This is a genomic window from Burkholderia anthinoferrum, from assembly GCF_002925705.1.
In the GTDB taxonomy this organism is placed as follows: domain Bacteria; phylum Pseudomonadota; class Gammaproteobacteria; order Burkholderiales; family Burkholderiaceae; genus Burkholderia; species Burkholderia semiarida.
This window is the reverse complement of the sequence record NZ_LFZP01000041.1, coordinates 220,434-274,525: the sequence shown is the minus strand read 5'-3', so window position 1 is coordinate 274,525 and position 54,092 is coordinate 220,434. Positions and strand designations below refer to the sequence as shown.

Below are 54,092 nucleotides of genomic sequence, written 5' to 3'. Positions count from 1 at the left end.
ATGCGAGGTCGAGCTTGCTCGCCTTGCGCGGCTTTTGGGGGCCAAATGCGTCGACGAACTTGACGAATTCGTCGAGCGGCAGCGGCTCGCAGCGCTTTTCGGCGGTGCCGCCCGAGCGGTCGACGAGATAGAACAGGCCGCCCGCCATCGCGACGGCCGCGAATTGCGGGTTGCCGGAGCGGGTTTTCAGGCGTTCGACCGCGTGGGTCGCTTTGGTGGTGCGCATCTTGGGGGCTGGCGAAGCGGATGTAAGCCTCACACTCTATCAAACCGGCCGCTCGCGTGCGGCCGGCGCCCGCCCCATGGCCCGCGCGAACGGCCCTAAACCGTGCGCGAGTAGCGCTGCCGCGGCGTCTGGCCGAGATACGCGTCGAACGCCATCGCGATGTTGCGCACGACCATCCGGCCGGCCGGGTGGATCGTCAGCCGGTCGCGCGCGATCGTCAGCAGCCCGTCGCGCTCGAACGGGCGCAGCGCGTCGAGCTCGCGCGCGAAATGATCGGCGAAGCGGATGCCGTGCGCGGCCTCGACATGCGAGAACGGCAGTTCGAGATTGCACATCAGCTGCGTGATCACGTCCCGGCGCAGCCGGTCGTCGGGCGTGAGCCGTACGCCGCGCGCGATCGGCAGCCGGCCCGCGTCGAGCGCGGCGCCGTACGCGGGCAGATCCTTCGCGTTCTGCGCGTAGACGTCGCCGACCTTGCCGATCGACGACACGCCGAAGCCGATCAGGTCGGTATCCGCGCGCGTGCTGTAGCCCTGGAAATTGCGCTGCAGCGTGCCGTTGCGCTGCGCGCGCACCAGTTCGTCGGACGGCCGCGCGAAGTGGTCCATCCCGATGTACACGTAGCCGGCCGACGTCAGCATGTCGATCGCGAGGCCGAGCAGCGCGATGCGCGTCTCCGGCGGCGGCAGCGTTGCATCGTCGATCTGCCGCTGCATCTTGAACAGGTGCGGCATGTGCGCGTAGCCGAACACCGACAGGCGATCGGGCGCGAGCTCGATGATCGTCTCCAGCGTGCGTGCGAACACCGCGACCGTCTGGTGCGGCAGCCCGTAGATCAGGTCGACGCTCACCGAATGGAAGCCCGTCGCCCGCGCGGCGGCGAGCAGGTCGGCCGTCATCGCGCGCGGCTGGACGCGGTTGATCGCCTGCTGCACGGCCGGGTCGAAATCCTGCACGCCGAGGCTCAGCCGGTTGAAGCCGATCGTGCGCAGGTGGACGAGCGTCGCGGGCGTGACCGTGCGCGGATCGATCTCGATCGAGAACTCGGCGTCTGCGTCCGCCGCGAGCGCGAAATGCTCGCGCGTGGCCGCCATCAGCTCGGCCGTTTCGTCGTCGGACAGGAAGGTCGGTGTACCGCCGCCCCAGTGCAGCTGCGTGACGGGGCGGGACGGATCGAACAGCGCGGCCTGCAACGCCATTTCGCGCTTGAGCTGGTCGAGATACGGGCGCGCGCGGCGGCGGTTGTTGGTTGCGATCTTGTTGCAGCCGCAGTAGAAGCACGCGGTGTTGCAGAACGGGATGTGGAAGTACAGCGACAGGTCGCTCGACGACGCGCCGGGGTCGCCGGCCGCGCGCACGTAGTCGGCCGGATCGAAGTCGTCGCGGAATTGCAGCGCGGTGGGGTACGACGTATAGCGCGGCCCGTTCGCGCCGTATTTCGTGAGCAAATCGGGACGGAACATCGTGTCGGCAGAACCAGAATGCATGACGGTCTCGCGCTTTTTAGATGCTTTCGAGTATATGAACGCGCGATCGGCCTGCATTGTGTAATAACGTCGCAGCCGGCGATGGCACAATGCGGGGTGGGGCCGCCGGATACCGCGTCCGGTTGCCGCACCGTTTTTCGTTGTTCGTTTTTCGTTGTTCGTCGAGAGAGCCGAGTGTCCGTCGAAATGCCTGTCCGCCCGGCGCCCGCCGGAGTCCCGCCGCCGCACGCGTGCCGCGAGGGCTGCGGCGCGTGCTGCATCGCGCCGTCGATTTCGAGCCCGATTCCGGGCATGCCCGACGGCAAGCCGGCCGGCGTGCGCTGCGTGCAGCTCGGCGACGACCTGCGCTGCATGATCTTCGGCCGGCCCGAGCGCCCCGCGTGCTGCTCCGGGCTGCAGCCGTCCGCCGACATGTGCGGCGCGTCGCGCGACGACGCGCTCGCGTGGCTTACGCGCCTCGAGGCCGCGACGCGGCCGGCGCATCCAGGAGAGAGTTCAGCATGACCGTCCCTCGCGCGCCCGGCCGGCGCCGTTTTCTCGCTGCCGCCATCGGCGCCGTCGGCGTGTGCGTATCGCTTGCCGCGTGCGCGTCGACGTTCCCGTTCATCCCCGATCACTACACGTTTTCGCGCGGCGACGTGCAGAAGGCCGTCGCGCGCAAGTTTCCTTACCAGAAGACGGTCGCGCAGGTCGTCGACGTGTCGCTCGCGAACCCGGCCGTCAACCTGCTGCCCGACCAGAACCGCGTCGCGGTGCAACTCGACGCGAATTTCGCGAGCCCGTTCCTGCGCGCGCCCGTCAGCGGCAAGTTCACCGTGTCGGGCCAGCTCGCGTACGACGCGCCGAGCCGCTCGGTGGTGCTGAGGGCGCCGGCCGTCGACAGCCTCGTGCTCGACGGCGACGCGCAGATGTACGCGCAGCAGGTGGGCGCGGCCGCCGGGCTGCTCGCGACGCAGTTGCTGACCAACTACCCGATCTACACGTTCAAGCCGGAACAACTGCAATTTGCCGGGGTGAACTACGAACCCGGTACAATTACGATCCTTACAAACGGCATACGCGTGGCGATCGTCGAAAAGTGACGACGGGGCGCGCACGGCCGGGCGGGCCGCGCGCGCAAGAGTGGCCTTTTCTTTCGACCATTTCGGAGTTGGGCCACGGATGGACTGGATCCTGATCTGCAAGGCATTGATCCTCGGCGTCGTCGAGGGGCTGACGGAATTCCTGCCGGTGTCGAGTACCGGTCACCTGATCGTCGCGGGCAGTTTCCTGAATTTCAACGATTCGCACGCGAAGACGTTCGACGTCGTGATCCAGTTCGGCGCGATCCTCGCGGTCTGCTGGGAATACCGGCAGCGGATCGTGTCCGTCGTGTCCGGGCTGCCGAGCCGGCCCGACGCGCGGCGCTTCACGCTGAACGTCGTGATCGCGACGATTCCCGCGATCGCGCTCGGCCTCCTGCTCGAGAAGAAGATCAAGGCGGTGCTGTTCTCGCCGGTGCCCGTCGCGTTCGCGCTCGTCGTCGGCGGTGCGATCATCCTGTGGGCCGAGGCGCGGCAGCGCGAACGCGGCCAGCCGCCGCGCGTGATGTCGGTCGATGCGCTGACGCCGCTCGACGCATTCAAGGTCGGACTCGCGCAGTGCTTCGCGCTGGTGCCCGGCATGTCGCGCTCGGGCTCGACGATCATCGGCGGGATGCTGTTCGGCCTCGACCGCCGCGTGGCCACCGAATTCTCGTTCTTTCTCGCGATTCCGATCATCTTCGGCGCGACGCTCTATGAAACCGTGAAGGACTGGCAGGCGTTCACCGTCGATTCGCTCGGGCTGTTCGCGCTCGGGCTCGTGTCGGCATTCGTCAGCGCGTTCGTGTGCGTGCGCTGGCTGCTGCGCTACGTCGCGACGCACGATTTCACGGTGTTCGCGTGGTACCGGATCGCGTTCGGGCTGTTCGTGCTGCTGGTCGGTTACAGCGGGTGGCTGAACTGGTCGTGAGGCGAACCAGGAGACCAGGACGTTTCCAATGAAAAAGCCCGACCGGCGCGAGACGCCGGTCGGGCTTTTTTATTTTGCGCAGGGCGGGGCGTTCAACCTGCGCGCTTGCGGAACACCAGGTCCCACACGCCGTGGCCGAGCCGCAGCCCGCGCCGTTCGAACTTCGTCACCGGGCGGTAGTCAGGGCGCGGCGCGTAGTCGGCGGCCGTGTTCTCGAGCGTCGGTTCCGCGCCGAGCACTTCCAGCATCTGCTCCGCGTAGTTCTGCCAGTCGGTCGCGCAGTGCAGGTACGCGCCGGGCTTCAGTCGCGACGCGAGATGCGCGACGAGCGGCGGCTGGATCAGCCGGCGCTTGTGGTGACGCGCCTTGTGCCACGGATCGGGGAAGAAGATGTGCACGCCGTCGAGGCTTTCCGGCGCGATCATGTGCTCGAGCACCTCGACCGCGTCGTGCTGGATGATGCGGATGTTCGTCAGATCCTGCTCGCCGATCAGCTTCAGCAGCGCACCGACGCCCGGCTCGTGCACCTCGACGCCGAGGAAATCGTCGCCCGGGCGGTGCGCGGCGATTTCCGCGGTCGATGCGCCCATCCCGAAACCGATCTCGAGGATGCGCGGTGCAGTGCGGCCGAAGATCGCGTTCCAGTCGGGCAGCGCCGGCGCATACGGGACGACGAAGCGCGGGCCGAACTCGTCGATCGCGCGGCGCTGGCCGGTCGATACGCGGCCGGCGCGCGTGACGAAGCTGCGGATGCGGCGGCGATGCAGCGGGTTGGCTTCGTCGGCGCCTTCGGCGGCTTGGTCGGCCTCGTCGGGAATGGCGTCGTCGTGCGGCGGCAGGCCGGCTTCGTTCGGATCGTCGTGCATCATCGGTACAGAGAAAGGCTCGGTTCGGGCGAGGGCATCGGGCGCGCGGGACGCGCCGGCGCGGTACAAAAAAGCCGCCTTCGACGAGGCGGCTGGCGCGCGGTTGCGGAACGTGGCGACGGGCGTGGCGATACGCCGTCAAGCCGTTGATCCTTAAGGATTTCCCGTTCAGCCAACCGGAAAGAGCCGGATTATGGACTGGTTTGACCGGGCTGGCAAGGTTGCAGGGGTGTTCGCGCAACATCTCGCCGCCGTCAGGCTATTGAGTAGAATCGCTGACGCGGCCGGCGTGACCGGATGTGTCGGACACGGGCGCAGCGTGATGAAAATGAATAGTGCGCGCTTCATTCCGAATGCTCGCGGCCAGAACGACAAGAAGAGGTAACGGCCGGATGATGCTTCAAGTTCGATCAATGGTTGTTTTCGCAACGGTCGTGAGAAAGAACGCGTCGGAATGATCCACGGCCAATGGCCTTTGGGGAGAACAGCCATGAGTGAAACAACTTTTGTACGGCGCAAAGTCGGCAGCGGCCCGGCGATGCTCGCCCTTGCCGAGTGCGTGATCGCCGGCATTGCAGGCATTTCAATCGTCAGTGATCCGAGCAGCTTTGCCGGCGCGTCGGGATTCGGTGCGATCGGCGCGGTACTGGTTATCGTGGTTCTGTGCGGCGTCGTTTCTCTCGGCGGTCTCGTCTGGGCGATCAGCGCGTTGCTCAACGCGAACGACGATGCTGGTGCGGATGCCGTGCCGGCGTATTGCGCGATCGTGCTTCATGGTTTGTTGTGCTTGCCCATCCTCATTGTGATTTTGCGGGCGGCATGAGGTAGGCGGCAGGCTTTTCGTCACGAACTTGCGATGGGCGCGTGACGGACATGATTCGTCGCACACATTCGGGATCGGATATCGCTGAGAGGGAAGGTGCGGAGCCGCCGGAACCCTGCAAGCTTTGCGCGGCAAGGGTTGGGGAACGACTGGAGCGGGCGATGGGAATCGAAGGCTCCTACACGCGCATCCGCAACACTATGATTTAAAAGGAACATGGAGCGGGCAGCACAACCCCATGTCGGATACTTCTGTTGGAGCGCATTGTACAGAACCGAAGAAGCCGGTTCGCGATAGGGCCGGAGAGAGAGGCCGCTACTTCGCTTTCTTGTTCCCATGATAGTGTTTGGGACATATCAATGCCGAAACGATAACCATGACAGGCACAAACCATCCGCCGCTGGCCTTTTCCGCATGGCAATTCGATCCCGAACAGCCACCATTTCATGATGATCGCCTGAAACGACAGCGATACGCCACGCGTCTAACGGATTTCGTCGGCCGCCTGACTGCGGGCGGTGCGATCGCCATCGATGCCCCATGGGGTGGTGGCAAGACGTGGTTTGGACGGAATTGGGCTGCGCAGTTGCTTGCTGCTGGGCATAAAGTTGCCTTTATCGACGCTTTCGAACAAGACTACGTCGAAGACCCGTTCATGGTCATTGCGGCAGAGTTGGCGACCTTGCTCGACGATAGTGAGGGCAGTGGCCGCCTGTTACGTGGGAGAGCCGCGGCGGTTATGAAGGCCATCTTGCCGCTCAGTGCAAGAATGCTTGTGGGTGTCGTCGGACGGCTGGCATTTGGTTCCGCTGACCTTTCGGAAGATATCCAAGATGTGGTTGACGCGGCGCAGGACGGCGTAGCGGATCAAGCGGAAAAGTCCATTGAGAAAAAGCTTGAAGAGCACGAGGAAGAGAAAAGGTCGTTCGTCGAATATCGCCGCGCATTGGCCGAGTTCGCAGCAAAGCAAGATAAGCCGGTTGTCGTGTTTGTGGATGAGCTTGACCGCTGCAATCCTATGTTCGCGGTTCGACTGATTGAGCGCATAAAGCACTTCTTCGAGATTCCGAACGTTGTCTTCGTCTTGCTGCTGAACCGCGAGCAGCTTGAGCAGGCCGTGAAGGGAATGTTCGGACGTGAGACCGACGCTGCGGCATATCTTTCGAAGTTTGTGCGCTTCTTCTTTCGTCTGCCAGCGCCTTCTGCAGAAAGGAATACGCAGTATGGCTCTAAAGCTAACGATTTTCTCACTCAGGAGCTATTGCGTTATGGTTTCGATCGTTCTCAGAATCGCCCTGTGGCGAACTTTCACGCTGCTGCTTTGATTTGGGTGCATACCGCTCGGTTGTCGTTGCGCGATATGGAGAAAATATGCGCTCTGTTTGCTTTATCTGGGCCAATGGGGCCATCGGGACTTCTCGCATATCTGATCACCTTGAAATTGCGTGAGCCATCGATTTTCGATGGCGTGCTTAGGGGGGATCGCGACGCGCATAAGGCCGCTACAGAGTGGATTAACGGGTGCGTCGCAGGATCCGAATTTGGGTCGGACACGACAGAGGGAATGTATCTAGCTGCTCTTCGAGAATTGCACTTTGTTTGGCTCGCACCCGATAGGACGGAGCGCAAGCACTTGACGGGGCAAATCGCGAGTTGGATCTTAGGCGACACCATGCTTGATGTTGAAAGGGCATTTCCGGTTGTTTTGGCCCGTATCGATTTGTCGCTTGAGGTGTGAGCCGCGAACTGTGCCGTAATCATTGCGGCCCGCCACGCCGATTTGCGTGAGCATACGGGGGGAAATGCTCCGCCTCGCGCGTCACGCATCTTGGGTGCCGGTTCGTATTCGTCGCCGCGTATAAGGATCGACGATCTGGGGCTGGATTGAAGGACGCGATACCTTGGGGCGGTCGCGGCAATCCTAGGAGGTCCAACCGCCGATGACGGCTGCTCGTGCGTTGCTCTGCGTTCTGCAGGTGGACGCGGGATTGACACAAGCTTATGTGTCAGCGATTCAAGTAGTAGGGGATAGGATCAATTGGGGAGCAACTTGTTCCTAGTTATTCCCATCGTTTTGTATTCGTTGTTAGACCCTTCCCGTGGGAGAGCCAATACTCTCCCTAGGCTTCTCGCAAAGGAGAAACCTAGTTGGAGGCATCGACGCTCCCATATTCTTCCCTATGGGTAATCCCTCGCTTTGGTCGTGACGCATTATGTCAGGAGAGGCTGGATCCAAAGCTGAGCCAATCGAACCTCTCCCCATCGTCCCGGCTGCGTCTTCCTCTTTCGAGGCAACTCTACCGGTGAGCATTACGACGATCCCATCTATGCTCCGCTGCATTTCTCTCGCAGCTTTACGACCTTGCTCGACCGTTCTATCGCCGAAAAGCAAGGAAGCGCAAACCCGGTCTCTTGGGTGTGCGAGCGATAATTTAGCACAACCGGCAGTGGGGTGTGAAATACATTTCGTTTTTTTGTCAACCAGTAGTGAGCGATGGTTGTCTTTCGCTCGTTCGGAGTGAATTTTGTTGTGTGATTTTTTCACGCACGTTCGCCAGACGTTAGGTCGCGATGTCGGGCTCGGTATCGGTCCCGGGTTGCAATGCATAGCGCTGGCGGCGATTCCGGGCCAGGACGTTGTGATACGCTCGCGCCCTTCTAACACGCCACAGAAACGGGGAAACCATGCGGCGCAAGATTCCACGATCGCCAAGAACATTGGCACAACAAGCGAAGTCAGAGACACCGTCAACGCCAGCTCGTTGGGACAACGTTCTTAAAAAAGGACCGTTTCTCGTTTCATTGAGTGGCCTCTTCGTTTCGGCGACGGGATTAATAATCACACTGGCGGTGAACGGCCCGACTCTCCTGAAGAACGGGAAAGACTTCGTTGAGTGGTATCGCATGGACCAAAATGTGAGTGGCCGGTCGACTAACACTAGCGAGGGCGACATTGAACCCCCGGCATGGGCTGTCAGTGACGATGACGCAGTTTTTCTGGACGTCACCGTGCGGGATGGTCAGATTTCCGGATCAGCGGTAAGCAAGCGTGTATGCAAATACAACCTTCACACAGATGTTTTCGTCGAGGGAAGTATTTCTCGTAACGTCGGACACGTTGTTTTCTGGGATTGCATAGCCGGTGAACGACGCACATTCGCTGAGGCAAAAGTGCATGTTAATCGAGCAGCCGGCCTGCTCGACTTTAATGTGGCCGACCAAGCTCCGGGCTTATTTCCAAGCAGATTCCGTCTCGGAAAAAGATCTGACTATGATCCACAACCGAACACCCCGAACACGTCATCGCAGAGTCCGAACGCAGATGCTCGGCTAGAGATAAAAAAATTAGAAGATGCACAGTTTACAGGTTCGTTTTGCGAGGAGTTTCTTGAGAGCGTCAAGCCATCGAAGAAGAATTCGAAGAAGTAGCACCCTCGGATTGAATACGTGCTCGCGCTAATCAATGTTGGCGCTATGAGGCGCGTCGTCGCGAGTCTCTATATTTTCTCTTGTGCAGATTGCATGAGTTTCCAAAAATATCCGCAAATTACGCTGCATGCGAATACGTAAACCTGTCGCGCATGCGCTGCGCTATAGTTTGCAGGTGAGCCTCCGTATGTGGATAGTGAGAGAACCTTTCCTTTTACCTCATCCGATTCGGACGATCCCTCGAACGGATGATGAGCGAAGTGGTTGCGAATCTTCCGAATCAGTTCGATATTCCTGTATAGCTCCTTGTCAATGAACCCGAAGGCATAGGCCACAGCGATACGTTGGGAGGACGTTGCAAGCGGCCCCATTGCGCCAAATAATTTTTCTGCAACCTTTGCATCAACTGTCTTGGACTGAAGGTAAGCGCCCAAATAGTGTTCCAGAAAGCTACCAGCGAATATTGCCGCGCCACGATCTGATTCCTTATTGAAAGCTCCAATCAGGTCGTTGATTTGGTGAAAGTCGATATTTTGAGGGAGCCCCACGTAGTCCTCCTTTAGACTTACGATATCTTACCCTCACCTCTACCTCGCCTTCCGAAAGTGCGGCCGATGCCTATCCGTCGTCGGGTCATCGAGCATTTCTAGCTCCAAATCGGTCACGAATCCGTCGTTCGCGATCCGATGCGTTGCCTTCTTCGCCAACCATGCCGTTTCGTGGATTTCCGGTTTGAGGCCGCTCACCCTGACAGGCGCTTCCGGAAACAAGTCAGTCTTGCCGCGTGCCAGCGAGTAATCGAGCGTTGCCTAGCTGCGCTGCGTGCGTGTGAATTCTCCGTGCGCAGCGGCCCGCGCTTCCGCCTCGGTAGCGTATCCATAGCATGAAATCGCCAATCGATCCAAGTCACGGACATTGTGACTTCGTTTGCCAGCAAACGGCCGGATTCCGGCAGTATCCGAACGTCGCTTCCGCGCCGCCAGAAAATTAGCCCTTGGCTTTCCAGGCACGGCGTCCTACTCTGGCACCAATTTCTGGCGCATGTCATTGGGGGAGCAGCGATGGCGACGTTTGGATACGGTAGGGTCTCGACTGGACAGCAGACGGCAGATAACCAGTTCGTTGAGATCACGCAGGCGGGTTACGAGATCGAACCGGAGTTTTGGTTCGCCGATGAGGGCGTCAGCGGGAAAGTCTGTGCGGAGCAGCGTCCCGCGTTCAAGCGCCTACTCGGGCAGATACGCAGGGGCGAAACGCTGGTCGTGTCGAAGCTGGACCGGCTTGGGCGCGACGCGATCGACGTGTTGCAGACTGTCCGGCATCTGGGCGAGCGTGGCATCAGGGTCATCGTGCTCCAACTCGGGGCGACCGATCTAACGTCACCCGCCGGGAAGCTGCTGCTGTCGATGTTGGCGGCGGTCGCAGAAATGGAGCGAGACTTGCTGGTCGAGCGCACGCAGGCCGGGCTTGCTCGTGCTCGGGCGGAAGGGAAGCGGCTTGGCAGACCGTCCAAAACCACGCCGGAGCAGCGCGCAGAGATTCTACGTAGGCTCGGTCAGGGTGAATCGGTCAGCGCGCTGGCACGAGCGTATTCGGTTTCAAGAGCCAATATCATCAACGTTCGGGCAAGTGCCGTCGCGAATTAACTGGCAAGAAGGAGAGGGAATTGATCGACGACGAGAGCAAAGAACTAAGACAGCGCTTCCAGCGCGATGTTGATGACATTGTTGCGTCGCTAATCAGCTTCGTCGGTCTCAAGCATTCAAAGGACGTCCCGCACCTCAGTGAGGGTCTCTACCGCTGGCTTGATTTTCGTATGAGATACATCGACCCGGTTCCTCGGCGAATCGTTGCATCGAATCGTTTCCCGATGCGGCTCAGTGGAGCCACCGAAACAGGGTTGCGAGCGATCGAGAAACGTATGCTCGGCGGCCGTGACCTGAATCCGTTTCAAGGCAAGAGGCTGATTGGGCTCCATGACACGAGCGCAACGAAGCGCCAGATGAGAACGGATTTGTTGTGGGCAGACTGGGGTATTCATCACTTGCATCTGACCGACGCGCCGGTTTCCGAGGGGGCATCGCTTGCGTCGAGAGACTACTTCACGGAGCGCGGTGATTACTTGCTCTACGTGATGTTTGTTGACGATGCGGCGTGCATTATCGATGTCCGAACACATAGCGAGGAGTTACCGTTCTGCCAGCAATCTCTGATAGAGACGGTTGTGAGAAGCTGGCCCGGACTGCTCCGTCCCCTGTCCGGAACGTTGGCCCGCAGCAACCCATATACGGCTCAAGAAATCGACATGGGGCGTCGCGGTGGGGTGTCTGGGTTCGTGGTTGTAGATGGCGTTGCTTATTACCCGCCCGGGATGGGAGTAACGACTGCGTCAACTGCTACCCGTGTAACTCTAGCCAGAGATGCCTTGCGGAAGGATGTCGATCACTTGGTTCAGATCGTCAGCCATCCAGATGGTCAATTCCAAACTAGCTATCGATCGGGGAAGACCGGTCGAGCCTTCTCTCTTGCGGTTACGGAGCGAGGTCTCGCAGTTTACGAAGCAAGTGCGGATACGGCGTGGGTCTTGGGTGGCGCGGTGGAGCCTGTCGCCGGGCCATATACACGATTAACTCATCGGCTAACGCCGGCGTGGTTGCTGAGCGCGATGAAACGAGCCGGAGCGTGGTCCGGCGGTGGCCAGTCAGTCTCCGAGACTCGGGTTTGAACCGCGGGGCGTAAATCTGGTGATGTGCGGCGCGTGGGGCGCGCCGCCATCCTGATTGCATGTCGATTATCCGGTGTTCACCTGCCCTTTGCTGGGGATCCGAATCATCTTCCCATCCCTGTCGAACAGGATGGCGATGTTTGAGGATGTGCCGCCGAGCACCGATGCTTGCGAATACATCCATTGTTGAAGCGTGCTTGCGCGCCGTCGTTGAGCAGTTCGTTCGCCAGCAGCCTCGGCTCCATACCAATGGTCCGCGCAGCGTCCACAATGCGGATCATGCCCGCACCGTCCAGCAGCGGGTTTTCGGCTTTGAGTTTTTCGATGTCTAACGTCATGAAGTGCTCGCGCCAATGAGACTGAATTCGATGGGCGACGAGTTTAGCGGCTTCCCACTCTCGAAGTCGCGTGGACGCATGAATTTCATTCTTGCCGACTGCTGCGCGCAACCGTTTCGGGACGGCGAGCCGGACAACGTAGATGCCGCTAGGGCGACGATAAAGGCAGGAGGTTTGAGCCACCGTAGGACGCCGATGTAGGAGTCTTGCGGAGATGCTCGTGAGGCACACACATAGCCCAGTGGAATCAACGGGCTAGGTGGGGTGTGGAGCGGGCGATGGGAATCGAACCCACGTCATCAGCTTGGGAAGCTGAGGTAATGGCCATTATACGACGCCCGCAGAGCGCATAATTCTACAGGGGTTTGGGTGGGGATGGCAAGTGGGAGGTTTGGGGCGGTGGCAGGGAAACTGGCATCGCTCGATGCTGGAGCGGTGGCGTCGCTGGCAGTGATGCCGATTGGGGATCGGCCTGGAGCGCTCGCTCGACACGCTCGCTTGAATCGTCGGCAATTTCTTTGTCGATACTTCTGATCAAGTGGCGCCAGCGTAAGTCTCGACTGGTAAGCTTTCTGCCCTGTTCACAATCAGTCAAACAACGATGAAGCTTGAGGGAAGAACAGTCTGGCAACAGGCTGCTGGCGATACCAATAGAAATTACGTCAGCTTTTGCCTCGATTGGGATGTAATACTCAACGGACCTGGCTATGCAGGACCCATTCCCGAAGCCGCTGACCGACTTAGAGCTGACGGTTGGTCGTCACGGAAGATTACCGATCTGAAGCGCTTCGCTGTTTCCATGGCTCCGGGCGATATCGTCGTGCTTAGGCTTGGAACAAATGAGGTCCATGGGGTTGGCGAGATAATCGGGCCTTACGAATGGCACGATGAGTTCGGCGATATCGACGGGTGGGACCTGCAACACGTTCGCAGGGTCCGATGGCTCTGGAGGCCTGAGGGCAAGCCAATGCGTTTCGACGCCTATGCGATGAATCAGGGGGACACAACCCAGCAATTGCGGAATGGCCCCGTACTTGATTGGATCAGGTCGCTTGAACTGGTGTCGAATGAGTCGTCTTCTGTGCCCCTGCGAGTATTGCCTGACCAAGCGTCTAGGAAAATCCAGTTGGCCGAGATTTCATCGTTCCTGTTTGACCATGGGGTTGCCAGTGCTTCGATCACGAGTCTCGTGCATGAGATAGACGAACTGTCTCGGATCGGACGCTGGTACAAGCGTTCCCAGAAGCCTTCTGAACATGAGACGGTGGCGTATGTACCGTTGCTGCGTGCCCTTGGCTGGACGCCACAACGGATGGCGATCGAATGGAACCGTGTTGATCTCGCGCTCTTTGAGCGGTTGCCGCGCAGAGATGAAAACCTCTGCGCCGTTGTTGAGGCCAAGAAGATGGACGATTCCTGCCTCTCAGCCATGTCGCAGGCACTCAACTACGCTCAGTCTCGCACCAATTGTCACCGACTGGTAGTGACCGACGGGCTTCGCTACGGGGTCTATACGAGGCCGGGTAAGGGTGTGTTCAGGCTTTTCGCATATTTCAATCTTCTAAGGCTCCGCGGGGACTATCCCGTTTACCAGTGCAAGGGGGCACGTGAGGCCTTGCTTGCCCTTGCTCCAGAGTGGAAGCCGGGTGCCGAGCTCGCAATGATCGAGCCAGTTGAGCGGGTTGTATAGCTGTGGCGTTGTCCTGATCGTCGGATTGCCGGGATAGTCCCAGCATGGACGAAACCCGACACCACAACGATTTCCCGACGTTGACCAATGAGCAGCTTTGCGAGCTGGCTGCGGCGGTGTGTGACGATTTCGGCGGCGACCTCTCGCGAGCAGCTTTCACGGAGAAACTGCTGTGGCTTCTCGAAGACGTTCCAGGGTTCGAGGCGGACCAGGTGGATGCAAGCCTCATATACAGCGGTCGCCCGTCTGAACTCTGACGCTGCTACTCACGTACCAGCTCAGTCACCTTTCCATAGAGCGTTTCTCGGTATGCGCGAGCGTCTTTGGAAAAGTGCAGTCGCCGATGGCAGTTCGGGCAAACGGCGACCGTATTCGTCACCGTATCCGACCCGCCATCCGCGAGCTTGCGGAGGTGATGAACTTCGAGAAACGGACCATTTGCCCCGGAAAATGGCGCGGGTTGGTCGCAAGCCTCACAATTGTCCTTCGCTCGCTTAAGCACCCATGCTTTGACCTTGAGGTCGCGCACGAAGCTGGTGGTCGTTGACGTTGTTGTGCCTGGGGCTTTATTGCCATCGGGCCGTTCCTCTAGAGTCTTGCGAATCTCGGCGATGGTTACGGCTTCGGCAGCCCGAGGCAATTCCTGTCGACCTTCCAACTCGCCGATGATGGCTTCTATCTGTCCGGCAACCCTTACCCCAACATTTGTTGCCGGTGGGAGACCCGGTATCCAATCGCGTCCCATGAGCTCCAGAACGTAGGAGATGTTCCGCATCCTGTATTCGCAAGATTTTTCGGATCGGCCAATTTGCGCGGCGAGATTTCGATAGACCTGTCGTTTCACAACCGGACGAGCGTCTCGGAAACAACGGGCCATGTCGAGGTATGCGGCCACCGAGCCTCTCAATTCGCTTTTGGTCCAATCTGCTTCGAGCTTCGTGGGCGAGCCGTCTTGTTCATCGACGGGACTACCTTTTTCTTTCGGGACGATCTCAAAATCCAGATCTTCGAGTAATCGGTGCCACTTGCCATCTCTGGCACCGGCGAATTCGGATGGAAGCAAATCACCGTTTCCGGCAAGCCTATTCGCAATGGCAGCGATTGCCTTGGGCGGAAAGCGTTCGCGATTGATGACGACGTCGTATCGCACGCTGTCTCGAAATCCTCCATGTCCATGGTTCTTCTTCCATATCCGTGCTGCTCTGAGGACATGATCACGGGTAATCTTTCGAGGTGAATTGGGCATGTTCGAGTTTGTTCGCTGAGCATCGAACCGAAGAAAGATGCTAAGAATTTGAGTTGCTTTGGTCCGAGGAGTGGTCCATCTACCAGACATTGGTCGTTACTTGCGCCGCTTGCTCTTGGTCGGATGCTTTGATTTGAGCATATCAGTGAACTGCTGAACGAAATTCACGACGAGTTCCCGCTCGTTGCTATCCAATCCATCGAGAGTATCTGCAATCATAGCCAGTTGATCGTCCGGCCGTTTCGATCCGCGCTGCAATAGCTGATCTGGGAGTAGTCTAACGCGTCACTGAGCTGCTGGAGCCGATGCAAGGTCGGCATCCTCGTGCCCAATGTCGAAAATAAACGAGTCGGCGTCGGAAGCATACAAGCCCGGGTAAAGCTTTCGAACTAACGTGACAGGTCTTTCATACGATCGTCAGTCTGGAGCCGACATGTCCGATTTCATCACCGTTCTGCGCAAAACCTGCCCGACGCCTGTCGTTGACGCGACCAAGTGGAAGCGCATTGGCGGCGATCCGCACACCGTGAACCTCAACGCGTACGTCTCGAAGGACGGCAGCAAGATCATGGGTACCTGGATCTGCACGCCGGGCAAGTTCGAGGTGAATTACGAAAAATGGGAGTACTGCCACTTCCTCGATGGCTACTGCATCATCACGCCGGAAGGCGAGGAGCCGGTGCACCTGAAAGCCGGCGACGTGTTCGTGATCGAACCCGGCATGAAGGGGACGTGGGAAGTGGTCGAGACGGTGCGCAAGTACTTCGTATTCGCCTGAGTTTGTCTGAGCGGGCCGGTCGATTCTCCCGGCGCGGGCTATTCTCGTCGCCTTATCTTGTCCCGGTGCACGAAGGCAGGAGTGGCGAACGGGAATTCCGCCTCGATCAAGGTGGCCCAGGTTCGAAAACAGCGCGCCGAGCGTGGTTATACGCTCGGTGTTCTGCTATCCGGCTGCAACGCGTGATGACGGCGACGCGCGGTTGTCGATGACGACGCGATAACGCTCGCCGCCGGTCCTGCACGCTAACGCGCAAACCCCTAAGATGCAGCGATCCCGTCCACCGTTTCCGCTGCTGCGCGTGAAGCTTGCGCCTGCGCCGGACGCCTCTCCGGAGCCCCGACCATGCGCATCACCGCGATCCATGAACGCGCGATTCCCGTTTCCCGCTATGCCGATCCGGCGATCCCGTCCGGCGGCCTGTCGACGAGCATCGTCGCGGTCGTCACTGACGTCGTGCGCGACGGCCGCCCGGTGACGGGCTATGGCTACGCGTCGATCGGCCGCTTCGCGCAGAGCGGCCTGATCCGCGAACGGTTCGCGCCGCGTCTGCTGGCTGCTGCCGATACGCTCGCCGACGAAGCTGGCACGAGCCTCGACCCGTTCCGCGCATGGCGCGCGATGATGGCCGGCGAGAAGCCGGGCGGGCACGGTGAACGCTGCGTCGCGGTTGGCACGCTCGACATGGCGATCTGGGACGCCGCCGCGAAGATCGCCGAGCTGCCGCTGCATCGATTTCTCGCCGATCGTCTCCAACGCACGGCAGCACCACGCGTGCGCGTGTACGCGGGCGGCGGCTACCGCTATCCGCACGACGACCTCGCGCGCCTGTCGGACGAGATGCGCCGGATCGTCGATCTCGGCTACACGCACGCGAAGATCAAGATCGGCGGGGTGGATTTCGATAAGGACCGGCGCCGCATCGACGCCGCTGCCGCGCAGTTGGCAGGCCCTTCGCATCTCGCGGTCGACGCGATGAACACGTACGACGCGACGACCGCCCACGAGGCGGCCGAGATGCTCGCGCCCTTCGACCTTTGGTGGTTTGAGGATATCTGCGACCCGCTCGATCTGCCGCTTCAAGCAGACGTCGCCACGCGATACGCATCCCCGATCGCGGCCGGCGAAGCGCTGTTCTCGCTCGCGGAAGCGAAGCTGCTCGACCGCTATGGCGGCTTGCGCAACGACCGCGACGTGCTGGTGTTCGATCCCGTGCACAGCTACGGGCTGCCGGGCTATCTGCAGATCGTCGATCACTTCGTGTCGCGCGGCTGGCGGCGCGATGCGTTCTGGCCGCACGGGGGGCATCTGTTCTCGCTGCACGTCGTCGCGGCGCTCGGGCTCGGTGGCGCGGAAGTCAGCCCGTTCGCGTTCCATCCGTTCAGCGGACTCGCCGATGGCGAAATCGTCGATGCGGGATACGCACGCGTGCCGCAGGCGCCGGGTATCGGGTTCGAGTTGCATACCCACGCGCACGAAGTACTGCGCGCGGTATCGGAATCGGCGCCGATAGCGGGCCGCTGACACCTACAGCGCGTCGATCGCGTACCGCGGGCATTCCCCGTCCACTGCGGCTGCTGTCCGAGCGCGCCGGTGTTTCGCGCCGTTCAGGCGTCAGGACGGATCGGCGCCCGGGGTGATGTCGCTACGTAAAGGCGATAGCGCCGCGTCACACGCCGCCGAGCACATGCACGCCGACGAGCAGCAGCGCGCCGATCGCGATCAGCAGCAACGCATGAACACGCGTGTAGATCACGCACAGCGTCGACGCCGCCGCGATCGCGCGGGCGGCCCAGCCGCCGTCAAGCGCCTGCACCAGCACCCACGCCGACGCGAGGATCATGCCGGCCGCGACCGGGCGCAGGCCGGTTTCGAGCGCGATTTGCCAGCGCGCGCCCCGATGTCGCCGCCATAGATGCGCGACGCCGTAGATCAGGAATGCGGTCGGGCCGAACAGCGCGAGCGTCGCGATCACCGCGCCCCAGAAGCCGGCCACCTGCCAGCCGATCAGCGTCGCCAGCAGCGAGCCGGGGCCCGGCGCCATCCGTGCGATCGCGAAGTCGTTCACGAATTGCGCGGCGCTCATCCAGTGATGCACATCGACGACTTGCCGCTGGATATCGGCGATGACCGCCTGCCCACCGCCGATCGTCGCGATCGACAGCGGCGCGAACACGCCGAACAGTGCTGCGTAACGTGCGGACGCGTTCATCGTGCGTCACTTCCGACCGGCGCAGCGGCCGCGCGACGGTATTCGAGCGCGACGCTCAGCGTGCCGCCGATCAGCACGGTCCACACGAGCGGCCAGTGCAGCACCGCGACCGACACGAACGTGAGCGTCGTCACCGCGAACGGCAGCACGCGGCGCGGCAGTCGGCGCACGGCGGTGATCGCCATCGAGATCGACAGCCCGATCGCCGCGGCCGCCGCGCCGGCGAGCGCGACATGCGTGAGCGGGAACCGCGTGAGGGTCGAGAACGCGACGCCGAACAGCACGATCAGCACGGCCGGCGGCGCGATGATGCCGGTGAAGCCGGCCACCGCGCCGCGCCATCCGGCGAGCCGGTAGCCGATCCAGATCGCGAGGTTCTTCACGTTGACGCCCGGCAACGCTTGCGACAGCGCGAGACCATTGAGGAACGCCTCTTCGTCGAGCCAGCGCCGCTCGTGCACGAAATCGCGCATCATCCGCCCGCTGAGCCCGCCGCCGAAGCTGGTCAGGCCGATCTGCGCGAATGCGATGAACAGGGCAAGGACGCCCGGCGGCGGTGCGTCGCCCGCGGGCGGTGCCGTGGGAGTCGTGGCGAAGGGTGAGGGCATCGGGCGGGTGGCACGTGGCGATCGAGCGATCGCCCATGTTAGCAAGCGGTGCCTGTCAGCACGCTGACATTGGCGCGAAGCCTGCACCATCCCCCTCTCCGCACTGATTCGACGCCGCCGGGCCGACGCGCGCTACGCACGCACCACGGTCACGCCCGCGGCCTCGATCGGCTTCGTCAGCGCGGCGTCGGTTTCCTTTTCGACGACGATGGTCTGCGCCAGCGTGAGCTCGCCGATCACGAACTGCGACGCCGCGCGCAGTTTCGACTGCGACGCGAGCACGACCGTCTCGGCCGCGCGTTCGGACAGCGCGCGCTTGATCGCCGCCTCCTCGAAATCACCGGTGCTCAGGCCCGCGGCCGGATGGACGCCCGTGACGCCCATGAAGTACAGGTCCGCGTGAATGCGCGCGATGCCTTCCATCGCCGCCGCGCCGACCGCGACGATCGAGTGCTTGTAGAGCCGCCCGCCGATCAGGATCACGTCGATCGACGAATGCGCGGCCAGCGCCACCGCGACGCTCGGGCTGTGTGTGACGATCGTCGCGCGCAGGTCGGCCGGCAACTGGCTGACGAGCAGCGCGGAGGTCGTGCCGCCGTCGACGATCGCCACCTGCCCGGGCGCGATCATCTGCGCGGCTCGCCGTGCGATGCGCCGCTTCTCCGCGGTTTCGAGCGCCTCGCGCTGCGCGAACGGCGCGACGGCCGGCGACGCCGGCAGCGCGCCGCCATGCACGCGCTGCAACCGCCCTTCAGCCGCGAGTTCGCGCAGGTCGCGGCGCACCGTGTCTTCGGACACGCCGAATTGCACGCTCAGCTCGGCGGCCAGCACCTGACCGTCGCGCGCGAGCGCGTCGAGGATCGCTTTCTTGCGTTGCGTCGTCAGCATCGTGTTTGCACGAAAATTCTTGAAATTGCACGAATATGCACGTTACCATGGGCGCCGTCCTTTGTCGAACCGGAGGCTGCGATGGCTGCAACGCGGGAGCGGGTCCGCATCGTCGATACGACGGTGCTGTCCGATGACTGGTATGTGCTGAGGAAGGTGACGTTCGATTTCCTGCGCCGCGCCGGGACGTGGCAGCGCCTGAGCCGCGAGACCTATGATCGCGGCAACGGCGCGACGATCCTGCTGCGTCATGCCGAGACGGGCGACGTGCTGCTGACGCGGCAGTTCCGGATGCCGGCGTTCGTGAGCGGGCACGATGGCATGCTGCTCGAAGCGGCCGCCGGGCTGCTCGACGACGAAACGCCCGAAGCGCGCATCCGCGCGGAGGCCGAGGAAGAGACCGGCTATCGCGTGCGCGGCGTGCGCAAGGTGTTCGAGGCGTTCATGAGCCCGGGTTCCGTGACGGAGAAGCTGCATTTCTTCGTCGGCGAATACGATGCGTCGCTGCGCACGGGCGCGGGCGGCGGCGTCGCGGAAGAGGGCGAGGATCTGGAGGTCGTCGAGATGCCGCTGCAGGCTGCGCTGGATGCGATCGAGCGCGGCGAGATCGTCGACGCGAAGACGATCATGCTGCTGCAGTACGTCGCGCTGCGGGAAACCGCGGGCGTGCGCGCCGCATGACGCCGCGGCTCGTGCTGGTCGCCGGCCCCTATCGCAGCGGCACGGACGGAGACCCCGCGCGCATCGCCGCGAACCTGCGCCGGCTGGAAGCGGCGGCGCTCGCCGTGTATCGCCGCGGGCACGTGCCGATGATCGGCGAATGGGTGTCGCTGCCGCTCGCCGCCGCGGCCGGGTCGACGCAACTCGGCGACGCGATCGGCGAAACCTTCCTGTATCCGGCCGCGCACCGGCTGCTGCGACGCTGCGATGCGGTGCTGCGCACCGACGGTGCGTCGCGCGGGGCGGATGCGGACGTGGCGCTTGCTCGGCAACTCGGCAAGCCGGTCTATTTCGCGGTCGACGAGATTCCGGCTGGGCAGGACGATTCGGGTCACTAAGCAAGCATGGGCGCCGCGTCGCGGTATCGGCGGTGCGGACGGTCGGTATTCGCACTGTCGGAAGCCGCACGCGCGCCGCGCCACGCAGTTGCGTTGCCGATGCGGCGCGACGCCCGAACCGGCGTATGATCGCGACGCCACTCGCGCAACGTTCGACGCCACCGCTTCTCCATCATGCCGCCTTCCGATCCCGCTGATCCCGCCGATTCCATCGCGCCGCTTCCCGCCGATCTCGTCGCGTCCGCCGTCGACGCGCTCGCGCGTGCCGACGCCTTGCTCGTCACGGCCGGCGCCGGCATCGGCGTCGATTCCGGGCTGCCCGATTTTCGCGGCACGGACGGCTTCTGGCGCGCGTATCCGGCGCTGCGCCACGAGCGTTTCGAATTCCACGAGATCGCGTCGCCGCACGCATTTCGTGCGCGTGCGCCGCTCGCATGGGGATTCTACGGGCATCGTCTCGCGCTCTATCGCGCGACGACGCCGCACGCGGGCTTCGCGATCCTGCGCCGCTGGATCGACGCGATGCCGAACGGCGGCTTCGTGCTGACGAGCAACGTCGACGGCCAGTTCCAGAAAGCCGGCTTCGAGCCGGCACGCATCGTCGAGATCCACGGCTCGATTCATGCGATGCAATGCCTGCGCCCGTGCACGGACGCGACGTGGGACGCGGCGCCGTTCGTGCCGGAAGTCGACGAAGCGACGTGCCGCCTGGTTGGCGACATGCCGTGCTGCCCGCACTGCGGCGGTCTCGCGCGGCCGAACATCCTGATGTTCGGCGACACCGGCTGGCTCGGCGCGCGCTACGACGCGCAGGAGCGCGCGCTGGAAGACTGGATCGCGCAGGCCGGGCGCGTGGCCGTGGTCGAGATCGGCGCGGGCACCGCGATCCCGACCGTGCGTCTGCTGAGCGAACGGCTCGGCGCCGACGTGATCCGCATCAACGCGCGCGAGGCGCATGCGCGCCGGGCGGACGTGATCGGGCTGAAGGGCGGTGCGCTGGCGACGCTGAACGTGCTCGACCGCGCATGGCGCGGCGGCTGAGCCCCGCGCTTCGCGCCGACCGGCGCCGAAGCCGCGTGATGGCGGCCGCGCGACTACGGCCGCGCGACGAGCGCCTGCACGAGCGCCGGCGCGATCGGTGAACCGAGGCCCGTCACGTAGTCGTAGCCGCCCGCCGCGTTGCAGATGCTGCCGCAATTGCCGTTGGACCCGGTCGTCACGTCGTGAAAGTCGCTGCCGTACGCGGTTTTGCCGACGGTATAGAGCGTGTCGTAGGTGCCGCTCAACGCTTTCTTGCCGGCCGCCGCGCGCAGCGAATTCGCGATCGCGACGAGCGCCGCCCATTGCGGCGCACCGGCGCTCGTGCCGCCGACCTGGAACCAGCCGGCCTGCCCCTGATAGGCGACCGAGTCGTACACCGCGAAACCGCTGGACGGATTCGCGTCGTAGCTGACGTCGGGCACGCCGCGCTTGCCGGCCACCGGAACCGGCCATGCGGTCTGGCCGGCCGGCTCGGCTTCGATGCCGCTCACGCCGCCGCCGCTGCCGCTCCATGCCGCCTCGCCGATGTAGTTGCCGGCCGTATCGGACGACAGCGTCGTGCCGCCGACGGACACTACATAAGGCGACGCGGCCGGGTATTCGGTGCCGGTGCCGCTGTCGCCGGATGACGCGACGAACGTGACGCCGGGTGCGTTGAAATGGCTGTCGAAGCCGGTCTCGCTGCTGAATTCATTGCCGCCGAAACTCATCGACACGACCGACGCGCCGCGCTTGACCGCGACGTCGACCGCGGCCAGCAGGTCGTTGAAGCTGGCCGACGCGGCTTCGACGAGCAGGATCTTCGCCTTCGGCGCGATCGCGTGGACCCATTCGACGTCGAGCGAGATTTCGAGCGCCCAGCCTGAATCGGTCCTGGGCCGCCCACCGCGTGCGTACACCTTGGTGAAACAGCCGTTCGACGACGTGCAGGCCGGCAGCGAGAACGCATTGCTGAACACGCCGAGATCGGATTCGATCTTCGGGTGGTCGTACGCGTCGACGATCGCGACGACCATCCCGTCGCCCTGGTTCGCGATCGTGTCGAATCCGTATGCATGCCGCGTGAGTGCCGGCGTGAGGCCGGCGATCGCGGCCGTGCTCGCGCGCGACTTCGTGTGGAACGGCGGCCGGGCAAATCCGTTCGGTGCGCGGTGGCCTTCGACGTAGGATGGCGGCCCGTTGCCGTCGGCGAGCGCACCGCCGGACGCGAGCAGCGACGCGCACAGCGCCGGAATCAACATGGACGACAGGCGGATATCGTTCATTTTTCGAGTCTCCATGTCGATGGAGTGGGGTGGCGAAACGATTTTACGAAATCGACGGCGGTAATTGCATCGAATATCGGCCGGATACGGGAATGTCTGATAAGGGAAAGTACGTGGAGCCCACGTAGGACGGGAATTTCACGGGGTTGGTCCGAGCCGGATCGAACGGTTTTATCGGTTTTTAAAAATCTGATAAATAATCGGCCGATTCAGAATCGATTTGTCATGTCGGATGAAATTGCCTGGTAAATGTTCGCCGCGGCGCGCGGGTGGAAATCGTGAAAGGCATCATGCGCTCGCGACGCGATCCGATGCCTGTCGGCCCGGTTCGTCGGCATTGCCGGTGTGGCGCGATTACGCATACAGTTCAGCGTAGGCCGCGTGCGCCGCGCGGCGCCGTCACTGAGGGGTGCCCTTGTTCTATTCGATCGTCGCGATCTTCGTCGGCGCCGGCCTCGGCGCGTTGCTGCGCTGGTTCCTGAGCCTCGCGCTCAACGCCTGTTTTCCCGCGGTGCCGCTCGGCACGCTCGCGTCGAACCTGATCGGCGGCTACGTGATCGGCGTGGCCGCCGTCGTGTTCACGGTCCGCGTCGGGTTGCCGCCCGAGTGGCGGCTGTTCGTGATCACCGGTTTTCTCGGTGGCCTCACGACGTTCTCGACCTATTCGGTCGAAGTGATGACGCACGCGCTCGAGGGCGAATTCGGATGGGCGTTGGCGGTGGCTGCCCTACACTTGACTGGATCGTTCGCGCTGACGGCGCTCGGCATGTGGACCGCGCGCGCGTGGCTCGCGGCGGCCTGAGCGGGCCGCCATCGGAGGGAGCGATGGACAGGGTCTTGTTGCGCTTCTACGTGCACGAGCAGCATCGGCTGCACTGGAAGCCGCTGTGGGAGTGGCTATTGGAAGAGGCGAACCGGATGGGTGTCGCGGGCGGGTCCGCGTTTCGCGCGATGGCCGGTTTCGGCCAGCATCGCGTGCTGCACGAGGATCGCTTCTTCGAACTGCAGGGTTCGCTCGCGATCGAGGTCGAATTCGTCGTCACCGAGGACGAGGCGCAGCGGCTGCTCGAGCGGCTGTCGCGCGAGAAAGTGCGCGCGTGCTACGCGATGATGCCCGCGCGGTTCGGCGTGATCGACACGCTCGGCGCACCGCCGGCGCAGGGGCCGGCGGCGTAGGCCCGTCGCGCCGGATCAGATGCCGAACATCGTCAGCGACACGGCGGCGCGCGTGACGATCATCAGCAGCACCTGCACGATCACGAACAGCAGGATCGGCGACAGGTCGATGCCGCCGAGGTTCGGGATCACGCGGCGCAGCGGATTCAGGAACGGCGCCGTGAGCTGGTAGAGGATCGGCATCGCCGGCGAGCGCGGGTTGAGCCACGACAGCAGCGCCATCAGGATCGTCATCCAGATCACGAGGTTGAGCGCCCACTTCACGACGGTGAGCAGCGCGACCACGACGAGCGTCGCGATCACGGCGGCCGGATCGAAGCCGGCCATGACGATCATCAGCACGACGTAGACGAGCGCGGTGAGCAGCGCGGCGACGACGCTGGCCCAGTCGATGCCGCGTACGCCCGCGATCACGCGGCGCAGCGGCAGCACGAGCCAGTTGGTCGCCTGCAGCACGGCTTGCGTGACGGGGTTGTACGGCGGCACGCGGACGGCCTGCATCCAGACGCGCAGAATCAGCGCGGCGCCGAATAGCGTGAAGACGGTATTGAGCAGAAAACGGGCGATCTCGCCGAACATCGTTGGCATCCTTTTTATTACAGTCAGTAGCGTGCGGCCGCCAACGCCGGTTGGCGGCGCATCGGCCGACACCTTATCACGCCTCGTCTCGCGGCGGGGAGGGGTGCGCGGCCACGCGCGCGAGCGACGTTTCGACGGCTTCGGCCAGCGCCGGCAGCGACGCCGGCGGCGTCGCGCGCTTCGCCGCGAGTGCGATCGCGCGGCGCGTGAGCAGCGCATACAGCGCCGCGTGATCGCCGCCGCGCGCCTCGAGCAGCGCGAGCTGGCGCTCGACGATGCCCGTGTCGCCGCGCGATACCGGGCCGGCCAGCGCATTCGCGAGCCCCTTGTCGCGCGCGGTCTCGATCGTGCCGGCGAGCATCGGCAACAGCGCGCGCAGCGCGGCGTCCTCGTCGAAACCGAGGCCGCGCCACAGCTCGACCGCTTCCGACAGCCCGCACAGCGCGAAGCTCGCCGCGTAGTGCGCGGCCGCGTGATACAGCATCCGGCCGCCGGCCGGGATCGACAGCGGATGGCAGCCGAGTGCGGCGGCAAGTCGCAGCAGCGTCGCGTGCAGCGCACCTTCCGCTTCGATCGTGACCGAGCAGCCGTCGATGCGCGCGAGGTCGGCGTCGGTGCCGCCGAACAGATAGAGCGGATGAAAGCCGCCGGTGGCCGCGCCTTGCTGCTTCGCCGGATCGAGCAGCGTGACCGCCGACGCGCCGCTGCAATGGACGACCGCCTGGCCGGCGGCGCGCGATGGGTCGAAGCGCAGCGCCGCGGCGCTCGACGCGAGATGATCGTCGGGTGTCGTCACGAAGATGAGGTCGGCGGCGTCGATCACCTGCTGCGGCGTGTCGACCGCGCGGCAGCCGTCGATGCGCGCGGCGAGGCCGGCGGCCGACGCAGGCGTGCGGCTCGCGATCGCGACGACCGGGAAGCCGGCCTGCGCGAAGCGTTGCGCGATACAGCGCGCGAGGCGGCCGGCGCCGATGAAGCCGAGGCGGGGTGTGTCGGGAAGCGGCATGGCAGCGGCGGTAAGCAAAAACGAGGCAGCCGCCAGTATCGCAGGAATGATGCCGGTTCCGTGGAAGGCCGGTTACGGAGCCGCCGCACGTATGGATGACCGACAGGCGGCGCGATTCGGGCCGGCCGACGCTCGGAATGACGACCGCATCAGGATCGTGGAATCCGACCCCGAAACACCGCGTGCCCGTATCCCGCTTGAAATGTTGGCATCTCGTCTTTAATTTGTAATCGTTCATTACGTACGCGCGCCCCGTGCCCAGGACGGATCCGGTAAGACTGACCGGTCGTTGTGTGGCGACCCGTCTCCTCGGACGGAATCGCGCGACCTGCAAGGGGCGCCGCCCGCGCCGGGTATCGCGCCGCACGGCGGCTCCGGCCGCGTGCGATTGCAATTTGCAACAAATGCCCGATACGCGCGGGGCGGGTTTTCGCTACATTGCTTCCATGCGACGTGCATGCCCGCCGTTGCCGACAGGGAGCGCCTAAAATACCGCTCCAGCAGGAGAATCGAAGTGAAAAAGCTCATTCCGTTCATCGCCGCCGCCGCGCTGGGCCTGGGTGCCGCAAGCGCCGCGCAGGCTCACGTGTCGATCGGGGTCGGCATCGGTGTCCCGGTCGCGCCCGCTTATCCCGTCTATGCACCGCCGCCGCCCGTGTATTACGCGCCGCCGCCTCCGCCCGTCTACTACGCGCCGGCGCCGGCCTACTATGCGCCGCCGCCCGCCGTGGTCGTCGGCGGCTACTATGGTCGCCCGTACTGGCGCCACGGTTATGGCGGCTGGGGCCATCACGGCTACTGGCGTCGCTGATTCGCCCCGCGCGGCCTGACCGCGCATGGCAAAACGGCGCAACGTCCCGCGAGGGGCGCTGCGCCGTTTTTCATTGGGGCCGCCGTTACGTGCGTGGCTGCGCGCGGGGCGGCCGCGATTACGCCGCGTGCACGATCAGGTCGCGATAGCCGCCGACGATCACGCTGTACGAAAAGTACGCGAACAGCAGCGCCGACGCGACATGGCAGGCCCGCATCAGCCCGGCGCCCGCGCGCTTGCGGCCCTGGCTCGCGAGCGTGCACATGAAGAGCGTCCACGCGAGGCCGCCGAGGAAAAAGCCCGTCAGGAACACCGACGCGGTGGCGGGAGTGGTCGCACCGGCTTTCGCGATCAGCGCGCCGCCGACCGCCGCGAACCACAGGATCGCGCTCGGCGACGACATCGCGAGCAGCATCCCGCGCATGAAACTGCGCCGCGCGCTCGCCTGCGGTGGAAGTGGGGCGTCCGCATCGTCGTCGGCCGCCTTGGCGGGCGCGAGCGCTTCGCGCGCCATCTTCCACGTGAGGAACAGCAGCACCGCGCCGCCGCCGATCCATACGATCCAGCGCACGGGTTCGAACTGCAGCAGTACGGCCATTCCCGCGAGCGCGAGCGCCGCGTAGACGAGATCGCCGACGCACGATCCGACGCCGAGCCAGAAGCCCGGCCGGAAGCCGTGCGACAGCGTCAGCGACAGCATCGCGACGTTGACGAGGCCGATATCGAGACACAGCGACAGCGACAGAAAGAATCCGTCGGACAGCATGGAGGCGGGTGGAAAGCTCATCTTCTGGGTGCGTGCGACGATTGCGATGCGCGGGCCGGCGGGCGCCGGCCGCGTGGCGTCAGAGGCCGATCTCCTGCCACAGCCGGTCGACGCGGGCCTTCACGGCCGCATCCATCTCGATCGGGCGGCCCCATTCGCGGCTGGTTTCGCCGGGCCACTTGTTGGTCGCGTCGAGCCCCATCTTCGAGCCGAGTCCGGCCACCGGCGACGCGAAGTCCAGATAGTCGATCGGCGTGCTGTCCACCATCACCGTGTCGCGTACGGGGTCGACGCGCGTCGTGATCGCCCAGATCACTTCCTTCCAGTCGCGGATGTTCACGTCCTCGTCGACGACCACGATGAACTTCGTATACATGAACTGCCGCAGGAAGCTCCACACGCCGAACATCACGCGTTTCGCGTGGCCCGCGTAGCTCTTCTTCATCTGGACGATGGCCATCCGGTAGCTGCAGCCTTCGGGGGGCAGGTAGAAGTCGGTGATTTCCGTGAACTGCTTCTGCAGCAGCGGCACGAACACCTCGTTGAGCGCGACGCCGAGCACCGCGGGCTCGTCGGGCGGCTTGCCCGTGTAGGTCGAGTGGTAGATCGCGTCGCGACGCATCGTGATGCGCTCGACGGTGAACACCGGAAACCACTCCTGCTCGTTGTAATAGCCGGTGTGGTCGCCGTACGGCCCTTCGAGCGCGTGCTCGTACGCGGCCGCCGCATTACCGGCCGGCCGCGGCGGTGCGCCGGCCGGAGCGGGGGCAGGGGCGCCTTCCTGCGGATGAATGAAGCCTTCGAGCACGATCTCCGCGCGCGCCGGCACCTGCAGCGTGTCGACGCCCGGCGTCAGGCACTTCGCGAGCTCCGTGCGGCTGCCGCGCAGCAGGCCGGCGAACTGATACTCGGACAGCGAATCGGGCACGGGCGTCACCGCGCCGAGCGTCGTGGCCGGATCGGCGCCGAGCACGACCGCGACCGGATACGGCTTGCCGGGATTGCGCAGCGCGAACTCGCGGAAGTCGAGCGCGCCGCCGCGATGCGCGAGCCAGCGCATGATCAGCTTGTTGCGGCCGATCAGCTGCTGGCGGTAGATGCCGAGGTTCTGGCGCGCCTTGTTCGGCCCGCGCGTGACCGTCAGGCCCCACGTGACGAGGGGCCCCGCATCGCCAGGCCAGCAGGTCTGGATCGGCAGCTTGTTCAGGTCGACGTCGGCGCCTTCCCAGACGATCTCCTGGCACGGCGGCGACGACACCGACTTCGGCGCCATGTCCCACACCGCCTTCGCGAGCGACAGCAGTTTGCCGGCGTCCTTCAGGCTCTTCGGCGGATCGGGTTCCTTCAGCGCGGACAGCAGGCGTCCGAGATCGCGCAACGAAGCGAGCGCGGCATCGTCGCCCGCATCGACGCCCATCCCGAGCGCGACGCGGCGCGGCGTGCCGAACAGGTTGCCGAGCACCGGGAACGCATTGCCGGGCGGCGCGTTGAACAGCAGCGCCGGGCCGCCGGCGCGCAGCACGCGGTCGCACAGCTCGGTCATTTCGAGCACGGGCGACACGGGCTGCGTGACGCGCCGCAGTTCGCCGAGCGCCTCGAGGCGCTGAATGAAATCGCGTAAGTCTTTGTATTTCATGAAGAAGGTCCGGGCCACCCGCAGGGACGGGCAGCGATGAGAGGGCGCGGCGGCCGGCTGCGACCCCGAATCGACCGACGATTTTACCCGGGCAGCCGCCCGGACGCCCGGCGCGGAAAAAAGTCGACCGCGCGCAAACCCCCTACGGCACGGGGCTTGCGTTCTGAAGAGTGGTTTTAAATTACTTTTTGTTATCATTTTGAGTTTTTATAGTGTTGACGATCTATAAAACCCTGCTAGAATCCGCTCACATTGGTTGCAGGGTAAAAGGCTTCGAGCCGCCAATCACCGATCTTTGACGCAGCGCGTCACCGTCCGCCGAATCCTGCACGGCGTCTTCGACGGCCTTTGTCGTAGTCCCAGCCAGCGCCACCAGACGCTGGTTTTTTGCGTGGGTGCCACCGCGTATGCCCGTCTCGCCCAGTGTGTGCGAAGGCGCCGGCCTTCTTACACCGTGGCCTCGAACGGTACTTATACCGTTTCCCCGATGCTTGCGCGTCCCAACCAAGGCGTGCGGCGTCGTGATTCCGCGGCGCGTTTTCTGTCTCGCCTTCGAGCTGAGCGAGCCGCACGAGTCATGTTCATGGGAGATGATCTGAATGAACGCTTGGTTATCGTGGCGTCCCACTGAGCAGCATGCGCAAATCGTGCGCAACTTGCTGCGTCGCGGGACGCGTGTCAGTCACCATCTATTCAGCGTTGTCGGCTGTTTCGCTGTCGCGGTTGCGCTTGCACTGTGGCTGCTGCCAACCGTCCGCGGCACGCTCGCCGCGAAGCTGATGCCGGTCGTATCCGCGGCCGTGCAGGCCGGCCCGGCCCGTCTGCTGTCCGGCCATCCGCTGCCGAACTTCGCGCCTGCCGGTGCGCAGCCGCAGCAGGAAGACAATCCCGAAACGGATACGCTTGCGGTCGGCCTCGATGTCGCACCGGAAGCTGCCGCGCAGGGCGCCCAGGGCGATGCGTCCGATCCGGCCCGCACCGGCCCGTCGCCGGTCGCGCTGGCCAAGCTGATTCCGATTCAGCGGGTGGCGGCCGATGCGCGCGACGATCGCGCGCTCGCGTCGAACCGCGAACAGGCGCTCGTCGCCACCTACCTGTCGCGCCGTTACCGCGTCGCGCAGGAGCCGCTCGGTCAGCTCGTCAAGGCGGCGTTCCAGACCGGCCGCGACGTCGGCCTCGATCCGCTGCTGCTGCTGTCCGTGATGGCGATCGAATCCGGCTTCAACCCGTACGCCGAAAGCGGCGTCGGCGCGAAGGGCCTGATGCAGGTCATGTCGAAGGTCCACTCCGACAAATTCGAGTACTTCGGCGGTACCGACACCGCGCTGCAGCCGCTCGCGAACCTGCAGGTCGGCGCGCTGGTGCTGAAGGACTGCATCGCGCGCGGCGGCTCGCTCGCGAACGGCCTGCGTCTGTACAACGGCTCGACGAACCCCGACGACAATGGCTACGGCTCGAAGGTGATGGCCGAGCGCGCCCGCCTGCGCGACGTCGCGCGTGGCCGCAACGTGCCGATCAATGCGCCGCAGGCGCCTGCGCAGCCCGCGAAGCCGATCGTCACCGCCGCTGCCGTGACGGCCGCGGCAGGCGGCGCGAAGCGCGTACATGCGACGCTCGACGGCACGACGTCGGTCAAGGCGGCGCCGAAGGAAGCGGCTTCGCAGGACGACGCGAGCGTCGATACCGCGAAGCAGTCGCGCGGCGATCATTCGGAGCTCGGCGCGTAACGCGTCACGCCCGCCGTGCGGCTGCGGCCGGCAGGACATGAAAAAGGCACCCGGGTGCCTTTTCGTTTTGCGGTACGGTGAAGCGGCCGCTGCGCCGGCCGCGGCGTCAGTGTCGACCGAACAGCGTCGCGAGCCGGTCGACGGCCTCTTCGAGCCGCGAGTAGGCCGTCGCATAGGACAGGCGGATATAGTCGTGCGGCGCATGGACACCGAAGTCCATGCCCGGCACCAGCACCACGCCCGCGTCGTGCAGCATCGCCTGCGTGAGCGCGGCGCTGTCGCCGGCCGCCGGGTGCGCGACGCCGCCGCAATGCGCATACACGTAGAACGCGCCGTCGGGCATCACCGGCACCGTGAAGCCGAGCCGCTCGAGCGCCGGTGCGATGAAATCGCGGCGGCGCTTGAATTCGAGCCGGCGTGTTTCGTAGATGTCGAGCGTCGCGGGTTCGAAGCAGGCGAGCGCCGCATGCTGCGCGAGTGCGGACGGGCAGATGAACAGGTTCTGCGACAGCTTCTCGAACGTGCCGACGAGCGCGGGCGGCACGACGAGCCACCCGAGCCGCCAGCCCGTCATGCTGAAATACTTCGAGAAGCTGTTCACGGTGATCACGTCGTCGCCGAACGACAGCGCCGACACGGGCGCGGCGTCGTAGCTGAGCCCCTGGTAGATCTCGTCGACGATCGTGAAGCCGCCGCGCGCGCGTACCGCGTCGACGATTCGCTTGAGTTCGTCCGGCTCGAGCGACGTGCCGGTCGGGTTCGACGGCGACGCGAGCAGCACGCCGCGCGTGCGCGCGTTCCAGTGCGTGCGGACGTCGTTTTCGGTGAGCTGGAAGCGCGCGTCCGGGCCGCTCGGCACGAGCACCGGGCGACCTTCGGCCGCCGCGACGAAGTGCCGGTTGCACGGGTATGACGGGTCGGGCATCAGCACTTCGTCGTCGCGACCGACCAGCGCGAGGCACGCGAGCAGCAGCGCGGCCGATGCGCCGGCCGTCACGACGATCCGCTCCGGGCCAATCGTGAGGCCGTATGCACGTGCATAGTGCGCGGCGATCGCCTCGCGCAGCGGCGTAATGCCGAGCGCGCTCGTGTACTGCGTGACGCCACGGCGCAGCGCAGCCGCGGCGGCCTCGACAACCGGCTCCGGCGCGGTGAAATCCGGTTCGCCGATGCCCATGTGGATAACATCGCGCCCCAAGGACTCGAGCCGCTGTGCCTCCTTCATCAGTTCCATCACGTAGAAGGGCTGGATCGCGTCGACGCGTGCGGCGAGCGTGACGAGCGAATCGGCGGTGGTATTCATCGGCGGGCAGGGCGGGGAGAAAAGAATGAAAAACGGGCGCTTGCGCGCCCGTGGACCAGCGAACGGGTATCAGCCGTTGCGACGCGCCTGCGTTTCGGCGGGGCGCAGCTTCGCGGCCAGCTTGTCGAGCACGCCGTTCACGTACTTGTAGCCGTCGGAGCCGCCGAACGTCTTCGCGAGTTCGACGGCTTCGTTGATGATCACGCGGTACGGCGTTTCGACGTGGTGCGTGAGCTCGAACGTCGCGATCAGCAGCACCGCGCGTTCGACCGGCGACAGCTGATCGATCGGACGGTCCAGCGACGGCGCCAGCGCTTCGACGAGCGTCGCATGCTCGCGGATCACGCCGTGCAGGATCGCTTCGAGCAGTTCCTTGTCAGCCTTGTCGTAACCGAGCGCGCCGCGCAGTTGCGCGTCGATCTCGCCGGAGGGCGCGTTCGACAGCAGCCACTGGTACAGGCCCTGCGTCGCCAGCTCGCGCGATTGTCGGCGGGCGCTCTTCTTCATGCGCGCTCCTCTTCGTCGTCTTCGTCTTCCTCTTCGTCCTCGTCGTCGCCGAGCTGGTCGAGGGCCATCGTCAGGTTGGCCATCTCGACGGCGACGCGTGCGGCGTCACGACCTTTCTCGGTCATGCGCGCGACGGCCTGCTCGTCGGTTTCGGTCGTCAGGACCGCGTTCGCGATCGGCAGGTTGAAATCGAGACCGATGCGGGTGATGCCCGCGCCGCTCTCGTTCGACACGAGTTCGAAGTGGTAGGTCTCGCCGCGGATCACCGCGCCGAGCGCGATCAGCGCGTCGAACTGGCCACTTTCGGCGAGCTTCTGCAGCGCGAGCGGGATTTCCAGCGCGCCGGGCACCGACACGAGCAGCACGTCTTCACCGGTGACGCCGAGGCGCTCCAGTTCTTCGACGCACGCGTCGGCGAGGCCGTTGCACACGGGTTCGTTGAAGCGCGATTGCACGATGCCGATACGCAGGCCGTCGCCTTCGAGATTCGGTTGGTATTGTCCGATTTCCATGATCTGGTCCGTGGTGTGGATGAACGGTTATAGGGCGAAAGCGCCGTGGCGGGTTACGCGTGGGACGCCGGGCAGGACGTGGCTTCGCCGCCGGGCATCGGGATGAAGCCCGTGACTTCGAGGCCGTAGCCGGACATGCTGCCCAGCTTGCGCGGATTCGACAGCACCTGCATCTTGCCGACGCCGACATCGCGCAGGATCTGCGCGCCGATGCCGAACGTCTTGAAATCGACCGGCCGGCGCTTGAGCGCAGCGGCCTTTTCTTCCTCGTCGAACGCCTTGAAGACGTCGATCAGGTGTTCCTTCGTGTCGCCGCAGTTGAGCAGCACGATCACGCCGAGGTCGCGTGCGGCGATCTCGCGCATCGCCGCGTCGAGCGTCCACGAGTGGGTCGACACGCCCGTCTCGAGCAGATCGAGCACCGACAGCGGCTCGTGCACGCGCGCCGGCGTGTCGACGTCGGGCGACGGCGTGCCGCGCACCAGCGCGATGTGCGGCGAGCCGCTCGGCTGGTCGCGGTACAGCACCGCGCGGAACGTGCCGTGCGCGGTCTGCATCGTGCGCTCGGCGATCCGCTCGATGATCGACTCGGTGCGGCTGCGGTACTGGATCAGATCGGCGATCGTGCCGATCTTCAGGTTGTGTTCCTTCGCGAATTCGATCAGGTCGGGCAGGCGCGCCATCGTGCCGTCGTCCTTGATCACCTCGCAGATCACCGCGGCCGGCGTGAGGCCCGCGAGCGCCGTGAAGTCGCAGCCGGCTTCGGTGTGGCCCGCGCGCACGAGCACGCCGCCCGGTTGCGCCATGATCGGGAACACGTGGCCCGGCTGCACGATGTGCTCGGGGCGCACGTCGTGCGCGACCGCCGTGGCGATCGTGTGCGCGCGGTCGGCGGCCGAGATGCCGGTCGTCACGCCTTCGGCCGCTTCGATGCTGACCGTGAACGCGGTGCCGTACTGCGTGCCGTTGCGGTAGGTCATCAGCGGCAGGTGCAACTGCTTGCAGCGTTCCTGCGTCAACGTCAGACAAATCAGGCCGCGGCCGTACTTGGCCATGAAGTTGATCGCTTCCGGCGTGACGAATTCGGCGGCGATCACGAGGTCGCCCTCGTTTTCGCGGTCTTCTTCGTCGACCAGGATCACCATCCGGCCGGCTTTCAGCTCGGCGATGATGTCGAGCGTGGAGGCGAGCGTCATAAGGGGGCGAGAAAGAGGAAAGTGCGTATTTTACGCCAGCCGGACGGCGTTTCGGCTGGCGCGGGCGGCGCGGGGCCGGCGAGTGCTCCGGAAAGCGCTGCGGCCGGCCTGTGCGCGGGTGCGGACGGTTGTGGGCCGGGCGTGGCCCGGCCGCGCGTCACGCGTGGTCGTTGCGGCCGCCGAGGTAGTCCAGCTTGCCGAGTTCGACGCCGCTGTGGCGCAGGATGTCGTACGCGGTCGTCACGTGGAAGAAGAAATTGGGCAGCACGAAATTCAGCAGGTACGACTGGCCGGTGAACTCGATCGGGCCGACGCGCATCTTCAGCACGATCTGGCGCGCCTCGCTGCCGTCGATCTGCGCGGCGTCGAAGCTTTTCAGATAGTCGATCGTCTTCTGGATGCGCGCGTGGAGTTCGTCGAAGGTCTGCTCGACATCCGGGTAGCTCGGGATCTCGGCGCCGGCGAGCCGCGCGGCGCAGCCCTTGGCCGTGTCGGTCGCGATGTAGACCTGGCGGACGAGCGGCAGCATGTCCGGATAAAGGCGTGCGCCGATGAACACCGACGGATCGATCTGCTTCTCGGCCGCATGCGCCTGCGCCTTGCCGAGGATGTGCTGCAGGTTGGTGAGACCGCGGATCAGGACGGGCAGCGAAGCCTGGTACATCGAGATGGACATGGGGACGACTCCAATGGGAAGAATGGCGGCCGCTACGCGGCGCGTCGTACGTGGCGGCATGGGAACCGCTGTCGACGCATCTTAGCGCGGCGGCATGACCCGTGCGCGTCGTTGGCCGTTCGGCCAGGTGTCGGCTTGCCGGACGGCCAACGAGCGAACGCGATCGCGATGCTGTCGCTTGGGATGGCCGACGGGGCGGCCCAGCACGAAGTAGGGCGGGAGCAACGCTCGGTGAAGCGATGGGGCTGCGGCGACGCCCGGACAATGCCGGGCCGAACCGTCAGCCGTCGTTACATATATGGGACCGAACTGCCCGATCAGTCCTGCTGGACGCCCTGCGACGCCGACAGCATCCGCTCCACATACCGCGCGATCATGTCGACTTCGAGGTTGACCTTGTCGCCGGCCTTCACGTGACGCAGCGTCGTGACTTCGACCGTATGCGGAATCAGGTTGATCGAGAATTCGCAGCCGTCCGCGCGATCGTCGACCGTATTGACGGTCAGGCTCACGCCGTTCACCGTGATCGAGCCCTTGTACGCGAGATAGCGGCCGAGCTCGCGCGGCGCGACGATTCGCAGTTCGTGCGACTCGCCGACCGGCGCGAAGCGCGTGACGGCGCCGAGGCCGTCTACATGGCCCGACACGATATGCCCGCCGAGGCGGTCGTGCGCGCGCAGCGCCTTCTCCAGGTTCACTTCGCCGGGCTGCGCGAGACCGACCGTCCGGTTCAGGCTTTCGCGCGACACGTCGACGTCGAACGTGGTGTCGGTCTTCTCGATCACCGTCATGCACGCACCCTGGATCGCGATGCTGTCGCCGAGCGCGACATCCGCCAGGTCGAGCCCGCCGGCCTGCACGGTCAGGCGCACGCCGGCTTCGGCCGACGTGCCGAGCGCGGCGATCGATTCGATGCGGCCGACGGCCGCGACAATTCCGGTAAACATCGTGACGATCCCGTTCAGTGAGAGGCGTCGGGCGGCGTGAGCCGCGCGAGGATCCGCAAGTCGTCGCCGATCCGCTCGAACCCGTGGAACGACAGCCGGGTGCGCGCATCGAGGCTGGCCGGCGCGGCGAGATCGAACATGCCGGCCGCGTCGGCGCCCAGCAGGCTCGGCGCCAGATAGACCAGCAATTCGTCGACGCACCGCTCGCGCAGCAGCGAACCGTTCAGCTTGTGGCCGGCCTCCACGTGCAGTTCGTTCACGCCGCGCGCGCCGAGCGCGGCCAGCATCGCGGGCAGGTCGACCTTGCCGTGCGCATTCGCGAGCGGCACGATTTCCGCGCCGCGCGACCTCAGCACGTTCGCGCGGACTTCGCCGGCGGCGTCGAGCCGGCCGCAGAAAATCAGCAGCGGCGCGCCTTCGAGCAGCCGCGCGTCGAGCGGCAGGTCGAGGCGGCTGTCCACCAGGATGCGTTGCGGCTGACGCGGCGTGTCGATGCCGCGCACGGTCAGCAACGGATTGTCCTCGCGCACCGTGCCGATGCCGGTGAGGATCGCGCACGCGCGTGCGCGCCACGCGTGCCCGTCGAGGCGCGCGGCCTCGCCGGTGATCCACTGGCTTTCGCCGGACGGCAGCGCGGTGCGGCCGTCGAGCGACGCGGCGGTCTTCATCCGCACCCACGGGCGGCCGCGCGTCATCCGCGACACGAAGCCGATGTTCAGCTCGCCGGCCTCGTGCGCGAGCAGCCCGCAGCGCACGTCGATACCCGCGTCGCGCAGCATCCCGAGGCCGCGCCCCGACACCTGCGGGTTCGGGTCTTCCATCGCGGCGACGACTTTCGCGACGCGCGCGTCGATCAGCGCGTTCGCGCACGGCGGCGTGCGGCCGAAATGGCTGCACGGTTCGAGCGTCACGTAGACGGTCGAGCCCGCGACGTCGTAGCCGCGCGAACGCGCATCCTTCAGCGCCTGCACTTCCGCGTGATCCTGGCCGGCCGGTTGCGTGAAGCCTTCGCCGATCACGTCGCCGTCCTTGACGATCACGCAGCCGACGCGCGGATTCGGCGCGGTCGTGTACATGCCGTGCGCGGCGAGCCCGAGCGCGCGCTGCATGTGGGCGAAATCGGTATCCGAGAACATGCGCGCGGCCCCGGGTCAGGCGGCGAGTGCCGCGAACGCGCGGCGCGCGGCCGCGAGCGTCGCGTCGATCACCGCATCGTCGTGCGTGCTCGACACGAAGCCGGCTTCGTACGCGGACGGCGCGAAGTACACGCCCTCGTCGAGCATCAGGTGGAAGAAGCGGTTGAAGCGCGCGATGTCGCTCTTCGTGACTTCCGCGAAGCTGCCCGGCACGCGCTCGGCGAAGTACAGGCCGAACATCGCGCCGATCGAATCGGCCGCGAACGGTACGCCGGCCGCGCGCGCTTGCGCCGCGAGGCCGTCGGCGAGCCGCTTCGTCTGCGCGGTGAGCGCGTCGTAGAAACCCGGCGCCTGGATCAGTTGCAGCGTCTTCAGGCCCGCGGCGACCGCGATCGGGTTGCCCGACAGCGTGCCGGCCTGGTACACGCCGCCGAGCGGCGCGAGGTGGGCCATGATGTCGCGGCGGCCGCCGAACGCGGCGGCCGGCATCCCGCCGCCGATCACCTTGCCGAGGCAGGTGAGGTCGGCCGCGATGCCGTAGTACGCCTGCGCGCCGCCGAGCGCGACGCGGAACCCGCACATCACCTCGTCGAAGATCAGCACGGCGCCGTGCTTCGTGCACAGCGCGCGCAGCGCGCCCAGGAATTCGGGCGTGCCGCGTACGAGATTCATGTTGCCGGCGACCGGCTCGACGATCACCGCGGCGATCTCGTCGCCGAATGCGCCGAACGCTTCCTCGAGCGCGGCGACGTTGTTGTATTCGAGGACGGTCGTGTGCTTCGCGATGTCGGCGGGCACGCCGGCCGAGGTCGGGTTGCCGAACGTCAGCAGGCCCGAGCCGGCCTTGACGAGCAGGCTGTCCGCGTGGCCGTGGTAGCAGCCCTCGAACTTGACGATGCGGCTGCGGCCCGTGAAGCCGCGCGCGAGACGCAGCGCGCTCATCGTGGCCTCGGTGCCGCTCGACACCATCCGCACCTGCTCGATCGACGGCACGAGCTTGCAGATTTCCTCGGCGATCTCGATTTCCGCTTCGGTCGGCGCGCCGAACGAGAAGCCGTCGGCGAGCACGTTCTGCACGGCCGACAGCACTTCCGGATGGACGTGGCCGACGATCATCGGGCCCCACGAGCCGATGTAGTCGATGTACTGCTTGCCGTCGGCATCCCAGAAATACGGGCCTTGTGCGCGCGCGACGAAGCGCGGCGTGCCGCCGACCGACCGGAACGCGCGCACCGGCGAGTTGACGCCGCCCGGAATGGTCTTCTGGGCGCGTTCGAAGAGAAGCTGATTGTTGGACATGAGCGAAACCTGCGAGAGAAGGGCGCGGGGGCCGGTGCACGGGCCGCGGCGCCTGGGCGGAACGATCGTCCGATTGTACCGGAGACACGCGCGGCAAGCCCGCCGGCCGGTCTGCGGCCTTTCGGCGCGCGGCATCGGCCGGCCGGAAAGGCGCGCGTGATGCGACCCGGTTTCCGCTTATCGCGGCGGCTTGCGCTTGCCGGTCAGCTCGGCCCAGCGCTTTTCGAGCGGGCCTTCGACCATCGGCTTGATCGACGTGCCGGAGCTCTGCGCATCCCAGGTCTGGACCGAATACGGATGGACGCGTAGCGCGTCGCGCGCGATCACGACGTCCTGATGCGCATCGACCAGCCAGTCGTACACGAAGTCGATGCACAGCCGGTAGCCGCGCTTCGTCGACGGATCGGGCACCTCGTACGGCGCGCGCGTCACGTAGCCGGAGCCGAACACACCCTTGGGTTCCTTCGCGACGCGGTGCAGGAACACGCGGTCGCCCGGCAGGATGCCGCGCGCGAAGCCGCAGCCCCACACGTCATGCACGGCCTCGCCGGCCTTCACGCGCGCGGCGACGTCGGGCAGCTCGGGCCACGGCCATTTCTTGGGGCTCCAGATCAGTAGGAAAGCGGTCATCGGGTGGGTCGTACGTCGAATGGTCAGACGAGAGTGGCAAGCAGCAGCAAGCTTAATCGAATCGGCCCGCGCGTTCGTTCCGCGCATGACGAGCATGGGTGTTTCGCGGCGTGCCGCCGCACGCGGCCCAAGGCACGCAAAAAGTTGCGCGTACAATCATGAGCCTGAACGCGTCGCTTGCGGCGCGGTTTCCCGTCTTCACCGCCACGCGCGCCCCGATGCGCGCGGGCTCCCATTCCGGATACCCATGTCTCACGTCGTCCGGCGCCGGCCCGATGCCCGGCTGATCCTGTTGCTCGGCGCGCTCGCGGCCTGCGGGCCGATCGCCACCGACATGTACCTGCCGAGCCTGCCGTCGATCGCCGACAGCTTCTCCGTCAGCGCCGGCGCCGCGCAGCGCACGCTGACGAGCTTCATGGCCGGCTTCTCGATCGGCATGCTGCTGTACGGCCCGCTGTCCGATACGTGGGGCCGCCGCCCCGTGTTGCTCGGCGGCATTGCGCTGTTCACGCTCGCGAGCATCGGCTGCTTCGTGTCGGGTTCGATCGACATGCTGATCGTCGTGCGTTTCCTGCAGGCGCTCGGCGCCGGCGCCGCGTCGGTGCTCGCGCGTGCGATCGCGCGCGACGCGCACGAGCCGAGCGATGCGGCGAAGGTGCTGTCGATGGTCGCGATCGTCACCGCGGTCGGGCCGCTGCTCGCGCCGCTGATCGGCGGCCAGATCCTGCGTTTCTCCGGCTGGCGCGGCGTGTTCGTCGTGCTGGCCGTGTTCGGCGCGATCTGCGCGACGACCGCGTATCTGCGCGTGCCCGAAACCTGGCCGAAGGAGCGGCGCAAGAGCGCGGCCGTGCTCGCGTCGTTCGCGTCGTACGGGCGCATCCTGTCCGATCCCGTCGCATGGGGGCACATGCTGTGCGGCGGGATGGCGTTCGCGTCGATGTTCTCGTACATCACCGCGACGCCGTTCGTGTACATCGAGTATTTCCACGTGTCGCCGCAGCACTACGGGCTGCTGTTCGGCCTGAACGTCGTCGGGATCATGATCGGCAACTTCGCTAACACGCGGCTCGTCGGCCGCATCGGCTCGCTGCGCATCATCTCGGCCGCGTCGCTCGTGAGCTGCATCGCGTCGCTCGCGGTCGCGTTCGTCGCGCTGACGGGGTTGGGGGGGCTGTGGTCGATCGTCGTGTGCCTGTTCTTCGTCGTCGGCGTGGTCGGGATCCTGTCCGCGAACTGCACGACCGACCTGATGCACCGCTATCCGCACAACGCGGGCGCGTCGGCGGCAGTGTTCGGCGCGATGCAGCTGGCGCTCGGTGCGCTCGCGAGCGTCGCGATCGGCGCGCTCGCGGACGGCACGCCGTTCGCGATGGGCGTGACGATCGGCGTTACCGGCGTGTTGTGTTTCGTCGGGCGTTATCTGGTGCTGCGCTGGCACGGACGGCCGGTGAAGGCGGGAGCTTGATTCGCTTGGCGGGATAGGTGGGCGGGCAGGTGTTCGGATGCGTGAACGCAGCCGCGTCGCTAGGTGCTTCTCAGTGTGTCGCGTACGGTAGCTTGTTCACGAGATATCCATGACAATTCGCGGTAACCCCAATACCGCATCTAATTTCCAGTCGACACTTTTCTCTGTCATGGGCTTGAACCGCGGGTTTCCAGGCAGGGTTCGATGCGTCGATAGTCACTCCTGCCCCGTCCCGCCGCCTTTGCGTTGCCAAAGTTGGCGAAGGAGAGCAGGTTTCTCAATGTGCTCGCATCGATTTTAAAAGCCTCCGCCAGAATCCCTTTTGACTGGGGGCTCTTCGCGCTTTTTGTCGGAAGAAAGGTAGTCGAACACAAAATTCGAAATTCCTTCTATTGTGGGTGGACAGTCTGGGTTGTTTATTATTGGCATGTTGAAGTGGCGAAACACCGATAACAAGAATAAGGAGATGTCATCATGATATATTTTAAAATCGTCAAGTATGTTCGTGTTTTTTGACACTTCGCCGCGGTCGATGAATGCAATTTCCCTTACAAAAATGTCGATTACGGTTTCAATGATTTTTTCTTTCGAGGGTGGTGCTTGATGTTTGGTTTCCGTGTCTTGCATCATACGCGCACTTTCCTGTGAGGGCTGCATCAATCACAGTTTGCAATCGAACCGTGCCGCAATAATAACTTCGGGAAAAACCTAACTCCAATGTCGCTGATGATCTGATGATATTTGTGTGCTTGATTGAATTTCCTGTCACTGGATTTCCAAGCAACGATTTTTTGATTGGGATTCCTCCTGCTCCGACTAGAATCGTTGTCCCGGTCAGGCCGTAATACTCTTTTGCGAATTTCCATAGATCTGCTCCGACGGATCCGGTCGATTTTCCCAGGTTGAGGGACGTCGAGGAATATAATAATTCATAGTCGAGCTTGTTTTAGGGGGCAATAATCCCGCTCGTGTTGGTGGGAAATCTGCTGAATTCGAGTGGTAGTTGTGATGTATTGGGTGTGAAATTTCTGTCGATTGATCGATTTATTTCTTTCGTCGCGGAAACATCGCCTAAAAAATAAACTGGTCTGTTTGTCGAGGTGCAATCAGCGCGGCAGACTTTCCAAGCGCTGATTGTTCCACTCTCCATCCAAAATAGCCTGATAGAGCATGCCTAGAGTCAGTGGTGCTTTGTCATATTTTTCTCGGCGTTTTCTGGAGAAAACCATCCGCGCCACTTCAACCAAGCTAAAGCCCTCTCCTGAGAAGTAGCGATTGAACTCAAAATCTTCGACCTGCACCGGAAATTTATCGAAGAAGCTCTCCATAAACTCGATCGCATCGTCACCAGTGATATCCAAATCACCCTCGACGGCATGACCTTTTGTGAGAATTTTTTTGGGACTAACATCGGCCTCCCTTCTCACAAAATCCTCGAACTCGTTCCATGTAAACTGGCTCAAGGCATACCTCTCTCCGCAAACTGGATGAACGTGATGCTGTCGATGCCAACCGGGGTTCCGTGAGAAACGCGTCATTTCTCGCGTCGGACCGGGATGGCGGCATCACGCGGAGTGAAGGAAGTTACCGAGCCTGGGCAACTGCTGACAATTGGACTTGTTCGAAAATGGGCGCATGTACGAACGTAGGACGTCTCGCGTAGGCATAGGCAGAAGGCATCGTCGATACCTGCCGAGCCGCCGTTGTTCGCGCCGGTGCCGCTCATGCGAAACACCCCGAACGCCGGGCTTGAATCCAGCGTTCGGGGTGCCGTGGATCGACGGCGTTTCGCCGAAGCGTCAATCCCGCGCGACGTCCTTCGCCGCCGGCGGCGCGCCGTGGCTCAGCCAGTCGAGCACGTCGGCCGTCTCGTCGTCGCTTGCCCGCGCGCGCCTGCGCTACCGCCTCCGGCAGCTCGCCGTTGGTCGATGCGCGACGGATCGCGACGCCCACCGCGAGGATGTCGATCATCAGCAGATGCAGGATCCGCGAGATCATCGACAGCTGCGACTCGCGCATCCCGATGTGATCGGTTTCGAGCGTGACGGTCGCGCGCGAACGCGATTCTTGCGATGTCCTGGTCCGAATGCGCGAGAGCAGCGAAGAGCGACTACAGCGCATTCGTGAATGCTTGTTCAGATAGCGATTGCCATGCGAAGCCCGCGCGATGCGCGGTGGTTTGCAAAGCGCGGGTCAGCGAGCGCGTGAACGCGGAAGTGAGCGACAGAATACCGGCGATATCACCATCGACCCCGGGGCGCATGACACCGACCAGGTGATGCGCGCGCGGTGTTTTTTGTTCGGTTGCGGCGTGCCGTATCCAGTTGTCGCCGGCAAGCGCCTGCAGGGTGTCTCGTGAAACGATCGGGGCGGGCGCGTGATGCTCCGAGATCAGCACGACTTGTGCCTGACTGTCCCACGCATAGCCGGGTGCGTCGAACAGGAGCTTCGCTGTGTCGACGGCATGTGTCGAAACGAGCACGGTGCGTGCAGTCCCGCGATGTACCGCGGCGCGTGCATGGGCCGCGAGGCCGGCAATATGCAACGGCTGCGACGTATCGTCGCTCGATGACAGTGCGATCGCTTGTTTAGCGGGCGGTACGACAGGAAAGGTCAGGGTCGCGACGGAGGTGAGTGCGCGGGCGAGTACGTCAGCGACGCCGGGCGGTACACCGGCGTCGACGGCGCGCGGTTCGACGTGCCAGCCAATCAGGATGACGTCGGCGGCTGGCGGCGGCAATGGACCGAGTTGCCACTGCGAAAGGGTTGGCGTCTCGCAGACGAGAATCGTGGGGGCGCTCATTGCGTTTTTGCGTGAGGTAATGGCGTGAAGACAGCATCACCCCAGTCATAAATGGTGCCGCCTAGTGTGGCGCCCGCCTGATATCCGGCGTATCCGCCAATCACGCAGCCAGCCAAACCGCCGATTGCCGTGCCAAGCGGTGTTCCCAGGGAGCCGATCGACGCCCCCACAGGTCCTACAGTCTTGCAGCCGATCCACGCGAGCGCCCATCCAGCAGTGACCTCGGATGCACGACGAATGGGTCGACTCGCTACGACAACGGATGCGATGTCAAGCGCAACGCCGAAAATCGCAAGCACACGTCCAGCATGGCGAAAATATTTGGCCGAACGATACGCGACCGCTCCTAATTGCTTGATTGGCGTACGGTCGCTGATACCGAACGTTTCGTACGTGCCTCGTTGATTCCAATGATAATCGACCGTCTTCGTCTGGACGTTGTATCCGTAATCCAGACGGAGATGCTTGCGCCCCGATACGTCCTGGAAAAAAAGCGTGGAGGTCGAGCCTCGCTTGGGCATGGCGCCTCGCGGCCGCAATTCTATGCACAGGCAGGCCCTGCGTGCCGGGTATTGGGATGCGGATGGCGCTCGCCATGCCTATCGAATAAGGGATGCTGCCGGATGCGGGGGCGTTGGGGTCGGACATGGCGGTGTTGATGGTTAATCGAGATACGTTCGGACCCGTGACTTGCGTTGAGAATCGTGCACGGTGCAAAAGATGCTTCCGACCATACTTCGATTTTCGATCAAAGCGCTCTCCTTCAGTAATTCGCGTACCGACGTTACGGGCACGGCAGCCTTGTCACCATTGGCGATGCAGCTCAAATTGCAAAGACGTGGCCTTGTTGCACAGTGTTAATTCGTCGATTCGCCCACTGCGGCACACCAACGCCAAGCGGCTCCCCAATGCAAAACACCCCGAACGCCGGGCCTGAATCCAGCGTTCGGGGTGTCGTTCACCGAGGCGTTTTTTTACCGCTGCCTCAATCCCGCGCGACGTCCTTCGCCGCCGGCGAAGCCCCATGACTCAACCAGTCGAGCACGTCGGCCGTTTCGTCGTCGGTGGCGCGTGCCCGCGCCTGCGCGACCGCCTCCGGCAGCTCGCCGTTGGTCGATGCGCGACGGATCGCGACGCCCACCGCGAGGATGTCGATCATCAGCAGATGAAGAATTCGCGAGATCATCGACAGTTGCGACTCGCGCATCTCGATGTGGTCGGTCTCGAGCGCGACGGTCGCGCGCTTCGCGAGCGGCGTGTTGCTCGACGTGATCGCGATCACCTTCGCGCCGGCCTGCATCGCGACGTCGAGCACGCGCAGCAGCTCGGGCGCGCGTCCCGACTTCGACACCGCGACGATCACGTCGCCCTTGCCGAGCAGCGCGGCCGATGCGGCCTGCATGTACAGGTCGCCGTACGCGATCGTCGGAATCCCGAAGCGGAAGAATTTGTAGTGCGCGTCCTGCGCGACGATGTTCGAGTTGCCGAGCCCGTAGAACTCGATGCGCCGCGCGCCGTTCAGGATCTCGATCGCGTTCTCGACGTGCTCGAAATTCAGGTGCTCGCGCAGTTGCAGGATCGCGGACACCGTGTTGTCGAGCACCTTCGCGCCGAAGTCGGTGGCCGTATCGCCGAGGTGCACCTGGCTGTGGCTCATCGGGATCGTGCCGGTGAGGCCGGTCGCGAGCTTCAGCTTGAAATCCGACAGCCCCTGGCAGCCGAGCGAGCGGCAGAAGCGGATCACGGTCGGCTGGCTCACGTCGGCCTTGCGCGCGATGTCGACGATCGGATCGTTGATGATCGAGCGCGGATGGTTCAGCGCGAGATCGGCCACGCGGCGCTCGGCCGGCGTCAGCGCGTCGCGCATCTGGCGGATTCGCTCGAACACCGCCGACGACGCGCCGCCGGAACGGTTCGACAACTGTTCCGCGAGAATCGCCGACACACCGAGGAACGCCGGATATTCGGCGGTGATCAGGTACGTCGGGATGTTCTTGAGGTAGTGCGTGAAGCGGCCCTTCGCCTCGAAGCGCGCGCGGAACGACGAGCGCGTGAACAGTTCGCCCAGCTTCAGCGCGACGCCGCCGCCGATGTACACGCCGCCGAGCGCGCCGAGCGTGAGCGCGACGCTGCCCGCGAACGCGCCGAGAATCCCGCAGAAGCATTCGACCGTCTCGAGCGCGAGCGCATCGCCCGCATGCGCGCGCTCGACGATCTCGACCGTGTCGACGGATGCCGCGACGCGCTTCTTGTCGCGCGCGGCGAGTGCGCGATAGATGATCTCCATGCCGGGGCCCGCGCACACGCGCTCGAACGACACGTGCGGAAACTTCTTGCGCGCGTACTGCAGCACCAGATCCTCGCGTTCGTCCTGCGGCGCGAACGACGCGTGGCCGCCCTCGCTGCCGAGCGCGATCCAGCGGTCGTCCGCCGGGATCAGCCCCGACACGCCGAGCCCGGTGCCGGGCCCGAGCAGGCCGATCACGCTGTTCTGGCGCCGCGCGCCGCCGCCCACCTGCACGCGTTGCGCATCGGTCAGGCCCGGCAGCGCCATCGCGAGCGCGGTGAAATCGTTGACGACCAGCAGCGTGTCGAAGCCGAGCGCGCGGCGCGTCGCCTCGATCGAGAAGCTCCAGTCGTGGTTCGTCATCGTGACCTGGTCGCCGTCGACCGGGTTCGCGATCGCGATCGCCGCGTGGTTCACGCGGCTGATCTTCACGTCCTTCAGGTATTTGCGGATCGCATCGGTGATCGTCGGATAGTCGGCGCCGGGATACACGCGGATCTGCGTGATCTCGCCGGGGCCGGTTTCCAGCGCGAAGCGCGCGTTGGTGCCGCCGACGTCTGCGAGCAGGCGCGGGCCGTCGGCATGCTGACCCGCGACGACCGCCTTACTTTGCACACCAGTAGACATCGAGCTGGGTCCCCTTGTCGTTGGCCAGTTGGGAAATCGCGTTCTTCTGCAGCGACGCGGCCGCGGCGTCGAGCACGTCGCGTTTGCGCTCGCCCGCGATCAGCAGGAACAGCCGGTCGACGCGCTTGAGCGCATCGAGCGAATAGCTCACGCGTGCATGCGGCGCCGCGCCCGGATGCACGGCGACGAAGCGTTCCGGCGTCGTGATCGCGTGGTCCCATTCGGGTGCGTCGGCGAAGATCGACGCGGTGTGGCCGTCCTCGCCCATGCCGAGCACCGCGACGCTCGGCACGCGATAGTCGGCGTTTGCGTTCAGCGCGGCGACGTGCGCGTCGAGCGTGCTGCGCGTGTCGACGAGCGGCAGGAAGCGGGCAGGGGCCGCCGCGTGCTGCAGCAGCGTGTCGCGCACGAGTTGCGCGTTGCTGGCCGCGTCGTCGTCCGGCACCCAGCGGTCGTCGACCAGCGTGACGTCGACGCCGGCCCAGTCGAGCGCCGCATGCGACAGCGTGTGCAGGAACGGGCGCGGGCTGGTACCGCCGGACACCGCGAGCAACGGGCGCGCGCGGCCGGCGAGCGCCGCGCGCAGCGCATCGCCGACGGCGCGCGCGAGCGCTTCGCTTTGCGCTTCCTGGGTGTCGAAAGCGTGGATCTCGATCACATCTCCTCCGGACTGCTTTGTCTGTTCAAATCGTACGAATCGTGGGGCACGTTGCCGCGTACGGTGGCGTACGCGGCAACGGTTTGCATCAGTTTTCTTCTTCGAGCCAGCAGGTGTCGTGCTGCGCGAGCATCGCGCTCGACGCGGCCGGCCCCCACGTGCCCGCCGCGTACGGCTTCGGCGGCTTCAGCGTGCGCGCCCATTCGTTCAGGATCGGCTCGACCCACTGCCATGCCGCTTCCTGTTCGTCGCGACGCACGAACAGCGCGAGCCGGCCGTTGATCACGTCGAGCAGCAGGCGCTGGTATGCCTCCATCTGCCCTTCCTTGAAGAACTGGTCGAACGCGAGGTCGAGGTGCACGCTGGCGAGGTTCATCCCTTCGCCCGGCTGCTTCGCGAGGCAATACAGGCGGATCGTCTCGTTCGGCTGCAGCCGGATCACGAGGCGGTTCGAACCGGGGCGCAGCGCGGTCGGCCCGAGCGCCGAATGCGGCACCGGGCGGAAGTTGACGACGATCTCCGCGACGCGGTCGGCCAGCCGCTTGCCGGTGCGCAGGAAGAACGGCACGCCGGCCCAGCGCCAGTTCTCGATCTCGACCTTCAGCGCGACGAAGGTCTCGGTCTGGCTGTCGGGCTTCACGCCCGGCTCGGTCGCGTAGGCCGGCACCTGCGCGCCCTTGATCACGCCCGCATGATACTGGCCGCGCACGGCAACCTTGCCGATGTCGCGCGGATCGATCGGCTTCAGCGCGCGCAGCACGCGCAGCTTCTCGTCGCGCACCGAGTCGGAATCCATCGAGTGCGGCGGCTCCATCGCGACGATCGACAGCAACTGCAGCAAGTGGTTCTGCACCATGTCGCGCAGCGCGCCCGTATTGTCGTAGAAGTCGCCGCGCGCCTCGACGCCGAGCTCCTCGGCGATCGTGATCTGGATGCTCTCGACCCATTCGCGGCGCCACAGCGGCTCGAACAGCGCATTGCCGAAGCGCAGCGCGAGCAGGTTCTGTACCGGCTCCTTGCCGAGGTAGTGGTCGATCCGGTAGATCTGGCCTTCCGCGAAGATCTCGCCGACCGCGTCGTTGATCGCGTTCGACGATTTCAGGTCGTAGCCGAGCGGCTTCTCGAGCACGATGCGCGAGTCTTCATTCAGGCCGACCGACGCGAGCGCCTTGCAGATCGGCACGAACAGCGACGGGCCCGTCGCGAGATAGAACACGCGGATGCCGGGCAGCGACGCCACCGCGTCGCGCAGCACGCCGTAGTCTTCCGCGCGGCCGAGATCGAGGTGCACGTAGTCGATGCGATCGAGGAAGGACTTCCACGCGGCGGCGTCGAACGCGTTGCCGGCCGCCTTCGCCGCATGCGGCTTCACGTGCGTGTCGACCCATTCGAGATAGGCTGCCCGATCCGATTCGTGTCGCGCCACGGCGACGATCCGGCCGCTCGCCGCCAGCATGTTCGCGCGGTGCGCTTCGAACAGCGCGGGCAGGATCTTGCGCATCGACAAATCGCCGGTGCCGCCGAAAAGTACGAAGGTAAAGCTGGAATCGGTATGCATGTGTCTCCGCCGTGTTGGGGTGCCCGGAAGCGATCCGTAGTGCGATAAAAATATTTTTGACACTGAATTGTAGTTTAACTACAATCCGCCGCAAGGGGTAGCACCTGGGCGAAGAAAAAAAGAAGTGCGGTCGATGAACTGCGCGAGCTTCGCCTTCGGGAGCGCCTTGTGCCGAATGTTATCGGACATTGGCGGTGCGCATCGTCGGCGCGCCGTCGGCCCCGGGCTCGCGTCGCATCATCGCGGCGGGCCAGAAACACAAAGAGGAGACACGCCGTTGAATCTCGATTCACGCTTTCTGTAAGAGCCCGGCCGGTCATCGGCCCCGTACGCTGCATGCGTCCCGCGGCTCGATTTCCCCGTCGTTATCAAGAAGCCGGTTCCTGGTCAGGGAACCTCACGAGTTGATTCAGTCTGGAGGAGATAAGTAATGAAAGTTCGCTCGATCATGGGCGCGCTCTGCGCCGCAGGCCTGATGGCTGGCGCCGTGGCGGCGCAGGCAGCCGAGAACGTAACCGTGCTGCACTGGTGGACCTCGGGCGGCGAGTCGAAGGCCGTCGGCGTGCTGAAGGACGACCTGCAGAAGCAGGGCTACGTGTGGAAGGACTTCGCGGTCGCGGGCGGCGCCGGCGCCGCTGCGATGACCGCGCTGAAGACCAAGGTGATCAGCGGCGATTCTCCGTCGGCCGCGCAGATCAAGGGCCCGCTGATCCAGGACTGGGCCGACCAGGGCGTGCTCGTCAACATCGATTCGGCTGCCGGCGACTGGAAGCAGAACCTGCCGCCGGAAATCGACAAGATCATCAAGTACAAGGGCCATACCGTCGCCGCGCCGTTCTCGGTGCACCGCGTCAACTGGCTGTACATCAACAAGGCCGCGCTCGACAAGGTCGGCGCGAAGGTGCCGACCACCTGGCCTGAATTCTTCGCGGTGGCCGACAAGCTGAAGGCCGCGGGCATCCAGCCGATCGCGATGGGCGGCCAGCCGTGGCAGGACCTGACGCTGTGGGAGGACGTCGTGCTGTCGCAGGGCCCGGCGTTCTACAAGAAGGCGCTGGTCGACCTCGACCAGGCGACGCTGACGTCGCCGCAGATGGTGTCGGTATTCGACACGGTGCGCAAGATCCAGGGCTACTTCGATACCGGCCGTAACGGCCGCGACTGGAACCTCGCGACCGCGATGGTCATCAACGGCAAGGCCGGCATGCAGTTCATGGGCGACTGGGCGAAGGGCGAGTTCGAGAACGCGGGCAAGAAGTCGGGCAAGGACTACATCTGCGCACCGGTGCCGGGCACGGCGAACGCGTACACGTTCAACGTCGATTCGTTCGTGTTCTTCCAGCAGAAGGGCGAGAAGAACGCGACGCCGGGCCAGCTCGCGCTCGCGAAGACGATCATGACGCCGGACTTCCAGGAGCAGTTCAGCCTGCTGAAGGGCTCGGTGCCGGTGCGTCTCGGCGTGAAGATGGACAAGTTCGACGACTGCGCGAAGAAGTCGTATGCCGACGAGCAGACCGCGATCAAGTCGGGCGGCTTCGTGCCGTCGCTCGCGCACGGCATGGCGCAAGGCGACGCGACCGCCGGCGCGATCACGGACGTCGTGACGAAGTTCATGAACTCGCAGCAGGATTCGAAGAGCGCGGTCGCCGCGCTCGCGAAGGCCGCGAAGGTCAAGTAACGCGCGCCAGGCGCCCGGCCGGACACGCTTCATCGGCCGGGCGTTTTTGCATGTGCAGCAAACGGGCTCGCCCGCGAGCCCGTGCCGTACCCGGCGCCGGCCAGGCCTGCGTCGCCCTCGTTCCAGGAGTCGAATCAAGTGGCTGCCCCTCTTAGCGGAAACGGATCCGGCGCTGCCGCCGCACGGCGTACGTCGCCGATGTCGGCCTTCGCCGATCGCTGGATCCCGAAGCTCGTGCTCGCGCCGAGCGTCGCGATCGCCGTCGTGTTCATCTACGGCTTCATCCTGATTACCGGCTATCTGTCGCTGACCAACTCGCGGCTGTTGCCCAACTACGAATTCGACGGCTTCGGCCGTTACACGGACCTGTTCCAGAACGACGTGTGGTGGACCTCCGCCGCGAACCTCGGCTGGTTCGGGATCCCGTTCATCGCGATCTGCGTCGCGCTCGGGCTGTTCCTCGCGATCCTGCTCGACCAGCGGATCCGCAACGAAGGCGCGCTGCGCGCGATCTTCCTGTACCCGATGGCGCTGTCGTTCATCGTCACGGGCACCGCGTGGCAGTGGATCCTGAACCCCGGCCTCGGCCTCGAGAAGGTGATGCACGACTGGGGCTGGACGAGCTTCTCGTTCGGCTGGCTCGACGATCCGGACAAGGCGATCTTCTGCGTGGTGATCGCGGCCGTGTGGCAGTCGACCGGCTTCGTGATGGCGCTGTTCCTCGCGGGGCTGCGCGGCGTCGACGGCGAGATCTTCAAGGCCGCGCAGGTCGACGGCGCGACGCTGCCGACCATCTACCGCAAGATCGTGATCCCGAGCATGCGCCCGGTGTTCTTCTCGGTGCTGCTGATCCTCTGCCACATCACGATCAAGACCTTCGACCTCGTCGTCGCGCTGACGGCGGGCGGCCCGGGCACGTCGTCGTCGCTGCCGGCCATGTTCATGTACACGTTTTCGTTCAACCGCGGCCAGCTCGGGCTCGGCGCGGCGTCCTCGGTGATGATGCTCGCGACCGTGGTCGCGGTGCTGGTGCCGCTGATGTATATGGAATCGAGGAGCACCCGCAATGCAGCCTAAGATGACGATCAGCCGGGCAGTGATCTATGCGGCACTGATCCTGTTCGCGCTGTATTTCCTGTTTCCGATCTACGTGATGCTGTCGACGTCGTTCAAGGACCTCGACCAGCTGCGCACCGGCAACCTGCTGACGCCGCCCACCACGTGGACCGTCGACCCGTGGGTGAAGGCATGGAGCGGGGCGTGTACCGGCGTGCGCTGCGACGGGATGAAGCCGTTCTTCCTGAACTCGCTGCAGATGGTGATCCCGGCCGTGCTGATCTCGTCGCTGATCGGCGCGTTCAACGGCTACGTGCTCACCCACTGGCGCTTTCGCGGTGCGGACGCGCTGTTCACGATGATGCTGGTCGGCTGCTTCATTCCGTTCCAGGTGATCCTGCTGCCGATGGCGCGCCTGCAGGGGATGCTCGGCCTCGCGAACACGATTCCGGGCCTCGTGTTCGTGCACGTCGTGTACGGGATCGCGTTCACGACGATGTTCTTCCGCAACTTCTACGTGAGCGTGCCGGCCGAACTCGTGAAGGCCGCGCGCATCGACGGCGCCGGCTTCTTCACGATCTTCACGAAGATCCTGCTGCCGGTGTCGCTGCCGATCTTCATGGTGTGCCTGATCTGGCAATTCACGCAGATCTGGAACGACTTCCTGTTCGGGATCGTGTTCTCCGGCGTCGATTCGATGCCGATCACGGTCGCGCTGAACAACCTCGTCAACACGTCGACGGGCGTGAAGGAATACAACGTCGACATGGCCGGCGCGATCATCGCCGCGCTGCCGACGCTGCTCGTCTACATCGTCGCCGGCCGCTACTTCGTGCGCGGGCTGACGGCAGGCGCGGTGAAGGGGTAAGCGCGGCTTTTCCGATACGACGAACCGGCCGCGCACCCCGCGCGGCGCATCGAAACGAACCCGACGCGGCGCCGGCGTGCGCCGCGCGAGACGAGACAGAGGATTCACAGCATGGCAAGCCTTTCCATCCGTGACGTGTACAAGACCTACCCGAACGGGGTGCCGGTCCTGAAGGGTGTCGACATCGAGATCGAGGACGGACAGTTCCTGATCCTGGTCGGCGGCTCGGGCTGCGGGAAATCGACGCTGCTCAACATGATCGCCGGGCTCGAGACGGTCACGAGCGGCGAGATCTGCATCGACGGCAAGGTCGTCAACGATCTGTCGCCGAAGGATCGCGACATCGCGATGGTGTTCCAGTCGTACGCGCTGTATCCGTCGATGACGGTGCGCGAGAACATCTCGTTCGGGCTGAACATCCGCAAGGTGCCGAAGAACGAGCAGCAGCAGATCGTCGACCGCGTGTCGGCGATGCTGCAGATCCAGCATCTGCTCGACCGCAAGCCGGGCCAGCTGTCGGGCGGTCAGCGCCAGCGCGTCGCGATGGGCCGCGCGCTTGCACGCGATCCGTCGCTGTTCCTGTTCGACGAACCGCTGTCGAACCTCGACGCGAAGCTGCGTATCGAGATGCGCGCGGAAATCAAGCTGCTGCACCAGCGCCTCGGCACGACGATCGTCTACGTGACGCACGACCAGATCGAGGCGATGACGCTCGGCGACCGGATCGCGGTGATGAAGGACGGCGTGGTCCAGCAGTTCGGTGCGCCGCAGGATATCTACGATTCGCCGTCGAACCTGTTCGTCGCGGGCTTCATCGGCGCGCCGCCGATGAACTTCATCAACGGCCGTCTGGTCGAGCAGGGCAGCGGCATCGCGCTCGAGATCGACACGGGCCTCGCGCGCAGCGCGCTGAACCTGCCGTTCGACGCGGCGAAGCTGAAGTCGCACGTGGGCCGCGAGGTGATTCTCGGGTTGCGCCCGGAGCGCATCACCGACGCACGCAACGCACATCACGGCGAGGCGTCGAAGCTGCAGCCGATCGACGTGCGCGTCGACGTGACCGAGCCGACCGGGCCGGACACGCACGTGTTCGCGCAGGTGAACGGCAAGCGGATCGTGAGCCGCGTGCATCCGGCCGCGAACCCGCAGCCGGGGCAGACGCAGTCGCTGCTGTTCGACGTGTCGAAGGCCGTGCTGTTCGATCCGGCGTCGGAAGAACGGATTGCGTGAGGCACTGGATGCGCTGAATGAAGAAGGGGCCGTTTCGAAACGGCCCCTTTCGTCTGTGCATGCCGGTGCCGCGTCAATGCGGCAACCGCACGTCGAACTTGAACGTCGCGAGCCGCGCGGCGAGGATGAAGCCGGTCGCGAGCAGCACGCTGTATGGAGGCAATCACGGACTCGGCAATGACAAGAGATACGAACCGATCGCATGCATGAGCGGCATGAACAGAAGGCACGCGAAGACGGCCGGAAAATAAAATCTCGAGCGGCGGACGGTGGAGAACAGGCCGGCCACGGCGACGACCAGACAAACGGTCGCGAGTGTACCGAACAGGTCGCTATCTGCGATTACCGAAAAGAACGCACGCATCCTTGCCTCGGCATTACTGATTGAATGCAGCGAAATTCCAGCGATACAGCTGGAATTGCTTTAGAAAGTCCTTCACTTCGGCGCCTGTGGTCTCGTTTCTGTAGTCCCACCCTTCCTCGCCGGGGGTGTAGTACCCGTTTTCGACGCTCATACCTGCATAACTGGCGCTTTGCGGATCTGCACGATTGTGGCCGAATATCCTCATGATCGTCGTGAATGGACGGACGATCACACCGCTCGAATTGCCCTGCATGATCGAAACGGACGAGGGCGAGGTGCGCGTGACCAACTGAACGTGATGCCCGATGCCTGCGCGATCATTGGCCTGTACGAGCATGTCTCCCGCGCGGAGCGACTCGGCCGTCGTAAGTCGTACGGTATTCGAACCGGTGCGTTGTGTGTCCGGTGCGCCGAAAGTCAGCGCGACCATCTCGGCGAAACCGTACATCGTCGAATCGTATCGCTGGTGTTCCGATTCGCCGTAGATTTCCATGTTTCGATAACTGCGCACACCGGTGGTCAACTTGAGCGGCAACCCGCGCAGGGCCGCGAACTGGACGAGTAACCGTAGCGCGAAGTCCTCGCATGTAAATCGATTCTCACGCGTACTGCCGTTGCGGTCCCAGTACGTTTCCTTCTGCAGCTGTTGTGCCAGTTGCGGAATTGCGCGCTGGTATTCGCCGACGTCGGCGTCGGTCCATCTGCGGACCGTTTTCCAGAATGTCTTGAATCGGACGGTGACGGGTTTCGGCGACGGGTCGTTTGTCGGCGTGGTCTTACGTGCCGCGATCCGTTTGTATCGATTGCCTTCAGGAGAAATGTGGACGCGTTCGGGCATGACTATTCCGCGAGATAGATCGTGATGTTTTCGGCACAGGAAGTGGACGCGAGCAAGTGCGTTTGTCCGTGCGCGTCCGTT

The 54,092-nt window shown here is 64.4% G+C and carries 58 protein-coding genes, 1 tRNA gene and 2 pseudogenes (2 of these 61 cut by a window edge); 25 read left to right on the top strand and 36 right to left on the bottom strand.

Features of this window, described 5'->3' with window-relative positions; translation table 11 throughout:
* Window positions 1–226: the 5' portion of a hypothetical protein gene (locus tag C5F75_RS14640; protein WP_059574169.1), read on the bottom strand. It extends 32 nt beyond the left edge of the window; only the first 226 of its 258 coding nucleotides appear in the window; the start codon lies at window positions 224–226; the stop codon falls past the left edge of the window.
* A gap of 95 nt (window positions 227–321) precedes the next feature.
* Window positions 322–1,713, bottom strand: coding sequence for an oxygen-independent coproporphyrinogen III oxidase (gene hemN / locus C5F75_RS14635; protein ID WP_059574329.1), 1,392 nt, complete (start codon window positions 1,711–1,713; stop codon window positions 322–324).
* Window positions 1,714–1,899: 186 nt separating this feature from the next.
* On the opposite strand from hemN, the gene C5F75_RS14630 reads away from it, so the two are divergent.
* From C5F75_RS14630 to C5F75_RS14620, 3 genes are all read left to right on the top strand, one after another.
* Window positions 1,900–2,217 (top strand): YkgJ family cysteine cluster protein, encoded by a 318-nt coding sequence (locus tag C5F75_RS14630; protein ID WP_059574330.1) that lies wholly within the window; start codon window positions 1,900–1,902, stop codon window positions 2,215–2,217.
* On the top strand, window positions 2,214–2,795 hold the full coding sequence (locus C5F75_RS14625; protein WP_059574168.1) for a DUF1439 domain-containing protein: 582 nt from the start codon (window positions 2,214–2,216) through the stop codon (window positions 2,793–2,795). Before C5F75_RS14630 ends, C5F75_RS14625 begins: the two co-directional genes overlap by 4 nt.
* Before the next feature lie 79 nt (window positions 2,796–2,874).
* Window positions 2,875–3,705 (top strand): undecaprenyl-diphosphate phosphatase, encoded by an 831-nt coding sequence (locus C5F75_RS14620; protein WP_059574167.1) that lies wholly within the window; start codon window positions 2,875–2,877, stop codon window positions 3,703–3,705.
* Window positions 3,706–3,797: 92 nt separating this feature from the next.
* On the opposite strand, the gene trmB is transcribed toward C5F75_RS14620, so the two are convergent.
* A complete protein-coding gene (gene trmB, locus C5F75_RS14615) occupies window positions 3,798–4,574 on the bottom strand; it encodes a tRNA (guanosine(46)-N7)-methyltransferase TrmB (RefSeq protein WP_059574166.1) in 777 nt (258 codons plus the stop codon).
* Window positions 4,575–4,764: 190 nt separating this feature from the next.
* Between trmB and C5F75_RS14610 the strand changes: the two genes are divergently transcribed.
* From C5F75_RS14610 to C5F75_RS36315, 4 genes are all read left to right on the top strand, one after another.
* Window positions 4,765–4,956 (top strand): hypothetical protein, encoded by a 192-nt coding sequence (locus C5F75_RS14610; RefSeq protein WP_059574165.1) that lies wholly within the window; start codon window positions 4,765–4,767, stop codon window positions 4,954–4,956.
* Window positions 4,957–5,061: 105 nt separating this feature from the next.
* Window positions 5,062–5,394 (top strand): hypothetical protein, encoded by a 333-nt coding sequence (locus C5F75_RS14605; RefSeq protein WP_059574328.1) that lies wholly within the window; start codon window positions 5,062–5,064, stop codon window positions 5,392–5,394.
* Window positions 5,395–5,770: 376 nt separating this feature from the next.
* Window positions 5,771–7,132: a KAP family P-loop NTPase fold protein gene (locus tag C5F75_RS14600; RefSeq protein WP_081066594.1), complete on the top strand. Its 1,362-nt coding sequence runs from the start codon at window positions 5,771–5,773 to the stop codon at window positions 7,130–7,132.
* Window positions 7,133–8,079: 947 nt separating this feature from the next.
* Window positions 8,080–8,823 carry a hypothetical protein gene (locus C5F75_RS36315; RefSeq protein ID WP_143328694.1) on the top strand — a complete coding sequence of 248 codons (744 nt, stop codon included), beginning with the start codon at window positions 8,080–8,082 and terminating at the stop codon, window positions 8,821–8,823.
* A 68-nt stretch (window positions 8,824–8,891) separates the two neighbouring features.
* On the opposite strand, the gene C5F75_RS36310 is transcribed toward C5F75_RS36315, so the two are convergent.
* Window positions 8,892–9,371, bottom strand: a complete 480-nt coding sequence (locus C5F75_RS36310; protein ID WP_143328695.1) for an MltR family transcriptional regulator — start codon at window positions 9,369–9,371, stop codon at window positions 8,892–8,894.
* A gap of 39 nt (window positions 9,372–9,410) precedes the next feature.
* A pseudogene (locus tag C5F75_RS37205) lies at window positions 9,411–9,701 on the bottom strand (phage late control D family protein); the annotation flags it as partial.
* A 183-nt stretch (window positions 9,702–9,884) separates the two neighbouring features.
* Between C5F75_RS37205 and C5F75_RS14585 the strand changes: the two are divergent.
* Window positions 9,885–10,469, top strand: a complete 585-nt coding sequence (locus C5F75_RS14585) for a recombinase family protein (RefSeq protein ID WP_059574163.1) — start codon at window positions 9,885–9,887, stop codon at window positions 10,467–10,469.
* 20 nt (window positions 10,470–10,489) lie between these two features.
* On the top strand, window positions 10,490–11,548 hold the full coding sequence (locus C5F75_RS36305; RefSeq protein ID WP_143328696.1) for a hypothetical protein: 1,059 nt from the start codon (window positions 10,490–10,492) through the stop codon (window positions 11,546–11,548).
* A 104-nt stretch (window positions 11,549–11,652) separates the two neighbouring features.
* On the opposite strand, the gene C5F75_RS14580 is transcribed toward C5F75_RS36305, so the two are convergent.
* Window positions 11,653–12,069: a DUF6538 domain-containing protein gene (locus tag C5F75_RS14580; RefSeq protein ID WP_179231715.1), complete on the bottom strand. Its 417-nt coding sequence runs from the start codon at window positions 12,067–12,069 to the stop codon at window positions 11,653–11,655.
* 84 nt (window positions 12,070–12,153) lie between these two features.
* A tRNA-Gly gene (locus C5F75_RS14575) sits at window positions 12,154–12,228 on the bottom strand.
* A gap of 259 nt (window positions 12,229–12,487) precedes the next feature.
* On the opposite strand from C5F75_RS14575, the gene C5F75_RS14570 reads away from it, so the two are divergent.
* Window positions 12,488–13,576, top strand: a complete 1,089-nt coding sequence (locus tag C5F75_RS14570) for a hypothetical protein (RefSeq protein ID WP_104012380.1) — start codon at window positions 12,488–12,490, stop codon at window positions 13,574–13,576.
* A gap of 44 nt (window positions 13,577–13,620) precedes the next feature.
* The gene (locus C5F75_RS14565) at window positions 13,621–13,833 is read left to right on the top strand and encodes a hypothetical protein (RefSeq protein WP_059574159.1); all 213 of its coding nucleotides are present in this window, start codon (window positions 13,621–13,623) and stop codon (window positions 13,831–13,833) included.
* Window positions 13,834–13,838: 5 nt separating this feature from the next.
* Here the strand turns inward: C5F75_RS14565 and C5F75_RS14560 are convergent, their stop codons facing one another.
* On the bottom strand, window positions 13,839–14,726 hold the full coding sequence (locus C5F75_RS14560) for an HNH endonuclease (protein ID WP_226093716.1): 888 nt from the start codon (window positions 14,724–14,726) through the stop codon (window positions 13,839–13,841).
* Window positions 14,727–15,255: 529 nt separating this feature from the next.
* Between C5F75_RS14560 and C5F75_RS14550 the strand changes: the two genes are divergently transcribed.
* Both C5F75_RS14550 and C5F75_RS14545 read left to right on the top strand, forming a co-directional pair.
* Window positions 15,256–15,600, top strand: coding sequence for a cupin domain-containing protein (locus C5F75_RS14550; RefSeq protein ID WP_059448122.1), 345 nt, complete (start codon window positions 15,256–15,258; stop codon window positions 15,598–15,600).
* 345 nt (window positions 15,601–15,945) lie between these two features.
* Window positions 15,946–17,124, top strand: a complete 1,179-nt coding sequence (locus C5F75_RS14545; protein WP_104012379.1) for a mandelate racemase/muconate lactonizing enzyme family protein — start codon at window positions 15,946–15,948, stop codon at window positions 17,122–17,124.
* Between the two features lie 145 nt (window positions 17,125–17,269).
* Here the strand turns inward: C5F75_RS14545 and C5F75_RS14540 are convergent, their stop codons facing one another.
* The 3 genes from C5F75_RS14540 to C5F75_RS14530 all read right to left on the bottom strand — a co-directional run bounded on the left by C5F75_RS14540 (window position 17,270) and on the right by C5F75_RS14530 (window position 19,308).
* Window positions 17,270–17,812: a chromate transporter gene (locus tag C5F75_RS14540; RefSeq protein ID WP_104012378.1), complete on the bottom strand. Its 543-nt coding sequence runs from the start codon at window positions 17,810–17,812 to the stop codon at window positions 17,270–17,272.
* Window positions 17,809–18,420 (bottom strand): chromate transporter, encoded by a 612-nt coding sequence (locus C5F75_RS14535; RefSeq protein ID WP_104012377.1) that lies wholly within the window; start codon window positions 18,418–18,420, stop codon window positions 17,809–17,811. Before C5F75_RS14535 ends, C5F75_RS14540 begins: the two co-directional genes overlap by 4 nt.
* A gap of 132 nt (window positions 18,421–18,552) precedes the next feature.
* Window positions 18,553–19,308 (bottom strand): DeoR/GlpR family DNA-binding transcription regulator, encoded by a 756-nt coding sequence (locus C5F75_RS14530; protein ID WP_104012376.1) that lies wholly within the window; start codon window positions 19,306–19,308, stop codon window positions 18,553–18,555.
* 81 nt (window positions 19,309–19,389) lie between these two features.
* Here C5F75_RS14530 and C5F75_RS14525 point away from each other — a divergent pair, with 81 nt between their 5' ends.
* From C5F75_RS14525 to C5F75_RS14515, 3 genes are all read left to right on the top strand, one after another.
* Window positions 19,390–19,989, top strand: coding sequence for an NUDIX domain-containing protein (locus tag C5F75_RS14525; RefSeq protein ID WP_104012375.1), 600 nt, complete (start codon window positions 19,390–19,392; stop codon window positions 19,987–19,989).
* A complete protein-coding gene (locus tag C5F75_RS14520) occupies window positions 19,986–20,366 on the top strand; it encodes a DUF4406 domain-containing protein (protein ID WP_104012374.1) in 381 nt (126 codons plus the stop codon). Before C5F75_RS14525 ends, C5F75_RS14520 begins: the two co-directional genes overlap by 4 nt.
* 174 nt (window positions 20,367–20,540) lie before the next feature.
* Window positions 20,541–21,407, top strand: a complete 867-nt coding sequence (locus tag C5F75_RS14515; protein WP_104012373.1) for an SIR2 family NAD-dependent protein deacylase — start codon at window positions 20,541–20,543, stop codon at window positions 21,405–21,407.
* 53 nt (window positions 21,408–21,460) lie between these two features.
* Here the strand turns inward: C5F75_RS14515 and C5F75_RS14510 are convergent, their stop codons facing one another.
* Window positions 21,461–22,672, bottom strand: a complete 1,212-nt coding sequence (locus C5F75_RS14510; protein ID WP_104012372.1) for a S53 family peptidase — start codon at window positions 22,670–22,672, stop codon at window positions 21,461–21,463.
* A 415-nt stretch (window positions 22,673–23,087) separates the two neighbouring features.
* Between C5F75_RS14510 and crcB the strand changes: the two genes are divergently transcribed.
* Complete coding sequence (gene crcB, locus C5F75_RS14505) at window positions 23,088–23,474, top strand: fluoride efflux transporter CrcB (RefSeq protein WP_059574149.1); 387 nt, start codon at window positions 23,088–23,090, stop codon at window positions 23,472–23,474.
* A 23-nt stretch (window positions 23,475–23,497) separates the two neighbouring features.
* Window positions 23,498–23,848 carry a DUF190 domain-containing protein gene (locus tag C5F75_RS14500; RefSeq protein WP_059574148.1) on the top strand — a complete coding sequence of 117 codons (351 nt, stop codon included), beginning with the start codon at window positions 23,498–23,500 and terminating at the stop codon, window positions 23,846–23,848.
* A 15-nt stretch (window positions 23,849–23,863) separates the two neighbouring features.
* Here the strand turns inward: C5F75_RS14500 and C5F75_RS14495 are convergent, their stop codons facing one another.
* Together C5F75_RS14495 and C5F75_RS14490 are read right to left on the bottom strand one after the other, a co-directional pair.
* Window positions 23,864–24,427 (bottom strand): YggT family protein, encoded by a 564-nt coding sequence (locus C5F75_RS14495; protein WP_104012371.1) that lies wholly within the window; start codon window positions 24,425–24,427, stop codon window positions 23,864–23,866.
* Window positions 24,428–24,503: 76 nt separating this feature from the next.
* Complete coding sequence (locus tag C5F75_RS14490) at window positions 24,504–25,433, bottom strand: Rossmann-like and DUF2520 domain-containing protein (protein ID WP_104012370.1); 930 nt, start codon at window positions 25,431–25,433, stop codon at window positions 24,504–24,506.
* Between the two features lie 514 nt (window positions 25,434–25,947).
* Here C5F75_RS14490 and C5F75_RS14480 point away from each other — a divergent pair.
* Complete coding sequence (locus tag C5F75_RS14480; protein ID WP_059574146.1) at window positions 25,948–26,244, top strand: hypothetical protein; 297 nt, start codon at window positions 25,948–25,950, stop codon at window positions 26,242–26,244.
* 118 nt (window positions 26,245–26,362) lie between these two features.
* On the opposite strand, the gene C5F75_RS14475 is transcribed toward C5F75_RS14480, so the two are convergent.
* Both C5F75_RS14475 and C5F75_RS14470 read right to left on the bottom strand, forming a co-directional pair.
* Entirely contained in the window at window positions 26,363–27,031 is a 669-nt protein-coding gene (locus tag C5F75_RS14475; protein ID WP_104012368.1) for a LysE family translocator, read from the bottom strand.
* A gap of 58 nt (window positions 27,032–27,089) precedes the next feature.
* Entirely contained in the window at window positions 27,090–28,646 is a 1,557-nt protein-coding gene (locus C5F75_RS14470; RefSeq protein WP_059574144.1) for a UbiD family decarboxylase, read from the bottom strand.
* Between the two features lie 599 nt (window positions 28,647–29,245).
* Here C5F75_RS14470 and C5F75_RS14460 point away from each other — a divergent pair.
* Complete coding sequence (locus C5F75_RS14460; RefSeq protein WP_059574143.1) at window positions 29,246–30,373, top strand: transglycosylase SLT domain-containing protein; 1,128 nt, start codon at window positions 29,246–29,248, stop codon at window positions 30,371–30,373.
* A 106-nt stretch (window positions 30,374–30,479) separates the two neighbouring features.
* Here C5F75_RS14460 and C5F75_RS14455 read toward each other — a convergent pair whose 3' ends face one another.
* From C5F75_RS14455 to C5F75_RS14415, 9 genes are all read right to left on the bottom strand, one after another.
* Complete coding sequence (locus tag C5F75_RS14455) at window positions 30,480–31,676, bottom strand: pyridoxal phosphate-dependent aminotransferase (RefSeq protein ID WP_059574142.1); 1,197 nt, start codon at window positions 31,674–31,676, stop codon at window positions 30,480–30,482.
* A 69-nt stretch (window positions 31,677–31,745) separates the two neighbouring features.
* Window positions 31,746–32,183: a transcription antitermination factor NusB gene (gene nusB / locus C5F75_RS14450; RefSeq protein ID WP_006476662.1), complete on the bottom strand. Its 438-nt coding sequence runs from the start codon at window positions 32,181–32,183 to the stop codon at window positions 31,746–31,748.
* The gene (gene ribH, locus C5F75_RS14445; protein WP_034206641.1) at window positions 32,180–32,695 is read right to left on the bottom strand and encodes a 6,7-dimethyl-8-ribityllumazine synthase; all 516 of its coding nucleotides are present in this window, start codon (window positions 32,693–32,695) and stop codon (window positions 32,180–32,182) included. Before ribH ends, nusB begins: the two co-directional genes overlap by 4 nt.
* A 53-nt stretch (window positions 32,696–32,748) precedes the next feature.
* A complete protein-coding gene (gene ribBA, locus C5F75_RS14440; protein ID WP_059574141.1) occupies window positions 32,749–33,891 on the bottom strand; it encodes a bifunctional 3,4-dihydroxy-2-butanone-4-phosphate synthase/GTP cyclohydrolase II in 1,143 nt (380 codons plus the stop codon).
* Between the two features lie 157 nt (window positions 33,892–34,048).
* Complete coding sequence (locus C5F75_RS14435; RefSeq protein ID WP_059574140.1) at window positions 34,049–34,567, bottom strand: DUF1993 domain-containing protein; 519 nt, start codon at window positions 34,565–34,567, stop codon at window positions 34,049–34,051.
* A gap of 317 nt (window positions 34,568–34,884) precedes the next feature.
* Window positions 34,885–35,514, bottom strand: a complete 630-nt coding sequence (locus C5F75_RS14430; RefSeq protein ID WP_059574139.1) for a riboflavin synthase — start codon at window positions 35,512–35,514, stop codon at window positions 34,885–34,887.
* Window positions 35,515–35,528: 14 nt separating this feature from the next.
* A complete protein-coding gene (gene ribD, locus C5F75_RS14425) occupies window positions 35,529–36,650 on the bottom strand; it encodes a bifunctional diaminohydroxyphosphoribosylaminopyrimidine deaminase/5-amino-6-(5-phosphoribosylamino)uracil reductase RibD (protein WP_059574138.1) in 1,122 nt (373 codons plus the stop codon).
* 15 nt (window positions 36,651–36,665) lie between these two features.
* Window positions 36,666–37,949, bottom strand: coding sequence for a glutamate-1-semialdehyde 2,1-aminomutase (hemL, locus tag C5F75_RS14420; protein ID WP_059574137.1), 1,284 nt, complete (start codon window positions 37,947–37,949; stop codon window positions 36,666–36,668).
* Between the two features lie 177 nt (window positions 37,950–38,126).
* Window positions 38,127–38,579, bottom strand: a complete 453-nt coding sequence (locus C5F75_RS14415; RefSeq protein WP_034182952.1) for a hypothetical protein — start codon at window positions 38,577–38,579, stop codon at window positions 38,127–38,129.
* 247 nt (window positions 38,580–38,826) lie between these two features.
* Between C5F75_RS14415 and C5F75_RS14405 the strand changes: the two genes are divergently transcribed.
* Complete coding sequence (locus tag C5F75_RS14405; protein ID WP_059574136.1) at window positions 38,827–40,044, top strand: Bcr/CflA family multidrug efflux MFS transporter; 1,218 nt, start codon at window positions 38,827–38,829, stop codon at window positions 40,042–40,044.
* A gap of 297 nt (window positions 40,045–40,341) precedes the next feature.
* On the opposite strand, the gene C5F75_RS36300 is transcribed toward C5F75_RS14405, so the two are convergent.
* The 8 genes and pseudogenes from C5F75_RS36300 to zwf form a co-directional block, all read right to left on the bottom strand.
* Complete coding sequence (locus C5F75_RS36300; RefSeq protein WP_146075205.1) at window positions 40,342–40,674, bottom strand: hypothetical protein; 333 nt, start codon at window positions 40,672–40,674, stop codon at window positions 40,342–40,344.
* Between the two features lie 476 nt (window positions 40,675–41,150).
* On the bottom strand, window positions 41,151–41,507 hold the full coding sequence (locus C5F75_RS14400; RefSeq protein WP_059574135.1) for a DUF1493 family protein: 357 nt from the start codon (window positions 41,505–41,507) through the stop codon (window positions 41,151–41,153).
* 336 nt (window positions 41,508–41,843) lie between these two features.
* Window positions 41,844–42,102: pseudogene (locus C5F75_RS14395) on the bottom strand (bifunctional transcriptional regulator/glucokinase); the annotation flags it as partial.
* A gap of 52 nt (window positions 42,103–42,154) precedes the next feature.
* Entirely contained in the window at window positions 42,155–42,847 is a 693-nt protein-coding gene (locus tag C5F75_RS14390; RefSeq protein ID WP_124657646.1) for a hypothetical protein, read from the bottom strand.
* Window positions 42,844–43,368, bottom strand: coding sequence for a hypothetical protein (locus C5F75_RS14385; protein WP_196485199.1), 525 nt, complete (start codon window positions 43,366–43,368; stop codon window positions 42,844–42,846). Before C5F75_RS14385 ends, C5F75_RS14390 begins: the two co-directional genes overlap by 4 nt.
* Window positions 43,369–43,832: 464 nt before the next feature.
* A complete protein-coding gene (locus tag C5F75_RS14380; RefSeq protein WP_104012367.1) occupies window positions 43,833–45,761 on the bottom strand; it encodes a bifunctional transcriptional regulator/glucokinase in 1,929 nt (642 codons plus the stop codon).
* Window positions 45,739–46,419 carry a 6-phosphogluconolactonase gene (gene pgl / locus C5F75_RS14375; RefSeq protein WP_059574131.1) on the bottom strand — a complete coding sequence of 227 codons (681 nt, stop codon included), beginning with the start codon at window positions 46,417–46,419 and terminating at the stop codon, window positions 45,739–45,741. Before pgl ends, C5F75_RS14380 begins: the two co-directional genes overlap by 23 nt.
* An 88-nt stretch (window positions 46,420–46,507) precedes the next feature.
* Window positions 46,508–47,977: a glucose-6-phosphate dehydrogenase gene (zwf, locus tag C5F75_RS14370; RefSeq protein WP_059574130.1), complete on the bottom strand. Its 1,470-nt coding sequence runs from the start codon at window positions 47,975–47,977 to the stop codon at window positions 46,508–46,510.
* Window positions 47,978–48,407: 430 nt separating this feature from the next.
* On the opposite strand from zwf, the gene C5F75_RS14365 reads away from it, so the two are divergent.
* From C5F75_RS14365 to C5F75_RS14350, 4 genes are all read left to right on the top strand, one after another.
* Window positions 48,408–49,655: an ABC transporter substrate-binding protein gene (locus tag C5F75_RS14365; protein ID WP_059574129.1), complete on the top strand. Its 1,248-nt coding sequence runs from the start codon at window positions 48,408–48,410 to the stop codon at window positions 49,653–49,655.
* 138 nt (window positions 49,656–49,793) lie between these two features.
* Window positions 49,794–50,732: a carbohydrate ABC transporter permease gene (locus C5F75_RS14360; protein WP_059499909.1), complete on the top strand. Its 939-nt coding sequence runs from the start codon at window positions 49,794–49,796 to the stop codon at window positions 50,730–50,732.
* Window positions 50,722–51,579, top strand: a complete 858-nt coding sequence (locus tag C5F75_RS14355; RefSeq protein ID WP_011544828.1) for a carbohydrate ABC transporter permease — start codon at window positions 50,722–50,724, stop codon at window positions 51,577–51,579. Before C5F75_RS14360 ends, C5F75_RS14355 begins: the two co-directional genes overlap by 11 nt.
* A gap of 111 nt (window positions 51,580–51,690) precedes the next feature.
* Complete coding sequence (locus C5F75_RS14350) at window positions 51,691–52,809, top strand: ABC transporter ATP-binding protein (protein WP_059574128.1); 1,119 nt, start codon at window positions 51,691–51,693, stop codon at window positions 52,807–52,809.
* Window positions 52,810–52,972: 163 nt separating this feature from the next.
* Here C5F75_RS14350 and C5F75_RS14345 read toward each other — a convergent pair whose 3' ends face one another.
* The 3 genes in view from C5F75_RS14345 to C5F75_RS36290 are tightly spaced (at most 13 nt apart) and all read right to left on the bottom strand, a layout consistent with a single transcriptional unit that may run on beyond the window.
* Window positions 52,973–53,173, bottom strand: a complete 201-nt coding sequence (locus tag C5F75_RS14345; RefSeq protein WP_059574127.1) for a hypothetical protein — start codon at window positions 53,171–53,173, stop codon at window positions 52,973–52,975.
* Between the two features lie 13 nt (window positions 53,174–53,186).
* Window positions 53,187–54,011 (bottom strand): hypothetical protein, encoded by an 825-nt coding sequence (locus C5F75_RS14340; RefSeq protein ID WP_059574126.1) that lies wholly within the window; start codon window positions 54,009–54,011, stop codon window positions 53,187–53,189.
* Between the two features lie 2 nt (window positions 54,012–54,013).
* Window positions 54,014–54,092: the 3' end of a PAAR domain-containing protein gene (locus tag C5F75_RS36290; protein WP_146075204.1), read on the bottom strand. It continues 491 nt past the right edge of the window; the window shows 79 of its 570 coding nt (coding positions 492–570); its start codon lies beyond the right edge, outside the window; it ends in the stop codon at window positions 54,014–54,016.

What these genes read in the sequence shown, in the direction of transcription:
- C5F75_RS14620 (WP_059574167.1), top strand. Translation starts at nt 2,875, where the DNA reads ATGGACTGGATCCTGATCTGCAAGGCATTGATCCTCGGCGTCGTCGAG.
- C5F75_RS14455 (WP_059574142.1), bottom strand. Translation starts at nt 31,676, where the DNA reads ATGAATACCACCGCCGATTCGCTCGTCACGCTCGCCGCACGCGTCGAC.
- C5F75_RS14490 (WP_104012370.1), bottom strand. Translation starts at nt 25,433, where the DNA reads ATGCCGCTTCCCGACACACCCCGCCTCGGCTTCATCGGCGCCGGCCGC.
- C5F75_RS14500 (WP_059574148.1), top strand. Translation starts at nt 23,498, where the DNA reads ATGGACAGGGTCTTGTTGCGCTTCTACGTGCACGAGCAGCATCGGCTG.
- C5F75_RS14540 (WP_104012378.1), bottom strand. Translation starts at nt 17,812, where the DNA reads ATGAACGCGTCCGCACGTTACGCAGCACTGTTCGGCGTGTTCGCGCCG.
- C5F75_RS14495 (WP_104012371.1), bottom strand. Translation starts at nt 24,427, where the DNA reads ATGTTCGGCGAGATCGCCCGTTTTCTGCTCAATACCGTCTTCACGCTA.
- ribD (WP_059574138.1), bottom strand. Translation starts at nt 36,650, where the DNA reads ATGTTCTCGGATACCGATTTCGCCCACATGCAGCGCGCGCTCGGGCTC.
- C5F75_RS14515 (WP_104012373.1), top strand. Translation starts at nt 20,541, where the DNA reads ATGCCGCCTTCCGATCCCGCTGATCCCGCCGATTCCATCGCGCCGCTT.
- C5F75_RS14565 (WP_059574159.1), top strand. Translation starts at nt 13,621, where the DNA reads ATGGACGAAACCCGACACCACAACGATTTCCCGACGTTGACCAATGAG.
- C5F75_RS14435 (WP_059574140.1), bottom strand. Translation starts at nt 34,567, where the DNA reads ATGTCCATCTCGATGTACCAGGCTTCGCTGCCCGTCCTGATCCGCGGT.
- C5F75_RS14605 (WP_059574328.1), top strand. Translation starts at nt 5,062, where the DNA reads ATGAGTGAAACAACTTTTGTACGGCGCAAAGTCGGCAGCGGCCCGGCG.
- C5F75_RS14475 (WP_104012368.1), bottom strand. Translation starts at nt 27,031, where the DNA reads ATGAGCTTTCCACCCGCCTCCATGCTGTCCGACGGATTCTTTCTGTCG.
- C5F75_RS14470 (WP_059574144.1), bottom strand. Translation starts at nt 28,646, where the DNA reads ATGAAATACAAAGACTTACGCGATTTCATTCAGCGCCTCGAGGCGCTC.
- C5F75_RS14625 (WP_059574168.1), top strand. Translation starts at nt 2,214, where the DNA reads ATGACCGTCCCTCGCGCGCCCGGCCGGCGCCGTTTTCTCGCTGCCGCC.
- C5F75_RS14630 (WP_059574330.1), top strand. Translation starts at nt 1,900, where the DNA reads ATGCCTGTCCGCCCGGCGCCCGCCGGAGTCCCGCCGCCGCACGCGTGC.
- trmB (WP_059574166.1), bottom strand. Translation starts at nt 4,574, where the DNA reads ATGATGCACGACGATCCGAACGAAGCCGGCCTGCCGCCGCACGACGAC.
- C5F75_RS14345 (WP_059574127.1), bottom strand. Translation starts at nt 53,173, where the DNA reads ATGCGTGCGTTCTTTTCGGTAATCGCAGATAGCGACCTGTTCGGTACA.
- C5F75_RS14545 (WP_104012379.1), top strand. Translation starts at nt 15,946, where the DNA reads ATGCGCATCACCGCGATCCATGAACGCGCGATTCCCGTTTCCCGCTAT.
- C5F75_RS14385 (WP_196485199.1), bottom strand. Translation starts at nt 43,368, where the DNA reads ATGCCCAAGCGAGGCTCGACCTCCACGCTTTTTTTCCAGGACGTATCG.
- C5F75_RS14550 (WP_059448122.1), top strand. Translation starts at nt 15,256, where the DNA reads ATGTCCGATTTCATCACCGTTCTGCGCAAAACCTGCCCGACGCCTGTC.
- C5F75_RS14405 (WP_059574136.1), top strand. Translation starts at nt 38,827, where the DNA reads ATGTCTCACGTCGTCCGGCGCCGGCCCGATGCCCGGCTGATCCTGTTG.
- C5F75_RS14380 (WP_104012367.1), bottom strand. Translation starts at nt 45,761, where the DNA reads ATGTCTACTGGTGTGCAAAGTAAGGCGGTCGTCGCGGGTCAGCATGCC.
- hemN (WP_059574329.1), bottom strand. Translation starts at nt 1,713, where the DNA reads ATGCATTCTGGTTCTGCCGACACGATGTTCCGTCCCGATTTGCTCACG.
- C5F75_RS14585 (WP_059574163.1), top strand. Translation starts at nt 9,885, where the DNA reads ATGGCGACGTTTGGATACGGTAGGGTCTCGACTGGACAGCAGACGGCA.
- C5F75_RS14365 (WP_059574129.1), top strand. Translation starts at nt 48,408, where the DNA reads ATGAAAGTTCGCTCGATCATGGGCGCGCTCTGCGCCGCAGGCCTGATG.
- C5F75_RS36300 (WP_146075205.1), bottom strand. Translation starts at nt 40,674, where the DNA reads ATGATGCAAGACACGGAAACCAAACATCAAGCACCACCCTCGAAAGAA.
- hemL (WP_059574137.1), bottom strand. Translation starts at nt 37,949, where the DNA reads ATGTCCAACAATCAGCTTCTCTTCGAACGCGCCCAGAAGACCATTCCG.
- C5F75_RS14600 (WP_081066594.1), top strand. Translation starts at nt 5,771, where the DNA reads ATGACAGGCACAAACCATCCGCCGCTGGCCTTTTCCGCATGGCAATTC.
- C5F75_RS14525 (WP_104012375.1), top strand. Translation starts at nt 19,390, where the DNA reads ATGGCTGCAACGCGGGAGCGGGTCCGCATCGTCGATACGACGGTGCTG.
- C5F75_RS14460 (WP_059574143.1), top strand. Translation starts at nt 29,246, where the DNA reads ATGAACGCTTGGTTATCGTGGCGTCCCACTGAGCAGCATGCGCAAATC.
- C5F75_RS14430 (WP_059574139.1), bottom strand. Translation starts at nt 35,514, where the DNA reads ATGTTTACCGGAATTGTCGCGGCCGTCGGCCGCATCGAATCGATCGCC.
- C5F75_RS14350 (WP_059574128.1), top strand. Translation starts at nt 51,691, where the DNA reads ATGGCAAGCCTTTCCATCCGTGACGTGTACAAGACCTACCCGAACGGG.
- C5F75_RS14340 (WP_059574126.1), bottom strand. Translation starts at nt 54,011, where the DNA reads ATGCCCGAACGCGTCCACATTTCTCCTGAAGGCAATCGATACAAACGG.
- C5F75_RS14355 (WP_011544828.1), top strand. Translation starts at nt 50,722, where the DNA reads ATGCAGCCTAAGATGACGATCAGCCGGGCAGTGATCTATGCGGCACTG.
- nusB (WP_006476662.1), bottom strand. Translation starts at nt 32,183, where the DNA reads ATGAAGAAGAGCGCCCGCCGACAATCGCGCGAGCTGGCGACGCAGGGC.
- C5F75_RS14610 (WP_059574165.1), top strand. Translation starts at nt 4,765, where the DNA reads ATGGACTGGTTTGACCGGGCTGGCAAGGTTGCAGGGGTGTTCGCGCAA.
- C5F75_RS14510 (WP_104012372.1), bottom strand. Translation starts at nt 22,672, where the DNA reads ATGAACGATATCCGCCTGTCGTCCATGTTGATTCCGGCGCTGTGCGCG.
- C5F75_RS14415 (WP_034182952.1), bottom strand. Translation starts at nt 38,579, where the DNA reads ATGACCGCTTTCCTACTGATCTGGAGCCCCAAGAAATGGCCGTGGCCC.
- C5F75_RS14520 (WP_104012374.1), top strand. Translation starts at nt 19,986, where the DNA reads ATGACGCCGCGGCTCGTGCTGGTCGCCGGCCCCTATCGCAGCGGCACG.
- C5F75_RS14530 (WP_104012376.1), bottom strand. Translation starts at nt 19,308, where the DNA reads ATGCTGACGACGCAACGCAAGAAAGCGATCCTCGACGCGCTCGCGCGC.
- zwf (WP_059574130.1), bottom strand. Translation starts at nt 47,977, where the DNA reads ATGCATACCGATTCCAGCTTTACCTTCGTACTTTTCGGCGGCACCGGC.
- C5F75_RS14535 (WP_104012377.1), bottom strand. Translation starts at nt 18,420, where the DNA reads ATGCCCTCACCCTTCGCCACGACTCCCACGGCACCGCCCGCGGGCGAC.
- C5F75_RS36315 (WP_143328694.1), top strand. Translation starts at nt 8,080, where the DNA reads ATGCGGCGCAAGATTCCACGATCGCCAAGAACATTGGCACAACAAGCG.
- C5F75_RS14570 (WP_104012380.1), top strand. Translation starts at nt 12,488, where the DNA reads ATGAAGCTTGAGGGAAGAACAGTCTGGCAACAGGCTGCTGGCGATACC.
- ribBA (WP_059574141.1), bottom strand. Translation starts at nt 33,891, where the DNA reads ATGACGCTCGCCTCCACGCTCGACATCATCGCCGAGCTGAAAGCCGGC.
- C5F75_RS14390 (WP_124657646.1), bottom strand. Translation starts at nt 42,847, where the DNA reads ATGAGCGCCCCCACGATTCTCGTCTGCGAGACGCCAACCCTTTCGCAG.
- ribH (WP_034206641.1), bottom strand. Translation starts at nt 32,695, where the DNA reads ATGGAAATCGGACAATACCAACCGAATCTCGAAGGCGACGGCCTGCGT.